This window comes from Dehalococcoidia bacterium (genome assembly GCA_041649635.1).
Classification (GTDB): Bacteria; Chloroflexota; Dehalococcoidia; order E44-bin15; family E44-bin15; genus JAYEHL01.
Genome location: JBAZMV010000009.1, coordinates 1 through 42,566, shown reverse-complemented (window position 1 = coordinate 42,566; position 42,566 = coordinate 1). Strand labels below are relative to the sequence as shown.

Genomic DNA, 42,566 nt, shown 5'->3' with positions numbered 1-42,566 from the left:
TGGTCTACGACAAGGGTTACTCCCTGATCCTCGAGCAGGGTATAAAAGGGCTGCTCAAGAAATACAATATGCAGGCCGGCGATTTCACCAAGTTCGTGTACGATACCACGCTGCAGAGCGGAAGGCACGGGGCGATGGCGAAATCGCTGAAGCTGGCCGACAACCAGATACAGGATCATCTGTTCAACGCAATCGGCAACATCGGCACGGCCCATGCCACCATGATGCTGGTCGCGGCGCTGGAAGAGGCCAAGCCGGGAGACAAGATCCTCTGGGCCAGCTATAACAACGGCGTGGACGCCTTCATCCTGCAGGTTACCGACCAGATAACCAAGCTGGGGCCCCGCCGCGGCTATAAGAAGCACCTGGAAGCCAAGAAGATGCTGGAGAACAACGACCGCTACCTGCGCTGGCGCAAGCTGGTGCCGCTGGAGAAGGCGCGCCGTTCCGAGCAGTCGCCGACATCCATATCCACATTGAGACGCGACAAGAAGATCGCCCTCGCGCTCTACGGCGTCAAGTGCAAAGCATGCAACACGCCGCAGTTCAGCCAGGGCGGCAGCTACGGCTACCTGACCCCGCTCAGGGTCTGCGTGGACTGCCAGGCCATCGACCAGATGGAGCCTTACAGGTTCTCCGGCCGCAAGGCCAAGATATTCACCTACACCGAGGATAACCTCGCGGACAGCAACGACCCGCCCACCACCGTAACGGTCATCGACTGGGACGGCGGCGGACGCGGCATATTCGATATGACCGACCGCGGCGGCGCGAAACTGGATGTCGGTACAGAGGTCGAGACGACATTCCGGAAACTCTATTACGACCGCGGCGTGCACAACTACTTCTGGAAGACGCGCCCCGTCAGGTGCTAAAGGAAGGATAGATATGGTAGAGAGTATTAAAGATAGAGTAGCGATCATCGGAATGGGTTGCACCCAGTTCGGTGAGCTTTGGGATAAAAGTCGCGTCGACCTGGTCGTTGAGGCGACCAAAGAAGCTTACGCGGACGCCGGGCTCGAGCAGAAGGATATACAGGCGGGATGGGTCTCCACCTACTACGACACGTCCGGCATCACCGGCCAGGCGCTGGCCGCCCCGCTCAGGCTGCCCTACCTGCCCATCACCCGCGTTGAGAACGCCTGCGCCTCGGCTTCCGATGCCTTAAGGAACGCCACATACGCAGTCGCCGCCGGCATCTACGACCGCGTGCTGGTCGTCGGCGTCGAGAAGATCAAGGACCAGGGCCTCAGCGGACTGGCCGTGCGCAACCTGGACATGGGCGGACTGATGTTCTCCATGACCATGCCCGGCATGTTCTCAATGCTGGCCACGAAATACTTTTCCCACTACAACATAACGCCCGAGGACGGCAAGAAGATGCTGGCCCACGTATCGTGGAAGAGCCACAAGAACGGCGTGAACAGCCCCAAGGCGCACTTCCGCAAGGAAGTAAGCATGGACCAGATAATAAAGGCCCCGATAATCGCGTGGCCGCTGGGCTTGTTCGACTGCTGCGGCGTCTCCGACGGCGCGGCGGCCGCCATCATCGTGCCGGCCAAGGACGCCAAGAAATACCGCAAAGACCCGCTCATGATCAAGGCGCTCCAGATGAGCGTGGCCCCGGGCGACGGGACGACATCGACCAAGTACGACTATCTCCATGTCGAGTCCACCGTGCGCGCCGGCGAAGCGGCCTACATCGAGGCCGGAATCAAGAACCCGCGCGAGGAGATCGGCATGGCCGACGTCCATGACTGCTTCTCCATCACCGAGGCTGTGACCATGGAAGACCTGAGATTCAGCAAGCGCGGCAACATGAAAGAGGATATCGAATCCGGCTTCTTCGATCTTGAGGGCGGACTGGCGGTTCAGCCCGACGGCGGACTGAAGTGCTTCGGCCATCCCATCGGCGCCACCGGATTGAGAATGATATACGAGATGTACAAGCAGTCGCAGGGCAAGGCGGAGAAGCGCCAGCTCAAGAACCCGAAGCTGGGACTGACGCACAACCTTGGCGGACAGCCCCCGCACTGCACGATATTCGTAGGCATCTTCGGAACCTAGAACTTAACGATACAGGGAAACATCCGCATGGCGAGACAGGACAACGTTCTCGCCATGCGCCATGTATAAAAGGAACTCCGGGGACTGAATCGACTTCTCCCCCGGAGGTTAAAAAAACAAATAAGGGAATAAAGGCTAAACCCAAGGAAGGGAGTAAAAATGGACTTCCAACTAACCCCGGAACAGGAAGCCTTAAAGAAGGAGTTCGACACCTTCTTTGAGGAAGAGATGAAGAAGGCCCCCGAGGGATGGATGTGGGGCCTGGACGGACTGTTTAACGACATCGGCTGGCCTTTCAACAAGTACATGGCGAAAAGGCTGGCGGAGAAGGGCTGGCTGGTGAGGCCGTGGCCCAAGGAATACGGCGGCTGCAACGCCCCCATGATGGAGCAGCTCATATTCAGCGATTCCATCGGCTATTACTGCGCCCCCGGCGTAGATCCGTTAGGCATCGGAATGATCGGGCCGACGCTGCTGGCGCTGGGCAACGAGGAACAGAAGAAGGAACACCTGCCCCCGATAGCGAAAGCCGAGAAGTTCTGGTGTCAGGGCTGGAGCGAGCCCAACGCCGGCTCCGACCTGGCATCGCTGACGACAAGGGCCGTCAAGGACGGCGACGACTGGATCATCAACGGCCAGAAGTGCTGGAACACCGGAGCGCACCGCGCCGACTGGAGCTTCATGCTGGCCAGAACCGACCCAAACGAGAAACGCAGCAAGGGCATTACCTTCTTCCTCGTCGATATGAAGACGCCGGGCATCGAGGTTCGGCCGATACCGGGTATGGACGGCTCCGAGCACTTTAACGAGATCTTCTTCGATAATGTGCGCGTCCCCTCGCGGAACATCGTGGGAGAGGTCAACCAGGGATGGGGCGTTACCAATGCCACCATGAACTTCGAACGCTCCAGCGTGGGCGTCATCTCAGGAATAAAACGCGCGCTCTACGAACTGGTGGAATACTGCAAAGAGAACAGCCTCAAGGGCAAGCCGCTGAAGGACAACCCGCACGTGCGCCATCGCCTGGCGCAGCTCTTCATCGACATCGAGACCGGCCACGCCATGAGCTACCGCTGCGGCTGGATGCAGGAGAAGGGCGACCTTCTCGGCGCCGCCTCGGCATCATGCGGGGCCAAGGTCTTCAGCACCGAGCTGTGGCAGCGCTGCGCCTTCACCGGCGTGGAGATAATGGGCCTCTACGGCACGGTGGCGCATACCTCCAAGAAGTTCGCACCGATACGCGGCCAGTTCGAGAACCTGGTACAGATCACACCCGGCTACAAGCTGGGCGGCGGAACTTCGGAAATCATGAAAAATATAATCGCCTGGATCGGCCTGGGGCTGCCCAGGAAATAAGTGGAGAGGAGCGAATCATGAATCTTGATTTCAGCGAAGAGCAGGATATGCTCCGAAACTCAGCCCGGCAGTTCGCGTCCACCGAGTGCACCAAAGCTATTGTCAGAGAGCTTGAAAAGAGCGCGGAAGGCTACTCGCCCGAGATGTGGGGCAAGATGGCGGAGCTCGGCTGGTTCGGGCTGATGATACCGGACGAATACGACGGCATGGGAATGAAACTGCTTGATATGGTTGTGGTATTCGAAGAGATAGGTAAGAACATTCTGCCCAGCCCCTTCCTCGTCAACACCGCTCTGGCCACGCCGCCTATCGTCGAGGCTGGCTCCGAGGCTTTGAAAAAGGAATTCCTGCCTAAGATAGCCGCGGGCGAGATCATACTGACCATGGCGCTCACCGAGAAGAGCGCGGGCTACACCCCCGACTGCATCCAGATGAAGGCGGAGGCCAAGGGCGACAGCTTCGTGCTCAACGGCACCAAGATGTTCGTCGAGTATGCCACCGCGGCCAACTACCTTGTAGTCGTTGCCAAGACTAAGGAAGGTAAGTCTGCGGACGGCATAACGCTGTTTCTCGTCGATGCCAAGGCGGGCGGAGTTACGATAACGCCTTTCGACACCACCGCCGCCGATAAGCAGTGCGAGGTCGTCTTCAAGGACGTCAGCGTCCCCAAGAAGAACGTCATCGGCGATGTTGACAAGGGCTGGCCGGCAGTGCAGAGCGCATTGCAGCAGGCCACCATAGCCAAGTGCGCCGAGATGTGCGGCGGCATGGAAGCGATGCAGGAGATGGCCGTGGCCTACGCCAAGGAAAGGGTGCAGTACGGCAAGCCTATCGGTTCCTATCAGGCAATGCAGCACAAGCTGGCCGAGCTGTATCTGCGCGCCAGCATGTCCAAGAATATCCTGTACGAAGCGGCATGGATGGCCCAGGAGAAGATGGACTGCGACTGGAAGGTATCCACATGCAAGGCGTGGTGCAACGAGGCCTACAAGCTGGTCACCGAGGACGGTGTGCATATCCACGGAGCTATCGGCACGACGATGGACCACGACGCCAGCCTTTACTATCGCAGGGCGCGGGCGGCCTACTCGATCTTCGGCGACACTGAAGATCACAGGGAAGTCGTAGCCAAATCGATGGGGCTGTAAGCCCGTCGACCGTCGAACCTTTAAAATACGAATCATAATGTAGGGGCGAACCCCCGTGTTCGCCCTTTCTCGAAACAAGACGGGGATATCCCGTAGGGGCGCTGCTTGCTGCGCCTTGGGCAGGGCGAGCCCTGCCCCTACAAAATATTCCCAAACAGGGGGTTGATAGCCCCGAACGAAGAGGAAATAAAAAACTCTCGAGGAGAGGTGGAAGATATGGATTTTAATTTCACACCGGAACAGGAAGCGTTCCGAAAAGAGGTCAAGGAGTTTCTCGCAAAGGAGATCCCGCCCGAGTTCGAAGCAGGAGTGGGCGGCCATGTGGAGTCGGAAGCGGACTGGAAGTTCGCGCGTTCCATCACCAAGAAGCTGTCTCAAATGGGCTGGCTCAACATCGCCTGGCCTGAAGAGTACGGCGGCAAGGACGCGCACATGTTCAGCGTTATCATCAACGAGGAGTTTAACTACCGCGGCGCGCCCGGCTTAGACTTCGGCGGCATCGGCATGCTGGCCCCGGCCCTCATGGCCCACGGCAACGAGGAGCAGAAGAAGGAACACCTAGGCCGTATCGCGCGCGGCGAGGTCATCTGGTGCCAGGGCTGGAGCGAACCCGGCGCCGGGTCCGACCTGCCGGGCATGACCACCAAGGCCGTCGAGGATGGTGACTCATACGTCATCAACGGGCAGAAGGTATGGACTAGCCTGGCGCACCACGCTGACTGGTGCTTCCTGCTGGCTAAGACAGACCCCAACATTGAGCCCAAACACAAAGGCATCACCTTCTTCCTGGTCGATTTCAAGACACCGGGCATCACCATCAACCCGCTGATAACCATGGCCAACGAGCACTGTTTCTCAGAGGTGTTCTACGATAACGTCAGGGTGCCCAAGAAGAACATAGTTGGCAAGATCAACGGCGGGTTCAAGGTCGCCATGACCGCAGCGGGCTTCGAGCGCTCCGGCATCTACCGCATCGCACGGGCGCTGGGCAATGTCGACAAGCTGATCGAGTTCGCCAAGCAGCCGCTGCCGGGCGGGCACATCATCGGGAAGGACCCGTACGTCAGACAAAGGCTGGCCAACCTTTACATCGAGGGCCGCATCGCGCGCATACTGGCCTACCGCGTAGCCTGGCTGCAGACCCTGGGCCAACAGCCCGAATGGGAGGCTTCCATAGCGCGCGTGCATGGCAGCGAGTTTCAGCAGCATGTCGGCGAAATCGGCGCCGAGATCATGGGACTATACGGCACGCTTTTCAAAGAGTCGAAGTGGGGCAACGAGAAGTATTCAATAGCACGCGAGTCGCTGCTCGGAATCGGAGCCACCATAGCGGCCGGCACATCGGAAGTGCAGAGGAACGCCATCGCCATGCGTGGCTTCGGTATGCCGAAATCATACTAGAAAGTAAATAATCTCCAAGGGGGAAAGGAGCGGAAATATGGATCTAGGATTTACACAAGAACAGGAAATGTTACGCACATCGGCTCGCGATTTTCTAACGGCGGAGTGCCCTCCGGAGACGGTCAAGGAACTTAACGCGGACGAGAAGGGCTACAACCCGGAGATGTGGAAGAAGATGTCCGAGCTGGGCTGGCAGGGGCTGGCCATCCCCGATGAGTACGGGGGAATGGGCATGACCTTCCTCGACCTGGCGGTGCTCTTTGAGGAGATGGGAAAGGCCGCGTTCCCGGGCCCGTTCCTGCCTTCGGTAGTACTGGGCGGGTTCACCCTGCTCGAGGGCGGCAGCGAGGAGCAGAAGAAGGCCTGGCTGCCCAAGATCGCATCGGGTGAGTCCATCTTCACGGTGGCCATCACCGAGCCCAGCGTGAGCTATGACCCGGCCGATATCACAGTCAAGGCGACGGCCGAGGGCGGCGATTTCGTCATCGACGGCACCAAGCTGTTCGTGAACGACGCCAACGTAGCCGACCACATCATCGTCGTGGCCAGGACCAAGGAAGGAAAATCCGCGGACGGCATCACCCTGTTCCTGGTCGATGCTAAAGCCGAGGGAGTACAGATAACGCGCCTGCAGACCATCGACGGCGGCAAGCAGTGCGAGGTCATTTTCAAGAAAGTCAAAGTGCCCAAGGCCAACATGATCGGCGCCCAGGACAAGGGTTGGACCATCATCGACAAGGTGCTTGAGAAGGCAACGGTGGCCAAGTGCGCCGAGATGCTCGGCGGCGCGCAGGCTGCTCTGGACATGAGCGTGGCCTACGCCAAGGAGCGCATTCAGTTCGGCAAGCCCATCGGCAGCTTCCAGGCCATCCAGCACCACTGCGCCAACATGCTCATCGATGTGGAGAGCTCCAGGTTCCTGACATATCAGGCGGCGTGGAAGATCTCCGAGGACATGGACGCCACCATGGAAGTCTCTATGGCCAAGGCCTGGGTCAGCGACGCCTACCGCCGCGTGACCCGCCTCGGGCACCAAATCCACGGCGGCATCGGCTTCTGCCTAGACCACAACATGCCTCTCTACTTCAAGCACTGCAAAGCATCCGAGTCGCTCTTCGGCGGTCCCGAGTTCCACCGCGAACAGGTCGCCCAGAGCCTCGGTTTATAGTTCGATATCGATTCGATGGTGCAGAGAAGGGCTATCAGCCGATAGCCCTTCTCTTTGTGGATATGTTAGAGACGTCGAGCGCGAAACGGGACGTCGACGAGGGGAAACCGGAACGCGATTCTTCGTTTCGCTCAGAATGACATACTCGGGCCGGAGGACGTCCGTAAAATTCCTCCTAGCCTCCTCTTTTATAAAGAGGAGGTAGCTAATCTCGTCGTAACAGGGAAGTGCAGAGGGATATCCCTCTGCCGGGATAATAGGGGGTTGCCTGGCACGAGATTGCCACGTCGCAGCACTCCTCGCAATGACCGCTCAAAGAGAGGTGCAGGAGATGAGTCTCCTGCCGGGGTAATAGGGGTGTCCCCTAACCTATTTTAAAATCCCCCAAGAATGGGGGATAGCAGGGGGTTGATAAAGCTATGAGCTGTATCTTCTGTAAAATCATAAACGGTGAAGTGAAAAGCGACGCGGTCTACCGCGACGATAAGGTCGTAGCCATCCGCGACATCAATCCCAAGGCTCCGGTGCACATCCTGATACTGCCCCTGGAGCATATCCCTTCACTTAAAGAAGCGACTGCCGACCACATGCCGCTGTTCGGACACATGGTGAACGTGGCCAATGACCTGGCTAAGAGCGAGGGGATAGCGGAGAGCGGTTACAGGCTGGTGATAAACTCAGGGCCGGACGCAGGTCAGGACATACACCACCTGCACCTGCATCTGCTCGGCGGACGCAAGTTGGGCTGGCGAACCTAATAAAAATACCATTAGTCGACCGATATCGACTTTATTTTTCTTCCTCCTCAACCAGCTTGCACCAGACGTCTACGATAACCGGATCGAACTGGCTTCCGGCGCACCGCTTCAGCTCCTCACACGCAGCCTCGGGTGACATAGCTTCTCTATAGGGGCGCTTTGTCACCATGGTATCATAGGCGTCGGCCACGCTGGTTATCCTGGCGCCAGGCGGTATCTCAAGGCCGCTTAAGCCGGACGGATAGCCCGAGCCGTCGTACCATTCATGATGATGCAGAACTATAGGCACCAGCGTTGAGAGTTCTTTCACATAGCCCAGTATCCTCGCGCCCTCGGCGCAGTGCTTCTTTATCACATCCCATTCCTCTAGAGTAGGCTTGCCCGCCTTGGTAAGGATCGAGTCGGGCACGCCGACCTTGCCGATGTCGTGCAGCAAGGCCGCGGCGTGCAGCTTATCCAGGTCTTCCGCGGACAGTCCGATAGCTTTACCTATGCGCGCCGCCGTATCCGCGACCCTCTGAGAGTGGCCGTACGTGTAAGGATCTCTGGCGTCAACTGTGGCCGCCAACGCATAAACTTGATCCTGCGTAGCCACATCTATTATGTTTGCCGATAGCGTCCTCAGTTCGGATACGAGCTTGTCCTCATAGCCCTTCCTTTTCGCTTGATACAGGGCAGCGTCCGCCAGGAATACAAGGCCGTCTGGCGACTCGGCGTTCGCGGGATACTCGGCGATCCCGCTGCTGAAGCCCACATGCACCCCTAAGGATCCGGTTTGTCCCAAAGGCACTTTCTGCCACCTGGCCCTCATCCTCTGCACTATCGTTTTGGACCTTTCCGCACCCGCCCCGGACAGGACCAAGGCAAACTCATCGCCCCCATAACGAAATGCCAGGTCGCTCTTTCTTATCGATGATTTGAGTGTCTGCGCAAATTTCTCCAGGACCATATCCCCATTGGAATGCCCGTACTTATCGTTATATTCCTTAAAACCATCCAGATCTATCATAACCACGGAGAACGGACGGTTCGTCCTCCCCGCCCTGTTCATCTCCACATCCAGCATCTCAAAGAAATAGCGGCGGTTATACAGGCCTGTCAAGTCGTCCGTAACCGATATCTCCCTTGTCTGCTCAATGAGCATAATGTTATTGATACCGAGGGATATCTCGCCGGCTATTGCTTTAAACAGCTCCAGCTCCTCGTCAACGAACGTTCTCTCTTCTGTACTGAAGACTACCAACAATCCCTGCATATCACCGCCCTTGAATAACGGGGTGGCAGCTATAGCCTTCCTTCCTATCTCCGCGGTCAATTTTTGAGATTTTTCGACATCGGCTACAATGTAGGTTTCATCTATTGAAGTAACAGCCCCTTCAAGCTGCATCATTCTATCAAGCCCCTCCTCGGTCAGTGCTAATGTTGAGAATTGCTGCATTAAGTCCTTGGGTACTCCTTTGCACGCTCTAAGTTTTAAGGCATTCTCTTCCAGGTCCAGCATGAAGATGATACCGGCCTCGGTTCCCATTACGTCACACACCTTCGAAAGGGCTTCCCTCAGCATTGTTTCCAAACTCGAAGACTGGTTTATGATCTGTGCGATACCGTATAAAGCCTCGATCCTTCTAGCGTTGTATCTAATCTCCTCCTCCGCGTTCTTTCGCTCGGTGATATCCACCAGATGATTAACGATGCCCCGCACATCGGGATGGTCGAAGAGATTGGTGATCATACACTCCGTCCATTGCCACTCGCCCCTCGCGTTCTTGAGGCGCGCCTCGAATGTGACCGTCTTGCCGGGATTGCGCAAGCATTCATCGAAGGCTTCCCCGGCATTTTTCAAATCTTCGGGGTGTATGAACTCAACCGCCGAACGCCCGACGGTACCTTCCCGTGTATGTCCGGAGATACGTTCCAATCCGCCGGTGACATCGACTATTACCCCCTCCTGATTAACCACCAGAGCCGCTCCCGAAGATAGATCCGTGATGGCCCTGAAGTACCTCTCCTTGGCCTCCAGCGCCTCCTCAGCCCTCTTGCGTTCGGAGATATCACGAACGATGGCCTGGGCGCCGGCATACTCTCCTTCTTTCTGTATAACGACGGCGGTATACTCGATGGGCCTTTCCTCGCCGTTTTTCCTGACAACCATCGTCTCCCCGATATATTCCCCGGACTCAAGAAGTCGCGTCTGCAGTTCATTAGCAGTCACATCGCGCCACTCCGGAGCGACTAATTCCAGAAAGTTCATCTTAAGCACTTCGTCAACGGTGTAGCCCCAGGAATTAACCGCCGAATTAACGGTTTTCACAAATCCCAGCGTGTCCACGGAAACAATAACGTCTTTCTCCCTCTCAACAAGATTCCTGTATTTCTCCTCGCTCTGCTTTAAAGCATCATCCCACTGCTTCCTCTCGGAAACATCCCTGATAACGTTAACAAAGCCGACCACGTTGCCTGCGATATCATGAATCATGGCCGTGCTTACCTCTACATCCATGCCCCTGCCGTCCGGGAGCTCTATGCCATACTCCACCCTTACCTGAGGATGCCGCTCCATTAGCATCCTTGAAAAGTTGGCTAACGCCGTTTCCTGATCCTTAAATCTGATGATTTCCGCCGCATTGCGCCCTATCAGTTCCTCCTTTGTTTTGATGCCGAGGATCTCAAGCGCCGCTTTATTCACATCGACTATATTCATGTTGGGATCGCTGACCACTACGCTGTCCATCATTGAATCGAAAGTCACGCGAAGCTTTTCCTCCGAGTTGCGCAGCGCCGCCTCCGCCCATCTGCTCTCCGTTACATCGTGAATATTCATGATAAAACCGTTAACTGCCGGATTATCAAAAAGGCTCTTTCCCAACCCGCCAAAAACGCGCACCGACCCGTCTTTATGCACTATGCGGAATTCATTAGGTATAGCAACCTCTTTTGTTAACACCGCCTCGCCAAAAGCGGACCCAGCTTGCTGAACATCATCCGGATGAATAAAATTGAAGGAGCTGCTGCCGACCATTTCCTCAGGCCTGTAGCCGGTATAGCGCTCGACGGAACGGCTGCAGTACTTGATAGTTCCGTCCTTGTCCGTAATGACGATAATATCCGATGAGTTCTCGGTTATCGCCTTAAAATACTCCTCGCTCTTCTTTAGCGCCGCCTCCGCCTTCTTGCGCTCTGTGAGGTCCCTTTCCACAACCACTATGCCTACCGGCCTGCCGCCGGCGTCCAGAATCATGTTCCCGGAGGCCTCGATAGGCACTCTGTGTCCGCTCTTGGTAACTATAGTGAACTGGGCTACGCTCGGTTGCCCGCTCGTCATCAATTCCTGCAGCGCAAAAGCAACCCTCTCCTTATCCTCAGGCACAATAGCCTCCAATGCGTGTACGCCAACATCATCTCGTTCAAAAAGCCTATGCGCCGCATCGTTCGCATCAACTACATTGCCCTGCATATCGAATATAAGAATAGCGTCCAATGCAGCCTTGAAGGCATTGGAAAGGACGATAATCTCCGCCTCTGCCTTCTTGCGCTCGGTGATGTCCGTATGTACGCCGATAAGTCCGATAAGCTTTCCGGCTTCGTCTTTAATAGCATCCGCACGCAGCAGGACGGTTAACACGCGCCCGCCCTTTGCCCTCATCTCCACCTCTCCGCTCCAGGAACCGCCGCTCATAATCCTGTTGAACACCTCATGGGCGACATCCTCGCTGGCATAAGCGGCGGGCCCCCCGCCTGCGTCCTCCAGCTCCTCCGGCGTGAATCCAAATAGTTCGGTGAATGCCCTGTTGTGGTAGAAGTGATGTCCTTGCGAATCCGATATAGCGATAGCGTCGCTTGAGCTCTCCACCGCCTTGTTGATGCGCAGCAGCGCCTCCTCCATTCGCTTGCGTTCGGAGATATCGCGCGCTATGCCTATGAAGCCGGTTGGATTCCCCCTATCATCCCTCATAACGGCCACATTGAATTCGCCGTCGAATTCCCTCCCTGTTGTATCGACAAGCTTATACTCATTCCTTCCAGATAGATTTGGTGCTTTTAACGATTTAACGGCATCACTAACCGCTCTTTCGCGATCTACAGCGGCCACCAGTTCCGAAGACTTCCTTCCGATGATTTCTTCCTTGCTGTTAAACCCGTTCAGGCGTATAGCCTCTCTATTGGCGTCAACAATATCTCCATTCATGTCGACGACAGTAATGGCTTCTCCGATCGAGTCAAATACCACGCGCAGCTTCTCGCTGGTCTCGCGCAGAGCTTTCTCCACCTTCCTGCGCTCCGTTATGTCGCGCGTAACACCCATGATTCCTATACGATTACCACTCGAATCATGCAGCCACGAGAGCTTCATCTCCGTCCAGACCGTTGAGCCGTTCTTGCATTTCAATTCTACTTCTATAGTACGCGACGTATACTGTTCGGTATGATCGATTTCAAACTCTTCCTTAAGGACCTGCATAACGGTTCTCATTGAATCAGCCGTCACTGTCTCCTCAAGAGGCATCTTGAGGGCTTCTTCAGCGGTATAGCCCCTCATGCTCTGGATAGAAGGACTTATATAAGTAAAGTTGAGATTTAAATCCATAGTCCAGATGACATCAGAAACGTTCTCGGCCAGCAATCGGTAGCGCTCCTCGCTTTCCCTGATGAGCTGCTCGGCTTTTCTGCGCTCCGTGATATCGCGCGTAGAGCCCTGCACCCCAATTACATTCCCCTCAGAATCACGCATAAAGCTGGCCTGTATCTCAGACCACACGGTAGATCCATCCTTATTCACAAGTTCAAGCTCCACAGCCCGCACCCTATTGGGATCAATCCCTTTCGCTCCCTCACGGGCCAGCTCTTCCTCAATCAACCTGACAGCCGATGAAAAAGATTCGGGAACAAGCATATCCTGTATCGACATTTGTGTCAGTTCTTCAATTGTGTAACCCTTGAGGATTCTGAGTATTGCCGGGCTGATGAAAGTGTACTTGAGATTCATGTCAATGGTCCATATAGCATCCGTTGCATTCTCCGCCAGCAGGCGGTAGCGCTCCTCGCTTTCCCTGAGCGTCTGCTCCATGCGCCTGCGCTCGGTCACGTCCCGCATCACGGTAACGGTTCCGGCAGGCTTACCGTCGGCATCGCGGAGCAAAGCGGTGCTGAGTTCGCATTCAAACTCCCGTCCATTCCGGTCGACAACCGTATATATGGAACCGGTGTTAAAACCCTCTTCGTACACTTTAAACATATCGGCTATGGCCCTGCCGCGTTCCCTCTCCGCCAGGAAATCAAAGCCTCCTTTGTCTATGAGTTCGCTCTTCTCCTTAAACCCGAACATCCGCAATTGCGCTTCATTGATATCTGTTATCTTGCCCTCGATATTGGTTACCACTATCCCGTCGGCCATAGAGGCGAACGTAAGACGCAATTTCTCTTCCGAATCCCTCAGGGCGTTCTCCATACGCCTGCGCTCCGAGACGTCTCGAAAGATCCCTATCAACCCCACAGGATTCCCTGAGCTGTCACGCAGGGTTGAGGATGTCGCTTCCACCTCTATATCTTTGCCGGCAGCGGTCTTCATCGGAACGATTATTTCCCTACGCGTGCCCCCGCGCGCGATCACTTTCTCCAGCATACCCATCGCATCGCCCTTGAAACCGGGGAATATATAATCAAGCCCGCTCTGCCCCAGGAGCTGCTCCCGGCTGTGACCTGTTATCTTCTCAACGCCTGCGTTAACTTCGAGCACCCTGCCGTCCGCCCCGACGATGAAGATGCCCTCTTTTATCGATTCAAACATCCATCGCAGCTTATGCTCGCTCTCCTGCAAAGCGCCTTCCGCTTTCTTGCGTTTCGCGATATTCCTTGAAACCCCGTGCAACATCACCGGTTTCCCTGTTTCATCACGTATAGCACTGACCACATTTTCCATCCATACCGTCGATCCGTCTTTTCGATAGTACTCGACTTCAATCATCACGCTTCTGTCCGGATCCACACCCTCTCTGCCGTCCCGCTCAAGCTCGACGGCCAGAGTCTTAACGACGCGTTTATATGATTCGGGGGTTAGCTGATCTTTCACCGGTTGGACCAGTCGCTCCTCCAGCGTGTAACCAAGAATCCTTGTGATTGACGGACTTACGTAAGTCGTGTTTAAATCCATATCCAGCATCCAGACGATATCCGTCATCTTCTCGGCGAGGTAGCGGTACTTGGTTTCGCTCTCCCTCAAAGCCTCTTCCGCCGCTTTACGCCCTGTAATATCCACGGAAAATCCCAGAAGTCCGATCGTGTTGCCCTCGTCGTCTTTTATAGGCAATTTGTCTGTTTTGAGCCACCTAACTCCATCCGGCAACTTGAGGGGTTCCTCTATGTTCGTCTTGGGCTGGCCGGACGTAATTACCTCCATGTCATCCCTGTTATATCTATCCGCCGCCTCGGGCACCAGATCAAATACGGTTTTATTCAGTAACTTTTCCCTGGGCACATAGGCCAGCGCCGTCGCAGCTTTATTTATATTGAGCATCTTCCCGTCTTTATCTTTATAAAACACATAAGCTGGAATGGAATCCAGAATCAATTGCAACTCATCATGCTTCCTTTTCAATTGATATTCGATGCGCTTTCTTTCCGTGATGTCCGTAAAAATCCCCACCAGTCCTATTATCTTCCCCGCATCATCCTTAATAGCATCGGCGCGCAGGAACATGTCGAATATGCGCCCGCTCTTAGCCTTCGCTTCCACCTCCCCACTCCACGACCTGCCGCTCATAATCGCCCCGAAAACATCACGAGCTATACTTTCGACCGCAAAAGCGGCCTGCCCGCCTCCGGCCGCTTCCAGTTCCTCGGCAGTATATTCAAACAGATTGGTAAAAGCTTCATTTTGATATATATGGCGCCCTTGGGAATCCGACAGTCCTATCGCATCGGTTGTATTTTCAATCGCCTTCCTGATTAGAAGCAGGGTCTCTTCGCCGCGTCTTGTCTCGGCAGCACCTCCGTGCTGATCCGCTTCTTTCTCAGCGACGCTCTCTTTCCTCCCTGCGTTCGCTTTGTGCGAAAGCATGCGCCGCGCGTCTTCCAGCTCTTGGATAAGCTGCTTTTTAGTCTTGTAAATGTCTTTCATAAGATCCCCCATAAGCACCGCTGTCTGTAAACCTCGGATCCCTGTGTGCATTACACTTTACTTATTTCTCACATCTAATGTCAATTATGATAAGTATAAATATTTGAATCCCAAAGGCAGTTCAATATTATATTATCAGCGTTTGTCGTTATTTTGTTTTTATTATATTATTTTACTTGACAAACTTCTATTCCTGTTATACAATCGCATTTGTAATAAGATTAAGTCCCTTAACAACAAATCAACAGTGAACGAACGGGCAAAACCGCCGAAAGGCGGCGACGCAAAGCTACGGGTCTAAAGCTGAAAAGCTACGACCGCCGGGTTGCCGAAATCCAGCAATGAATGCCTTTGGATGCTTTGCCCGAAGGCATTTTTGTTAAACGGAGACTCTTACATGAAAGCCAGGGGCCAGGGACGCGCAAACAATATATACGCATCAATATTTGTGCTGGCAGTATGCATAATAGCATCGGCTTTCGTAATATTGTACGTTAATCCTGCAGACCCGGGCCGCTCCCCCGCTAACATAGCTATGGCACAATCCGCTCTTGCTACTGCTTCAACACAGGAAGATGCGTCAAACATCCAATATGCGACAAACAACATCCCCGAAGCCGAAGTCGCATGGACCTTCATGGTATACATAGACGCCGACGACAGCGTCCTGGAAGCGCAAGCGATAAGTGACTTTATCGAGATGGCAAGTGTAGGCTCGAACGAAGACATCAATATCGTCGTGCAATTCGATCGCGCCCCCGGATATGATGCCTCTTACGATGACTGGACCGACTGTCGGCGTTTCTTTATTACCGAAGGACTCACTCCCGCCGGCGGCAACGAGTTGATGAATATCGGCGAGGTTAATATGGGCGACCCGTCCACCCTGGTCGATTTTGTGAGATGGTCCGCATCGAACTACCCGGCCGATAAATACGCGCTGATCACCTCCAGCCACGGCAAGGGGTGGGAGGGCTGCTGCTGGGATGAAACCTCGGGAAACGACAACGTGAATCTTCTCGAGATACGGAGCGCATTCGACGACATACGTAAGTTCGTGGGCCGCCCCTTGGACGTAATAGGATTCGATGCCTGCCTCATGGGAATGACGGAGGTGGCTTATGAACTCCGCGAATACGCATCGGTTATGGTGGCGTCCGAGCACGCGGAGCCTTCCTCGGGTTGGCCGTACGACGCGATCTTGGCACAACTGGCTGAAATGCCTGAGACGGGGTCCGCCCAACTCGCGACGATTATAGTCGATAGCTATCACGCCTCTCACGCGCCGACGGGCTACACAATGGCTGCCGTGGACCTATCCAAGATTGACCCCGTAGTCGACAGACTGAAGGATCTGTCTCAATCCCTGGTGGTATATGCTGGGACGGACTCAGAGGCGATTGAAGAATATGCCGGCGCGCTTATGAACACGATCGAAGAAGCCGTTATCTGCGAAAGCCACGGAGCGAGATGGCCCGGCTCCCACGGCCTCGCGATATATTTCCCCAAAACCCGAGACGAATTTAACCAGGCATACAGCGCCGCCGAAGTCACGCTGGCAAATGACACCGCATGGGATGAATTTCTTCACGGTTACTTCACGTACGCCGGCGATGATTGGATCACCGCGGCAAGGGCGGAAACCCAGCAATACTACGCCAAAGAGCACGTTGACTTGTATGACTTCTGCCAGAATCTCATCGGCGAATAGCCAAATAATAATCCGCAGATCGGCTTGCCCCGGCCGAAGCTATTTCCACTGAACGTCGGGTTCTTTGCGCAAGGGAATACGGCTATATTTGTATTCCGGCCGCCCTAGCATCATAGCCCCGTACGGCCTGTTTCCCTCGGGGATATTCAGGGCCTGACGCAACGACTGATAGTTGACGGCGGCCATCTCAAAATACCCTGCCCAGCAGGCCCCCGCGCCCAGGGAATAGGCCGCCAACTCCAGATAAGATAAGGCTATGAGGCAGCCCTCTTGTCCCACCGGCCCGTAGATCCTCGGCGCATGCGCAACAGCGATATGCGGCGCGCCGCGCATAATGATATCGACGCCGACAGCCCAGGAATCAGCCACCATGCTCAACTTCATCGTGCTGTCCAGCGCCGGATTTTCCTTAGCCGCCGACCTCATCCATTCGGCGACCATGTCCCCGAGCGACTTCAGTTTATCCCTGCCGCTGACCACAATCCAGTTTACCGGCTGAGCATTGTGCCCGGACGGCGCGTAACTGGCGATATCAAGCAGCTTTTCCAGTGTCTTTCTGTCCAGCGGCTCGTCCTTATACGTTCGAATGGAGCGGCGCGATTTGAGGAAGTGTTCAACCGACCGGGGAGACGGCAAGAGCGCCCTGTCGATTTCAGCACACTGCCCGGCGCTCATCAACCGGTGATTAAACGCCCCTTTGGGACAGACAGCGACACAATGGCCGCACTTGATACAACGATCCTCCCCTTCCTGCGCCAGCGATGGGAAGCCGCCACCCCCGCCCATCGACACAACGAAACCGGGACAGTCCGCAACGCATAAACCGCAGAGATCGCACCTATCCTTATCGATGCTAAATAATTCCATAAACCTTACCCGCCTTCAATATTCCAGTATTTAGCGCCTTACAGCGCTCTATGCCTAGAAGAGCCCAAAATTAAAAGCCCCGCAGGCACTCGCGCGGGGCTTAATCTTAAAGGCGCCTTTCTCCCTATATGTTGGCACTCTTGGATTTGAGTGCGGCAACATGCTTTTCCAGATCGTCGAAGTTCTCCTCAAGGAACTTCCTCAGCCTGTGAGTCTCAACTTTTATCAAACCGATGTACTCCGGAACATACTGCCGTGTAATCACATCTATCAGGATATTCCCGCAGAAGTTCTTGGATATATACTCCCTTTTGAACACTACATGGTCGGTCTCTCTTATATCGGGCTGGCCGGAGCTCAGATAGCAGGAATACAGCTTATCCCTCAGTATAATCACGGGGTGGAACACAGCCGAATCTAGGGTCTCCGGCGTGATTTTATGTTCAAGCCCAACCCTCTTCAGGTAGCTTATCGCATTGACGAGAGGCAGCAGAACCTCATTATACGCTTCGCCCTGGCTGGCCTCCCAAGTATTGTCGGTACCGCGGGGCTTCAGAACACAAAACTGATTGGATATATGAGGCGTAGTCAGGCGATGGTCGTTCTTCATGAAGAAATTATAGATGCGGCTCTGTATAGCCTCCGGGTGCTCTTCCAGCAGCTGTTTAGACGGCCAGTCAAAAGCCGCTCCCAGGGTCGGAATCGCCGACGGGGACAGGGAATCTGTATTAGGCGATGTTTTGCGCACAAAGAAGGCCATGGGTTGTACGGAGGCACGGCAGGCGGCCACAACCTGAGTGTAGTACCAGGTGGGGGAATGCGCCGGCCATCCGGCAGACATCGCGTCCGTGGCTACAATATCGATGTCGCGCGCTACTCCGCCGTCCACGCCGTCGCAATTAAGGTTGAATTGGACCTGGTAACCGGCGTGCTCAAGCTCCCTGCCTACTTCATTTTCAAGAAGATAGCCCGCCGCGTATATCGCCTTGAGCAACCCTTCTTTACTCTGCTTAACATCTTTCTGCGTAGCCATCGCCGTCCTCCAAAAAGAAATTACAGGTGAGATTATAACACAAGTCAATATTATTTCAACGCATCGCAACACATACGTATGAATAAGCGGTGCCAGCCTATTGTGGAAGCACTTCACTTGCACGTTCATTTGTGTTATAATATTTCAATGTCTGAAAGTGTTAGCAAACAGCTTCGATCCGGCTACTAAGAAACGGGCGAAGCTTTCTTTTTAATGAGGTCTTGTGGTCACCGAAGAAAACAAACAACTTAATATGAAGCTTAATTCGATCGCAAGCGGCGAATATACCGCTGATGATATAGAGGTTCTCAGCGGCATAGAAGCGGTGAGGCGCCGCCCCGGCATGTACATCGGAAGCACCGGCCCCGCTGGCCTGCACCACCTGATGTACGAAATAGTATACAACAGCATCGACGAGGCGCTGGCCGGCTTCTGTAATAAAATCGACGTAGTTATATCCAAGGATAATAGCGTCACAGTCAGCGACAACGGTCGCGGCATACCGGTTGAAGAGCATCATGCGACCGGGGCTTCCGCCCTCGAGGCCGTTATGACCACGCTGCATGCCGGAGGTAAATTCGGCGGACGCAGCTACAAGGTCTCGGGCGGCCTTCACGGCGTCGGCGCGTCGGTGGTAAACGCCCTCTCCTCGGAGTGCAGCGTGGAGGTCAGGCGCAACGGAAAACTCTATCGTCAGGAATATAAGCGCGGCCTGGCCCAGACGCCGGTCACGGTAGTAGGCGATTGCGAGGGCACCGGAACCACAACCACGTTCCTCGCCGACGAGAAGATATTCGGCGAGATCAATTGGGATCACAACCTGCTGGTTCTGCGCTTTCGCGAGATGTGTTACCTGACCAAAGGCGTGGAGATACATTTCGAAGACAAGCGCACCGACGACGAGGTGGCTTTTCTCTTCGAAGGCGGCATCGCCAGTTTCGCCAAGTACTTGAACAAGGACCGCAAGGTGCTGCACGAGCCAATATATATGTCCAAGCAGGTAGGCGGCACCGACGTTGAGGTATCGCTCCAATACAACGAGGGCTTCGCGGAGCACGTGCTGGCCTTCGCCAATTGCATAAACACGGAGGACGGCGGAAGCCACATCACCGGCTTTCGCGCAGCCCTGACCCGCGTCATCAACGATACCGCCCGCAGCCTCAAGCTCCTTAAAGAAGACGACGCCAACCTTATCGGCGACGACACCCGCGAGGGCCTCGTCGCCATCGTCAGTGTAAAAATATCAGAGCCCCAGTTCGAGGGACAGACCAAGGCCAAGCTGGGCAACCCGGAGGTGAAGGGACATGTCGAGACCGTGGTGTCCGACGAGCTGGCCCTATACCTTAACGAACACCCGGCAGACGCCAAGCGCATCGTAGACAAATGTATGACCTCGGCCCGCGCCCGGGACGCCGCGCGCAAAGCGCGCGACCTGGTGCTGCGCAAGAACGCCATGGACCTGGGCAACCTCCCCGGTAAGCTGGCCGACTGCTCGGACAAGAACCCCGACGAGTGCGAGATTTACCTTGTCGAGGGCGAATCGGCCGGAGGCTCCGCCAAACAGGGACGCGATCGCCGCTTCCAGGCGATACTGCCATTAAAAGGCAAAATCCTGAACGTAGAAAAGGCTTCTCCCGAGAAGATGCTCAATCATGAGGAAATTCGCACCATCATCACCGCCCTGGGTGCCGGCCTCGACGACCAGATCGACCTCGCAAAACTGCGGTATAATCGCGTCATAATCATGACCGACGCGGACGTGGACGGCGCCCATATCCGCACCCTGCTGCTGACCTTCTTCTTCCGCCACATGGCCGAGCTTATCCATCACGGCCATCTTTATATCGCCCAGCCGCCGCTCTACCGAATCTCCATGGGCAAAGAGAAGCTCTGGGCCTATAACGACAAGCATATGGAAGAAATAATCAAGAAGGGAAAAGGAAAGGGTTCGGTCCAGCGATTCAAAGGGCTGGGGGAAATGAGTTCCGAGCAGCTCTGGGAGACCACGATGAACCCCGAGACGCGCACCCTCCTACAGGTAAGCGTCCAGGACGCGGTGGAGGCGGATAAGATCTTCGAGACGCTCATGGGCGAGGAAGTCCAGCCGCGCAAGGCCTTCATCCAGGCCCACGCAGCCAATGTCAAGAACCTGGATGTTTAAAATCCGACAGGAACGCCCCGTCCGCTAATCTTAATTACATGCTTTCTTGCGCCGCTAATTTGAACCGCGCTGATTTTACCGTTAATTCAATGGTTTACAGGTTGCGATTCGCCAAGGAAAATGAGGTCTGCAAAGAAATCGAAGGTCTCAGCCCCCGAGATCATAAGCGTCCATTTCCTGTAGAGAGCGCGTGGCCATATCCGCAAGCTCCAATCCCTCGGAGAGAGATATGACCTTTTGAAAATCCGCCCGGGCCCTCGTCTTCTTACCGGAGCGCATTAGAAGCAATCCCCGATTGTAATATGCCATGGCGTAGCGGCTGTCGAATTCCAGGGCTTTATTATACTCCGCCATCGCCTCTTGTCTTGCGCCCATGCTCTCGTGCTCAAGCGCCCGATCGAAATGCTCACGCGCCAACCGCAGCGCCCGTTCAGAGCTGTGGCCTATGGTCAGCGACTGCCCCTTCTCTCTCTCCACTAGCCTCCTGACCTCAAAATCGTTAGCGTTTTCAGCCTTGCCGGCCGGTTTGATGATAGTGTTATTCCTGCCGAAGAGCGCCACGACTATAGGGACAATGCCGCCGATAATGCCTATAAGGAACGCCCACATTATACTTCTATCCTGGGCTTTCTCCTCCAGTACCCAGTTACACCTATTTATCAGTGTGGCGAGATAACCGACGCTGGAGAGTATGATCAGCCACCACCCCATAATACTCAGGGTTCCCCCGACGGTCTCCAGCTTTAAAACGGCAACTATAATACCGGCAAGGAGCGCGCCGCCCCCGAGCCATACAAGCCACAACGTCCCCTCCAGATGGGTTCTGAACCAGTTCATAATTTCCCCAAACCCTTCTTATCTACCTCGCACACCTGCGTTTGACAGGCCTAACCAATAAATCATAGATTCGCCGGGGGATATAAAGCAAAATCCCCAGAACAACCTTCCACGCGGTCTGATACCACTTCTCCTCCTCTGCCATCTCCACAGCACCGCTCAACATGCTGTCGAAAATCTCATTCTCCGAAGGGCACATATTCTGACTCCGCTAAGTATAATTTTCTTGTTCGATATCAGATATTATAGCGGCTTTCGCGTTTTTAGAAACCCCTCCCCACCCCATCGACGTTCCCCCGCTTGAAAAGTACCTCTCAGGTCAATGCAACGATTCTACCCAAGGCTTATGCCCCCATCGGCATCCGCGTGCAGGACCGCTGTGAAGTCGTAACCGCGCCGCCGCACCTCGTCGCTGCCGCCTGCGTGCCTATCCAGTAGAGCTATAACCTTGGTTACTCTGCACCCGGCGGCCTCGGCAATCTCGACGGCCTTCAGCGTCGCGCCCCCCTTTGTTATCACGTCCTCCACGATCGCAACCGGCAAGCCTTTGCCCGGCACGTACCCCTCGATCGTCTTCATAGTTCCGTGGTCCTTGACCGCCCCTCTCTCGATAAATGCCGGCATCGGCCTGCCCTCGATATAGCTGACGACCGACACCGCCGTCACGATCGGATCAGCGCCAAGCGTCAGGCCGCCTACGGCCGCCACATCTACGCCCTTCAGCATATCGAATATGACCTTGCCGGCCAGGTACGCCCCCTCGGGCGAAAGGGTCACCATCTTCATATCGAAAAAGAACTTTGCCTTTGCCCCCGACGCTAACGTAAAGTCGCCGCGCAGAACCGCGTGTTCCCTCGTATAATCCAGTAATCTTTCCTTATAATCCGGAGCCATCAACCCTCCTCAACATACAAGCCGTTCTCCTGAATATATCGCGCCACCGCATCCGGCGTCAGGCCGACTATCGAACGCCCGGCGGCTACGAGCCGCCTGATCTCGGTTGAATTTATATTATACAACTCATTGTCGATAACGATGACCTTTTTCGATATGCCGGGCAGGCTCGCCTCCAGCGCCTTTAGATCGATCATGGCCACGCCCGGCCGCCTAGCCACAACCAGATGGCACATTTCAACGATGCGGCCGGGCTGCCGCCAGCCCTCCAACCCCTTCAGCGCATCCATGCCCAGGATGAAGTAAAAATCGGCATCCGCTCCAAGTTCACTCCTCAGGTCCGACAGGGTATCGACGGTATAGGACGGCCCCTCCCGCTCCAGGTCGACGCGCGAGACCTCATATCGGGGATCGAACGCGGCGGCCAGCTTTATCATCTCGACGCGATGCCGCGGCGGGGTGATAGCGCGATCCCCCTTCAGCCATGGAGAGCGCGCCGGGACAAACATCACCCGCTCAAGACCAAGCTGCCGGCACGCCGCCTCGGCGATACCCAGGTGGCCGTTATGAATCGGATCGAACGTCCCGCCCAACACTCCGATCTTCACTATCGAGGCGCCCCTTTTTACACACATCTCAATCGACGGCATACATACGAAAGGTAATCAATCCCACGCCAGCTCGATTTTACCAAATCGAACGACGGCCCCGGGTTCTGCCCCGGCCTTTTTCAAGGCGGCGACGACACCCATGCTTGATAACTGAGACCATATATAAGCCCGCGCCTCCCAACTGCTAACGTCCATCCTCTCAATGAGCTTCTCAGCCTTTTGATACGATACAACGTACACATCGCCGTCGCGAGACACTTTCACCCTTTCCCTCTGTGCCTGTGGGCGGAGAACCCTTAATTCCTCTTTCGGCGCGACCGGGGCAGCAACATCAAGCATATTACAGGCAGCAGCCATCAACTTATCGACGCCCTCTCCCGTCGCCGCGGATATAAAATGAACGGGCAATCCGGTGTGTTTCAGCTTTCTCTTTAATGACGGTACGCGTTCCCTAACCTCCGGGATGTCGATCTTGTTAACGGCTATGATTTGAGGTTTCGCCGACAGGCCGGCGCTGAAAAGGGCCAGCTCCTCATTCACTTTATCCATATCAATCTTCGGGTCGGCGGTGTTCCCGTCGATTAGATGTATCAGCACCCTGGTGCGTTCGGCGTGTCGTAGAAAATCCAGTCCAAGTCCTGCGCCGCGGTGCGCTCCCTCAATAAGGCCCGGGATTTCAACAAGGACGAACGTCCTGTCGTCGACCGACGCAACACCCAGGACGGGTTCCGTCGTCGTGAATGGGTACGCCGCAATCTTGGGCCGCGCCGCTGAAGCGGTGGCCAGCAGGGTAGACTTGCCGACGCTCGGATGGCCGATGATCCCTACGTCACCCAAGAGCCTTAGTTCCAGCACAAGCGAGACCTCTTCGCCTTTGTCGCCCCTCTGTGCTATACGCGGCGCCTGATTAGTCGATGAGGCGAAATGTACATTTCCTTTTCCTCCGCGACCGCCTTTCGCAGCCAAGAAGCACTGACCGTCCGTTGTCAGGTCCGCAACAGGTTCCTTCGCTCCACGCTTATATATAATCGTTCCTAGAGGAACCGGCAGGATCAGGTCCTCTCCATCCCTACCGTGCTTCTTTTTTGAGGCTCCGTTTAAACCTTCTCCCGCGGCGAATTTCTTCCTGCCGCGGCGGTAGCTTAGCAGAGTATTCGAATTTCTGTCTGCTTTGATTATCACACTCCCGCCGTTTCCTCCGTCACCGCCATCCGGCCCGCCATAAGGAATATACTTTTCCCTTCTAAAACTGATCATCCCGTCACCGCCGTCGCCGGCTTTTGTCACTATTTCAACTCTGTCGATCAAAACGCCCTCAACTTTATTATTAGGAGATTATTTTTCAGATTCTATAAATCACTGATATATATAAACAATAACATATAACATGGTGGTTAAGTGTGCAAGTGCCTGTTTCAAACTATGATTCTTGACATATGAAGGTGCATGTTTTGTGCAGGCGATGTGTTGATTTAATGACATTGACCCGAAAAAGTTTTTCCAGTAAAGCACTGTTTCTGGAAGCAGGACATTAACATAAAAACCGAACACTTCTGCACACTATAGAGGAGTTACGCACCGAATTAGAAGGGTTATGCACAATTTTGGCTGAAATATAATATTTTAGACGTCGCTGGCGCGGCCTCTTTGATATATACGGTCGCGGATGTCTAAAACCTCGCGGCGCAGAGCGGCGTTGCCTTCGATCTCACCCTCGATTCTGTTGTAGCCCCTGATTATGGATGAGTGGTCGCGGTCGCCCAGGGCCTTACCGATCTGGCTGTAAGAGCACGCCGCATCCTCCCTTAGAAGGTATACGGATATGTGCCGCGCCTTTGCCGTGATCTTATCGCGTTTCTGCCCGGTCAGCGCGTCGGGGGGGATATCGAAATACCGGGCAACGGTAGCGAGAACGGTAGGTATGGACGGCTTGCGGCGGGGCGCGGCATCCATAGATTCGTCCAGTGCCTCCGATGCCAGATCCATGGTTATCTTCTTATCCTTCGCTCTTGCCAGGGCGGCAACACGGTTTAACGATCCTTCCAACTCGCGTATGCTTTTGGATATCCTGCGGGCCATGAAGTGTAGTACGTCCTGAGGTATATCAACCTTATCTTCTTCCGCCTTGGCCTGCAGGATGGCCACGCGCGTCTCAAGGTCCGGGGGCTGTATGTCGGTGGTTAATCCCCATTCGAAACGGGAACGCAGCCTGTCCTCAAGGAGGTTGATGGCCTTTGGCGGGCGGTCGCTGGTGAGGACGATCTGGCGGCTGCCGTTGTGAAGGTCGTTGAACGTATGGAAAAAGCCTTCCTGTGTCTGCTCTTTGCCGCCTATAAAGTGAATATCATCGATTAACAGGACGTCGACGCTGCGGTACTTCTGCCGGAAGTCCTCGGTCTTTCCTTCCCGAATCGCTTTGATGAACTCATTGGTGAACTGTTCGGTGCTGACTAGCAGAGCGTTGAGTTTGTTTTTGGTTACGGCATGGCCGATAGCATGAAGGAGGTGGGTTTTGCCTAAGCCCACGCCTCCATAGATAAATAGCGGGTTGTAAGTGTATCCCGGTTTCTCCGCCACAGCTCGAGCCGCCGCCTCGGCCAGGCGGTTGCAGCTGCCCACGATGAATGAATCAAAAGTATATTTGGGATTGAAACCGTTATAGCTGGGTTTGCGATAGTTCCCGTTGCCGGATGCTTTGCTTGCCTTGCCGCTCTTGGATTTGACAGAAGCCTCTTGCTGCTGTATCTGAAACGCTAATTCAAGCTCCTTGCCTGTTATACGGGTCAGCGTCTTCTGAATAATAGACGCCAGTCGCTGCTCCAAGTACTCCGCAGTAAAGGGAGAAGAGACGCCTATAGTGAAGGTGTCGTCTTCGTAACTTATTCCGGAGGTGTCCCGAAGCCACGTATTATAGTTAGTTTGATTGGTTTGTAGCTGTAGGTCCCCTAACGCTGCCTCCCAGATTTCCTTAGCGGATTCGTTAACAGGCATGTATAAAAACTCCTTACCTTCGGGTTCCTGTTTGAACCATTAACTTATAAATCAGAGTATAAAGACCGGGATAAAATGAACCCCGCGAGGGACGAAAAATCCCCGATAAATATAAAAGATTTAAAGTTGCTTATTTTATAGTGTTACAGGGGGCAGGTGTTAAGATAACAGAATCCGCGTCTTCGGTCAAGAGGGTTGCGCTGGAATTTTTACTAATTTATTCAGCAATTTTTCTGCCGATTTTGCCTTGTACCCATATTGGTGTTACAATCTCTTAAATCATGCGCGTAGTATTTATGGGCGTCCCTGATTTTGCCGTGCCTGCGCTGGCGCGGCTTGCCGGCAGCGAGCACGATGTGATCGCCGTATATACAAGGATGGATAAGCCGTCGGGCCGCGGGCGGGCTACAACCGTGTCGCCGGTCAAACGCGCGGCGGAGAGAATGGGCCTGAACGTGCGCCAGGTCGAGAACTTCAAAGATGCGGAGGACACGGCGGCGCTGGCGAAACTTAAGCCGGACGTCATAATTGTCGCTTCATTTGGCGTGATACTTCCTCAGTCGGTCCTGGATATTCCACCATACAACTGTATTAACCTTCATCCTTCGCTGCTGCCGCGCTACCGCGGTCCCACCCCGATACCTGCGGCGATACTTGCCGGCGACGACGTTACCGGCACCACCATCATGCTCATCGAGAGGAAGGTCGACAGCGGTCCCATACTGGCGCAGCGCGAGTTTCCGATTTACCCGTCCGATACGACGGGGTCGCTTACGAATAAGCTGGCGCAGGTGTCCGCCGACCTGCTGATGGAGATGTTGCCCGACTGGTTTGGCCGGGCCGTAACGCCGCGGCCGCAGAGGGACGAAGAAGCGACGTATACTAAGGCCATAAGTAAAAGCGACGGAGAGGTCGACTGGAATCTTTCCGCAGTCGATCTGTGGCGCAGGGTGCGCGCTTACTATCCGTGGCCTGTAGCTTTCACCTCATGGAGCGGCAGGGGCATCAGGATACTTGAAGCATCGCCGCAGGACGGTCGAGTCGATATGCCCGGGCGGGTTCTCGACCTGGGCGATGGTGGGTTCGGCGTGCAGGCGGGCGACGGGATTCTGAAGCTGGCGAGGGTTCAGGTCGAGGGGAAGAGGGAGATGAGCGTGGAGGAGTTCGTCCGCGGCCATCGCGGCTTTGTCGGCTCCGTACTGCCGAGTTAAGAGCACAGGTCGACGGCATGTCGATAATTATCGCCCCGTTGAGCCGTGACCCCCGACGCCCCGCTCCGTTGGCGAGAGCCCCGTCGCTTCAATGATATCGACATCGGCCAGTTTGTGGATAACCATCTGCGCTATTCGGTCACCGTGTCTGATCTCGAATCCGGCGCCGGGTGTCATCATATACATTGTTACCATGACCTCGCCCCTGTAATCACTGTCGATTGTGCCGAGCGTTACGCCCACGCCTTTTGAAGACAGGCCGGAGCGGGGGCGAATCTGGATATCGTACCCGGGCGGGAACTCGACGGCGATGCCTGTCCCGATCATCTTGGGAGTCGAATCGAGCCTTACGGCATCGTCGACACCGGTGCATGCGAACAGGTCCAGCCCGGTCGATAAAGGGGTGGCCCGTCGTGGAAGCTGAGCATCCGGACGCAACTTTTTGACTTTCAATTCCATATGTCGATTCGGCCTTGTATAGGTTCGACTTATTATCTCAGGTTGCTTCCCGGCAGGCAAGGCTTGGGTATCGTGCCGACGACTCATCGTCGACCAGGTCGATAAAAATAAAGAAAGAGGGCTTCAGAGATTGAAGCCCTCTTTTGTTAACAATCAGGCAGAAGCTATTTTTTCTTCTCAGCCTCGGGTTTTGCCTTTCCTTTGGCCTCGGCCTTGGCCGGCTCGGCAGCACCCTCTTTCTTGGCCTCCCCCTCAGCCGCCTCTGCGCCCTCAGCCGCTTCACCCTCCTCGGGAACAGCCGCCGCCACAGGCTCAACCTCGATCTTGGCTTCCATGACCTTGGCGATGACCTGCTCGGGCTCGTTAAGCACTAAAAGCTTGCTGTCCAGTTTCAGATCGCGCACGTGAATCGCCTGGCCCATCTCTACCAGCACCGAGATGTCGACCTCAATATGCTGCGGGATATCGGCGGGAAGGGCTTCGATGTGTAAGGAGGACATGTTTTCTATAAACATGCCGCGCTTGCTCTTGGCCGCCGCCGATTCGCCGACGAACTGAATAGGAACGTCGACACGGAGCTTGTGGCTCATATCGACCTGGAAAAGGTCTACATGCAGCAACTTGCCGTTCAATGCGTCGCGCTGCACATCGCGCAGAATTACCTGCTTGGCTTTCTTGTCTCCCTCGATCTTGAGAGAGATCAATGCGTTGCGGCCGGATTTGTTGATCAAACGCCTCAACACGTCGGTCTCGGCCTGAAGCGATATCGATTCCATCTTAGGACCGTACAGGTTTATCGGTATAACCCCCTCGCGCCGAAGGGCTTTCACCTTTTTCCCTGTGACGACCCTGGTATTTGCCTTGAGTTCATCCTGTTTCACTTTTTACCCCCTCCAAATGACGCAAAGGCAATTATACTATACTCCGATTTTGTAGTCCAGTTGGTTTGAACCCATCGATTGAGCGAAAACGGCGGCGACCATATCTGCGCTCGTTGACACTCGAATCTGGGTAAAGTATAATCACTTTATGCCTAAACGTACTTGGCAACCGAAAAAAACATCCAGAAAACGGGTTCATGGTTTTCTTGAGCGTATGAGCACCAAGGGCGGGCGACTGGTGCTGCGGAGGCGGCGGCTTAAGGGACGCTGGAGACTGACTCCATCGTAACTATAAAGTTGCGATGGTCGCGTGATGAAAAAAGCAGCGCGGCTTAAAGGTAAGAAGGAGTTTGACACAGTATTTACCGAAGGCAGGTCTTGGGCCAATAACTTCGTAGTGCTAAGGGCTGTGCCCAATAGCGCTGGTGTGAACCGGTATGGTATTGTGGCGGGGCGCAGGCTGGGGAGCGCGGTAGTGCGCAACAAAGCTAAACGGCGGTTGAGGGCGATGGTATCAAGTATCGCGGTGAGAGAGGGTTGGGATATAGTGCTGGTCGCGCGGAAAGCCGCCGTGGAAACAGATTATCATACACTGGAGAAGGCCGCACGAGATTTGTTTGCCCGGGCGAGGCTGCTGGGTGAGGATGAGAGAGCGGAGTGAAAAAGTATTTATTAGGATTAATATCCTTTTATCAACAGACTATATCTCAGGTAAGACCTCATAGCTGTCGTTTTGTTCCGACCTGTTCTCAATACACTTTTGAATCGATCGAGCGCTACGGCATCGTTCGCGGCGTCTGGGCCGGGGCGAAACGTCTTGCCAGATGTCATCCGTTTAATGAGGGCGGTTATGATCCGGTACGCTAATTTAAAGAATATCCGCGCTCGCAGATTGAAAGTAATGAAGTTTAAATCTCTATCGATAGTTCTTATCTTAGTGTGCGGCTGCTTACTGCTTACCGGCTGCTTCGGCGCCTCGGCCTCGCCAAAGGGCTGGTCCGGCCCGGTTGCTCATAATGGATCCCTCTATGTCGGGACTATGCAGGGGAAGGTTGTGGCGTTCGATGACATAGGCGCCGACGGCAATCATTACATACGGTGGAGCTATCCGGATGAGACAACGATTCCTTATCTATATAGCGATCCCATTATCGATAGCGGCTCAATCTATATAGGATGTTACACGGGCAAGGTCTATGTGATCAATGCCAGCCGCGGGTATAGGGAATGGATATATCCGTCGGAAGGCTACCTGGGGGCTATTGTCGGTAGTGCGGCAGTCGCCGATGGGACGCTTTATTTCGGGAGTTCGGACAAAAAGCTGTACGCGGTGAATATAGCTACGAGGACGCAACTCTCCTGGTCGCCGTTCGAGACCGGTGGCAAGATATGGTCAACGCCGGTCGTTTATAATGGAACAGTATTCTTCGGCTCTTTCGATCGTAATGTTTATGCGATAGACGCAGCCAGCGGGGCCAAGCGCTGGGAGTTCTCCACCGAAGGCGCGATAGTGGGCACCCCGATAATCTACAACGACATTTTGTATTTCGGCTCTCTCGACCAGAAGCTTTATGCTGTCGATGTTGCTACGGGAAAATTGAAAAGCGGATTCACGCCATTCAAAGCGGATAACTGGTTCTGGGCTCAGGCTGTGGCACATAACGGGAGCATAATCGCGGCAAGCCTCGGCGGCACGATTTACGCACTGGATGCCGAGAGTGGCGCTAAGCTCTGGGAAGAAGAGACGGAGGGCACTATACGGGGCACACCGGCCCTCGTGAATAATCGTATTGTCGTAGGCACCGACGAAGGGTCAAGCCGAGGCCGTGTCTATTGCTTCGATGCCGATACGGGCGAAAAGCTTTGGCAGTATCCTTCAGCGGACGTAGACCCGATGTATTCTATCCATGCGTCCATTGGTTCTGAAGGCAATGTGGTCTATGTGCATACAACTAATCAGAAAATCTATGCTTTTGATGTGGAGCAGATGGGAACAGAAGCGCGATATCTATGGACTATGTCCACCGGCGGTGGTGAATGACCACTGAAAGACCGAAGATGCAGATGCCCAAGGGGGCCTTTCCCAAACTGGGCAAGAAGAATATTATTCTACTCATCATTGTCGCGGCCCTCGTCGTCATCTCCTTGACCGTCGGCATAATGGACTTATGGAACATCGTATTGCTCCAGCCCATGCTCAACTTCCTCATCATCCTGTCGAACATCTTCTTCGATAATTTCGGCATCGCTATCATCGTATTGGTGATCATAGTCCGGCTGCTGATGCTCCCTATAACATTGAAGCAGCTGCATTCGACCAAGGCCATGTCGTCGCTCCAGCCCAAGCTGCAGGAGATACAAAAGAAGTACGGGGGCGATAAGGTTAAGCTCCAGCAGGAGATGTCCAGGATATACAAGGAATCCGGCGTTAACCCTATAGGATGCCTTTGGCCCATGCTTATCCAGTTCCCTATTTGGATAGCGCTCTATCAATCGATATTGAAGGCGTTGGCGGCGACGCCTGAAGAACTGATGAGCCTCTCCGACAGGCTGTATTCTTCCTCCTTTATTATCAGTGCGGTGCCGTTAAACGAGACGTTTCTCTGGCTTAATCTGGGACAGCCGGATAAATTCTACGTCATGGCAGTGCTGGTGGCCGCCAGCATGTGGGTGCTGCAGAAGATGTCCACAATGCCCACATCCGATCCCAAGCAGCAATCCATGAATAACATGCTGACATGGATGATGCCGCTGATGTTCGGTTTCTTCACTATAAGCTTCCCCAGCGGATTGGCCCTGTTCTGGTTCGTATCGAATCTTATCGGCATAATAACTCAGTATTTTATTACCGGATGGGGGTCGCTCTCCTTCAAGAAGAGGGCCGTGGTGCCGGCGCCGGCCGCGTCGGGTATATCAGGAATAGAACTCTCCAAAGGAGCGGATATCAAGGGCAAAGAGGTCTCCGGAGGAGTTAATCAGGAGGGGTTGGCGGATGGACAGTCTCGAGAAAAGCGCCAAGACCGTAGACGAAGCCGTAGAGCTGGCACTCGCAGACCTCGGCGCAAGTCGTGATGAAGTCGATATAGTTGTTCTTAAAGAAGGCAGAAGCGGGTTTCTGGGGATTGGCGGGGGTGGAGCCACTGTCAGGGTATCGCGCCGTCATGCCGAGGAGACGGTTAGGGAGGCGGTCTCCGTAGCCAAAGAAATCCTTGAAAAGTTGCTTTCTCTTATGGGGATCGAGGCGGGGGTCGAGGAGACGCAATCCGGCGACAGCGGCCGCGCGCAGTTCAACCTCGAGCTAAAAGGGGATGACCTGGGTGTGCTGATAGGGAGGCGGGGTCAGACCCTGGCGTCGCTGCAATATCTACTCTACCTCATGGCAGGACATCGTTTAAAGGTTCATGTCCCTCTGACCATTGATGTAGAGGGATACTTGGAAAGGCGCAGCGAATCCCTGCAGACCCTGGCCCAGCGCATGGCGGAGCGCGTTGTCACCACGGGGCAGATAGCGGTGATGGAACCCATGACGCCGCGGGAGCGCAGGATAATTCATCTGGCGCTGAAGGACTACAAAGGCGTGGTTACCCAGAGCATCGGCGAGGGCGACTATCGCAAAGTTACTATCGTTCCTCATAAGTAAACGGCAGTTGTTTTTTATTTCGTGACGTTTATAATCTATACCTGTACAAGCGAAGACGGAGAAGAGTAAAAGGGAATCGACGCCCAGCGAATCTGGTACGGTGCGAGCAGATGCGGCGGTCCCTTTGAAAATCGCTCCCGAGCTGCCAACCGAATGCGAGCATATCGCCAGTAGAGTTGGACGGCCCCGTCAGCCGTTATAGATGGCGAAGGCATAGGGTGTGTGCCTTATATGAGAGCCCCGATGAAAGTCGGGGAAGCAGGGTGGTACCGCGGGCTTTAGGCTCGTCCCTTGGGGACGGGCTTTTGTGTTTTATAGGGGTGGATGTTCTGGTCGTAGGGGCAGGCCCCCGTGCCTGCCCGTTCTTGGGCAACCACAGGGGGTTGCCCCTACGTACGAGACCAATAGATTGCAGCGAACATCGAACGATTTGATTGTAGGGGCGAGGTCGTCTCGCCCGGCATTGTGCCTGATAAATTAGGACAATGACAATAGATGATGGCGAAGGTGAAGAACACCATCGCCAGCGTAATACGTCGATATAGAGTCGAGAAGAGAGTTACATATGTTTGAACCGGTATCGAGCAGGGTGAATTTCCCGGAGATGGAAAAGCGCATCATCGCTTTCTGGAAAGAAAAGCGCATATTTGAGCGCAGCGTTGAGGAGCGCGACGCATCGAATCTGTATGTGCTGTACGAAGGCCCCCCCACCGCCAACGCCAGCCCCGGGGTGCACCACGTTCTGTCGCGCGTGTTCAAGGATGTCATGCCGCGCTACAAGACGATGAAGGGCTTCCGCGCGCCGCGCAAGGCGGGCTGGGACACGCACGGCCTTCCCGTGGAGCTGTCGATCGAGAAGAAGCTGGGGTTCACCTCCAAGGAAGATATCGAGAAGTACGGCGTGGAGGCCTTCAACAAGCTGTGCCGCGAGAGCGTGTTCAGCTACGTGAAAGAGTGGAACGAGATGACCGAGCGCATCGGCTACTGGGTGGATATGGAGCGCCCGTATGTCACGCTCGATAATGGCTATATCGAGACGGGATGGTGGGTGATAAAACAGCTCTGGGATAAGGGGCTGGTGTATCAGGGCTACCGCGTCACCCCCCACTGCCCGCGCTGCGGCACCTCCCTCAGTTCGCACGAGGTGGCGCTGGGCTACGACGAGGTCGACGACCCGTCGGTGTATATCAAATTTAAGATTGTCGCCGATTCGTCGAATGTCTTAAAAGGCACCGATTTGGCTAAAAAACCCGCCTATTTGCTGGCGTGGACTACGACACCATGGACACTGCCGGGAAACACCGCTTTAGCAGTCGCGCCGAACGAGGATTACGCGGTGATGGAAGGTGAGGACGACTACCTTATCATGGCTGCCAAGCTGGTCGGCATCGTCGGGCTGGAGGGCTACAGCGAGGTCGGCAGGGTCTCAGGCGCTTCGCTCGAGGGCGTAGCCTACGAGCCGCTGTTCAATCCGGACAAGTTCGGTATAGAGCGCAGGCGTTTCGATAAAGACGGGTCGCTGGTGTTGCAGGAGCCGCAGGCCGATCTGTCATATCGCGCCATCGCCGCCGATTTCGTTTCGATGGAGGATGGTACCGGCATCGTGCATATCGCGCCGTCGTTCGGCGAGGACGACTTCTCCGTGGGCATGGAGAAGGGTCTCAATTTCGTTCGCGACTATGTCGGTCTGGACGGTGTGATAAAAGGTAGCTACGACTTCGCCGGGAAGTTCGTTAAGGACGCCGACCCGCTCATCATCAAGGATTTGAAAATACGAGGACATTTGTATCGCAAGGGAAAGATAAAACATACCTACCCGTTCTGCTGGCGCTGCGCCACGCCGCTGCTGTATTATGCGAAACCTTCGTGGTATATCAGGACGACGGCCAGGAAGGAGCGGCTGATTTCCGGCAACGATGAGATCAACTGGTACCCGGAGCACATCAAGGAGGGCCGCTTCGGCGACTGGCTGGAGCATAATGTAGACTGGGCCTGCTCGCGCGAGCGCTACTGGGGCACGCCGCTGCCGGTTTGGCGCTGCGAGGGCTGCGGGCATGACGAGTGCGTCGGCAGTATCGACGATCTCAAGGGGCGACCGGGGCTCGCTGGTATGATGGAGCCTCTCGATTTGCACCGGCCGTTCGTCGATGAGATAACGTTCGATTGCCAAAAATGTCGATCGAAGATGCGCCGCGTGAGCGATGTTCTCGATGCGTGGTTCGACTCAGGCGCAATGCCGGTGGCGCAATGGCACTACCCGTTCGAGAACAAGGACACGTTCGAAAAATTCTTCCCCGCCGACTACATCTGCGAGGCGGTGGACCAGACGCGCGGCTGGTTCTACACGCTGCACGCGCTCTCGACGCTGCTCTTCGATAAGCCGTGCTACCGCAACGTCATCTGTCTCGGTCATATCCTCGACGCCAAGGGCGAGAAGATGAGCAAGTCGAAAGGGAACGTCGTCGAGCCGGCCAAGGTGCTGGACAAGCAGGGCGCGGACGCGCTGCGCTGGTACCTGCTGACCTCTTCGCCAGCGGGCAGCCCGCGCCGCTTCTCCGCGGAGCTGGTGGCCGAGACGCAGCGCAAGTTCCTCAGCACGCTGTGGAACACGTATTCGTTCTTCGTGCTCTACGCCAATATCGACAAGTTCGATCCGCGCGCGGCGGGCGACGTGAAGATAGAGGCCGAGCTCGACCGCTGGATACTCTCCGACCTGAACCAGCTTATCGATTATGTTGACAAGTCGCTGGCAGGGTACGACCCTACCGCGGCCGGGCGCCGCATCCAGGAGTTCGTGGACGACCTGTCCAACTGGTACGTCAGGCGCAGCCGCCGCCGCTTCTGGAAGAGCGAGAGCGACACTGATAAGATGTCGGCCTACGTAACGCTTTATCAATGTCTGGTCACGCTGTCGAAACTTATTGCTCCGTTCACCCCGTTCGTGGCGGAGGAGATATACCGCAATCTGGTTCTCCCGGTCGACGCTGGAGCGCCGGAGAGCGTGCACCTGGCTGCGTTCCCTGTGGCCGATTTATCGAAAGTCGACGAGGCGTTGTCGCAGGACATTCATCTGGCGATGAAGATATGCAGCATGGGCCGCGCCGCACGGAGCAGGGCCGGCATCAAGGTGCGCCAGCCGCTGGCGATGGCGTTGGTCAAGGTTCGTTCCAAGAGCGAGAAAGACGGTGTCGAGCGCGTAAAGCCTCAGGTGCTGGAGGAGCTCAACGTGAAGGATATATGCTGCGTCGACGACGAGAAGGCGTTTGCGGATGCGGCACGCTTCGAGGCCAACGAGGATGGCGGCTACTGGGTGGCCATCGATAAGGCGATAACGCCTGAGCTGGCCGACGAGGGGCTGGTGCGCGAGGTCGTGCACCGCATACAGACGATGCGCAAGGATGCAGGCTTCGAGATTGCCGATTATATTACGACTTACTACGAGCCTAATGCGCTGATCGACCGTGTGTTGAAGAACGCCGACCTCGTCGCGTACATCAAGCAGGAGACGCTCTCGCACGATTTCGTCGAGAGCATCCCGTCGGAGGCATATAAGGAAACGCACAAGATAGAGGGGCGGGAGATAACGCTGGGGGTGAAGCGGTAGTTCTATCTGTCATTGCGAGACCTTCCCATACTAGAAGGTCGAAGCAATCTCTATAGCTCTTCGTATAGGTCGTGCCAGTCCGGATTGAAGTGACTTACTAGTGTAAGCTTGCTTTTCCTTGAGCCACCTTTTAGCTGCTTCTCTCTGTTTATAGCGCTTTTTACGTCGTCACAAAACTCGTAATATACGAGCTTCGTTAAGTTATACTTTTTGGTGAATCCTTCGGCGAGCTTTTCCTTGTGTTCGTAAGACCTTCTCTTTAAATTGTTAGTGACGCCGGTATATAGTGTGGAATTTCCCTGGTTGGTCATTATGTAGATGTAGTATTGCTTTTTCACTTTGTTCCTCAATAGAGATTGCTTCGTCGTCTTTCCATGGTAGAACTATATGGAAGGACTCCTCGCAATGACAATTATAGTTATTTATTCAGGCAGGTGCATCAAAGATGTCATTGCGAGCGTAGCGAAGCAATCTCTGCCATAGCTAGGCTAAATCGATCGTAGCTCTTAATGCGGCCTTTCGGCCAGAGTGACCCAGGCGGACTGCAGGCTGTTGCCGCGATAGTATTTGACCTCGACAGTGTCGCCCACACTATGGTTTCGGATCGCCTGGATGGCATCGTCCGCGGTCTCTATCTCGACGTTGTCAAACGCGACGATAACGTCGCCCGGCCTGAGTCCGGCGTTGGATGCCGGCGTCCCCTGATTCATGTAGTAGATCATCGCGCCCGTATCGACTCTCAAATCGTACGTGTTCACGATAGCAGGCGTGACCGTGACCAGAGATACACCGAGGTAAGGCCGCGAGACATAGCCTTTGCTGATGAGCTCTTCTATTATCGGGACCGCGCTGTTGGAACTTATGGCGAATCCGACGCCGGAGACCTCGACCGACGATATCTTGGCGGTATTGATGCCGATGACCTCACCGTTCAGGTTTATCAGCGGGCCGCCGCTGTTGCCGGGGTTGATGGCGGCGTCGGTCTGGATCAGGTCGTAAAGGGTCGTGTCGCTGTCAACTTCTATTGTGCGGCCCAGGGCGCTGACCACGCCCACCGTCACGGTGGGGCCGCCCTCGAGTGCCAGGGCGTTGCCGATAGCTATGACCCAGTCGCCGACCCTGAGCGCGTCGGAGTCGCCGAGCGAAGCTGTGGGCAGATTGCCCCCGTCGATTTTTACGATGGCGAGATCGGTGTAAGGGTCGGTGCCGACGAGGGTTGCGTCGAAGCTTCTCCCGTCGGTGAGGCTGACCGTGATGCTGGTGCTGTCCTCGACCACGTGGTTGTTGGTCACGATGTATCCGTCCCCGTCGATGATTACACCCGAGCCGGCGGATTCGGAGGGCACGGGCTGCATGAACCAGTTGTAGGAGACCGTGCCTACTACAATAGAGACGACGGCGGGGTTTGCCTCGTCTACAACGTTGGTGATAGTAGGCAGGTTGTAGTCCTCGGGCGATGCGGTAGCCGAAGAGTTTGGGGTTGGAATAGAGATATTTATGCCGCCTGATGTGCAACCTACGATGGCTATCGATAGGACGATAAGTGTTACGGCGAACGCAGTTTTTATCTTGGACATTTTGAAACAGCTCCGTACTATTCTAGAAAATATTATAACAAACCCTCTGTAAATGAAAAGTAAAGCCGCCCCCTCGCGGGAGCGGCTGAACGTTAGTTTCTAGTTGAAAGTCTATTCGCCGACGTTAGGCAGGTCCGCGAGCGCTTTCTTGATTTCCGCGTCGGACAGCTCGGTATCCTCCAGATTGCCCGCGAAGTACTTCTCGTATGAGCTCAAGTCAAAGTGCCCGTGTCCGCTGTTGTTAAACACTATGGTCTTGGCCTCGCCGGATTCCTTACACTTGAGAGCCTCGTCCATGGCGCAACGGATGGCGTGCGACGCTTCCGGAGCGGGGATATGTCCCTCGGCCCTGGCGAAGCTGACTCCGGCCTCGAAGCAGGGATTTTGTTTCAACGCTACGGCCTCGACGAGCTTCAGATCGTAAAGATGGCACACCAGAGGGGCCATGCCGTGGTAGCGCAGGCCGCCGGCGTGGATCGGAGCCGGTATGAATCCGTGTCCCAGCGTGAACATCTTGATCAGAGGCGTGGTGCAGGCCGTGTCGCCGAAGTCGTATTTGTACAGGCCGCGGGTCATGGTCGGACAGGCGGTGGGCTCGACGGCGATGATGCGGGTCTTCTTGCCCTTGGTGATCTTATCGCGCGCAAACGGCATGATGAACCCGCCGAAGTTGGAGCCGCCGCCGACGCAGCCGATGGCGATATCGGGATACTCGCCGATCTTCTCGAACTGCTTGAGGGTCTCAAGGCCTATGACGGTCTGGTGCAGCAGCACATGGTTCAGAACGCTTCCCAGCGAGTATTTAGTGTCCTCACGCTGGACCGCGTCTTCCACGGCCTCGCTGATGGCTATACCCAGCGAGCCGGGGGAGTTAGGATCCTTGGCCAGGATATCACGTCCGGCTTTAGTATCGTTGCTTGGGCTGGCCACGCACTTGCCGCCCCATACCTGCATCATCATTTTGCGGTAGGGCTTCTGGTCGTAGCTGATGCGCACCATGTAAATCTTACACTCGATACCGAACAGATTGGTGGCGAACGATAGCGCGCTGCCCCACTGGCCGGCGCCGGTCTCCGTGGTTATGCGCTTGACGCCTTCCTGCTTGCAGTAATATGCCTGCGCCACGGCGGTGTTGGGCTTGTGGCTCCCGGCGGGGCTCACGCCCTCCCACTTGTAATATATCTTGGCCGGGGTGCCCAGGGCCTTCTCCCAGCGCTTGGCGCGCACGAGGGGGGTGGGGCGCCATATCTTGTAGATATCCTGAAGTTCCTCGGGGATGTCAATCCAGCGTTCCTGGCTGACCTCTTGCTTTATACATTCCATGGGAAAGAGAGGAGCCAGGTCCTGGGGACCTATGGGCTTGCCTGTACCAGGGTGCAGCACCGGCGGCATGGGCTTGGGCAAATCCGCCTGTATGTTGTACCACTGCTGCGGCATCTCTTTCTCTGTCAGTTGGATCTTGGTATCCATTCTTCCTCCCTTTCTGCGTTGCATGTATGTGATTTGAAAATACAGAGAAAGCTTATAATAAACGGCTTCTTTAGTCAATAATCGTCATGTGTAAGGCGGCGAAGAATAAAGAAAAGCCCCCCGATTAAGGGGGGCTTTAGTTGAATGGTTTACCGTTGTGTACTCAGAAGTTACGGGTTCAGATTAATGGTTGTGGATACAAGCACCTTGGTATCAGTACTCTGGAAGGCGACATTGTCCACAGTTTTTATCGGCATGTATGGGAAGACACCCGAGGCATCCCAGTACTCAATGATCGTCTTGGACCCCACGGTTATAGTGTTCTTGTAGCAGGTGAAGGTTCCTGCTGGAACGGTGACCGACTCTGTAGCGCCGGCAACGACATGCGAGCGGGTATTCTCTGAGTCGCCCGCATCATTATCTGAATCGATCTCCTCGGTCTCTGAGAAGGTCTCGCTTAGCGTCCAAGGAGCGCCGGGCTGTGTGCCGGTGAGATTCCGGTAGTAGACCCAGTTTTTGGCAAGGCCGCCTATGTTGGCCGTTGCCTCGCTATAGCGCTGGACAAGCAGGAGGTCGTCAGGATTACGCCATTCCTTCATGGGAGCATGAAGGGTTAAGGTTATAGTTATATACTTAACGATCTTTCGTATCGGCTCGGTTGTAGTCGTGCAGGCCGCATCGGAATAGAAATTGGTCTCATAGTAATCGCACCATCCGCCCCTAGATTCCCCTGAGTTGGGCGTCACATACACGCGGTTCAGCCATACCCATTTCCAATAAGTATCGGCTGAACCGGAATAGGTTGACAGATATACGAACTCCGGCACCACGAAGTTGGCGGTGACGGTAACATCTTGAGCGGGCATGGTGAAGGTAGTTGTTGCCGAATTGGCGTTAGCGAACGAGCCGGCTGGAGCCGTCCAGTTATAGAAAGCGGAGCCGTTGTTGGCGGTGGCCTGTATGTTGACTACGGTGCCTGCCGTGTAAGGAGAGCCGCCGGTCAGGTCGTTAGCAGAGCCGCCGTTTCCTCCAGCCGTCGCCATCGTCAGTGTGTAGGTTGGACCGCTCGTAGGAGTAGGCGTGGGAGTAGGCGTGGGAGTAGGTGTCGGAGTCGGAGTAGGCGTAGGAGTAGGCGTAGGTGTAGGCGTGGGAGTGGGAGTAGGAGTAGGCGTGGGAGTAGGAGTAGGTGTCGGAGTCGGAGTCGGAGTAGGCGTAGGAGTAGGCGTAGGTGTAGGCGTGGGAGTGGGAGTAGGAGTAGGCGTCGGAGTAGGCGTAGGAGTAGGCGTAGGTGTAGGCGTGGGAGTGGGAGTAGGAGTAGGCGTCGGAGTAGGCGTAGGTGTAGGCGTGGGCGTAGGTGTAGGCGTGGGAGTAGGCGTAGGCGTGGGAGTAGGTGTCGGCGTAGGCGTGGGAGTAGGTGTAGGCGTAGGTGTCGGCGTAGTAGTAGGTGTCGGCGTGGGAGTGGGAGTAGGTGTCGATCCACCACCGCCACCACCGCCGCCGCCGCTAGGCAACGCGTTATTGCCGAATATTATATCAAGTAAGGCAGATCCATCGAGTGTATTTAGTATGCCGTTGCCGTCGATGTCATTGTTGTCGCCCGGCTGGTGCTGTTTTAAGAGAACCAGTTTAAGCAGTATAAAATCGAGTATATTCACCTCGCCATCCCCGTTGAGGTCTCCCGTTGCCGCGGCACTCGCCGGAGCCGGCGCTATGAGTACGGGGGAAAAAGCAAGGATAAAAGCAGACAGCAAGCCTATGAGCGATAAGAAAATATGTTTGCCTCTATTTCGGTGATACATATTGCACCTCCATAGCAGATTATCTAAAACGATTAAGTATATATCTTGACCGCCTATTATACAGCTTTTTAAAGGTCTGGTCAACATAATAAAGCACAAAATTGCTTAAACAAGTAAACATTCGACTGTTAGTCATGAATGAGTAAAGTGTGATGATGTTAACACAGAGAGCTTTCGTTTGCAATATGTTGACCGAGGTAACTATATTTCTTGCATATTATCTATCTTTAACGTTGAGATTTTTTCAAGGGGCTAAAAGAAAAGCCCCCCGATTAAGGGGGGCTTTAGTTGAATGGTTTACCGTTGTGTACTCAGAAGTTACGGGTTCAGATTAATGGTTGTGGATACAAGCACCTTGGTATCAGTACTCTGGAAGGCGACATTGTCCACAGTTTTTATCGGCATGTATGGGAAGACACCCGAGGCATCCCAGTACTCAATGATCGTCTTGGACCCCACGGTTATAGTGTTCTTGTAGCAGGTGAAGGTTCCTGCTGGAACGGTGACCGACTCTGTAGCGCCGGCAACGACATGCGAGCGGGTATTCTCTGAGTCGCCCGCATCATTATCTGAATCGATCTCCTCGGTCTCTGAGAAGGTCTCGCTTAGCGTCCAAGGAGCGCCGGGCTGTGTGCCGGTGAGATTCCGGTAGTAGACCCAGTTTTTGGCAAGGCCGCCTATGTTGGCCGTTGCCTCGCTATAGCGCTGGACAAGCAGGAGGTCGTCAGGATTACGCCATTCCTTCATGGGAGCATGAAGGGTTAAGGTTATAGTTATATACTTAACGATCTTTCGTATCGGCTCGGTTGTAGTCGTGCAGGCCGCATCGGAATAGAAATTGGTCTCATAGTAATCGCACCATCCGCCCCTAGATTCCCCTGAGTTGGGCGTCACATACACGCGGTTCAGCCATACCCATTTCCAATAAGTATCGGCTGAACCGGAATAGGTTGACAGATATACGAACTCCGGCACCACGAAGTTGGCGGTGACGGTAACATCTTGAGCGGGCATGGTGAAGGTAGTTGTTGCCGAATTGGCGTTAGCGAACGAGCCGGCCGGAGCCGTCCAGTTATAGAAAGCGGAGCCGTTGTTGGCGGTGGCCTGTATGTTGACTACGGTGCCTGCCGCGTAAGGAGAGCCGCCGGTCAGGTCGTTAGCAGAGCCGCCGTTTCCTCCGGCTGTCGCCATCGTCAGTGTGTAGGTAACCGCATCCTCCTCAAAGTTGGCGGTTATGGAGTAATCGCCGTTCATGGTGATGGTAGTGGAAGCGGCGTTGGTGTCGCCGATAGTGCCCGTGTCGCCGGTCCAATTGACAAAGGCGTATCCGTCTGCCGGAGTAGCCACAATATCGACCACTTGGCCGCAGTTGTATGTATAAGGGCCGGCCTCGCCCGGGGTGGTAACGGAGCCGCCCGCGGTAGAGGAGGTGGTAAGGTCGAACTCATCGATAGCGAAGTTAGCAGTGACGGTGATATCGGCCTGTACGTTGGTATCGGTTCTGGAGGCGGTCAGTACGCCGTCCGACCAGTCAACGAAGGAGTAGCACGCGTTGGGGGTGGCTGTGACGGTGTCGCCGTCGGAGCCGCAGTCAACAGTTTGCGGGGTAGTGCCCGTGATAGAGCCTCCCGCACCGGCGTTATAGGTCAGTGTGTAGGGCTCGATAGCGAAGTTGGCGGTCACGGTGATATCGGCCTGTACGTTGGTATCGGTTCTGGAGGCGGTCAGTACGCCGTCCGACCAGTCAACGAAGGAGTAGCACGCGTTGGGGGTGGCTGTGACGGTGTCGCCGTCGGAGCCGCAGTCAA

32 protein-coding genes, 1 riboswitch and 1 other annotated feature are annotated in these 42,566 nt (G+C 54.9%); of the genes, 17 read left to right on the top strand and 15 right to left on the bottom strand.

From position 1 onward, the window contains the following. From WC562_09930 to WC562_09900, 7 genes are all read left to right on the top strand, one after another. Positions 1–875, top strand: an 875-nt coding sequence (locus tag WC562_09930) for a 3-hydroxy-3-methylglutaryl CoA synthase (protein ID MFA5056467.1), incomplete at its 5' end; no start/stop codon positions are given. Positions 876–888: 13 nt separating this feature from the next. Continuing rightward, entirely contained in the window at positions 889–2,067 is a 1,179-nt protein-coding gene (locus tag WC562_09925; protein ID MFA5056466.1) for an acetyl-CoA acetyltransferase, read from the top strand. Positions 2,068–2,226: 159 nt separating this feature from the next. Further along, positions 2,227–3,423 (top strand): acyl-CoA dehydrogenase family protein, encoded by a 1,197-nt coding sequence (locus WC562_09920; GenBank protein MFA5056465.1) that lies wholly within the window; start codon positions 2,227–2,229, stop codon positions 3,421–3,423. A 17-nt stretch (positions 3,424–3,440) separates the two neighbouring features. Further along, the gene (locus tag WC562_09915) at positions 3,441–4,571 is read left to right on the top strand and encodes an acyl-CoA dehydrogenase family protein (protein ID MFA5056464.1); all 1,131 of its coding nucleotides are present in this window, start codon (positions 3,441–3,443) and stop codon (positions 4,569–4,571) included. A 216-nt stretch (positions 4,572–4,787) separates the two neighbouring features. After that, complete coding sequence (locus WC562_09910) at positions 4,788–5,972, top strand: acyl-CoA dehydrogenase family protein (GenBank protein ID MFA5056463.1); 1,185 nt, start codon at positions 4,788–4,790, stop codon at positions 5,970–5,972. Positions 5,973–6,009: 37 nt separating this feature from the next. Continuing rightward, the gene (locus WC562_09905) at positions 6,010–7,140 is read left to right on the top strand and encodes an acyl-CoA dehydrogenase family protein (protein MFA5056462.1); all 1,131 of its coding nucleotides are present in this window, start codon (positions 6,010–6,012) and stop codon (positions 7,138–7,140) included. A gap of 419 nt (positions 7,141–7,559) precedes the next feature. Next, positions 7,560–7,898 (top strand): histidine triad nucleotide-binding protein, encoded by a 339-nt coding sequence (locus WC562_09900; protein ID MFA5056461.1) that lies wholly within the window; start codon positions 7,560–7,562, stop codon positions 7,896–7,898. Positions 7,899–7,929: 31 nt separating this feature from the next. Here the strand turns inward: WC562_09900 and WC562_09895 are convergent, their stop codons facing one another. Beyond that, positions 7,930–15,012 (bottom strand): PAS domain S-box protein, encoded by a 7,083-nt coding sequence (locus tag WC562_09895; protein ID MFA5056460.1) that lies wholly within the window; start codon positions 15,010–15,012, stop codon positions 7,930–7,932. Positions 15,013–15,260: 248 nt separating this feature from the next. Beyond that, positions 15,261–15,345, top strand: a riboswitch (cyclic di-GMP riboswitch). A gap of 64 nt (positions 15,346–15,409) precedes the next feature. Between WC562_09895 and WC562_09890 the strand changes: the two genes are divergently transcribed. Next, positions 15,410–16,723: a clostripain-related cysteine peptidase gene (locus WC562_09890; protein MFA5056459.1), complete on the top strand. Its 1,314-nt coding sequence runs from the start codon at positions 15,410–15,412 to the stop codon at positions 16,721–16,723. Between the two features lie 39 nt (positions 16,724–16,762). On the opposite strand, the gene WC562_09885 is transcribed toward WC562_09890, so the two are convergent. Both WC562_09885 and WC562_09880 read right to left on the bottom strand, forming a co-directional pair. Further along, on the bottom strand, positions 16,763–17,590 hold the full coding sequence (locus WC562_09885) for a nitroreductase family protein (GenBank protein MFA5056458.1): 828 nt from the start codon (positions 17,588–17,590) through the stop codon (positions 16,763–16,765). 124 nt (positions 17,591–17,714) lie between these two features. Then, on the bottom strand, positions 17,715–18,623 hold the full coding sequence (locus WC562_09880; GenBank protein MFA5056457.1) for a hypothetical protein: 909 nt from the start codon (positions 18,621–18,623) through the stop codon (positions 17,715–17,717). Positions 18,624–18,876: 253 nt separating this feature from the next. On the opposite strand from WC562_09880, the gene gyrB reads away from it, so the two are divergent. Beyond that, positions 18,877–20,784, top strand: coding sequence for a DNA topoisomerase (ATP-hydrolyzing) subunit B (gyrB, locus tag WC562_09875; protein MFA5056456.1), 1,908 nt, complete (start codon positions 18,877–18,879; stop codon positions 20,782–20,784). A gap of 147 nt (positions 20,785–20,931) precedes the next feature. On the opposite strand, the gene WC562_09870 is transcribed toward gyrB, so the two are convergent. The 5 genes from WC562_09870 to dnaA form a co-directional block, all read right to left on the bottom strand. Beyond that, complete coding sequence (locus WC562_09870) at positions 20,932–21,621, bottom strand: tetratricopeptide repeat protein (protein MFA5056455.1); 690 nt, start codon at positions 21,619–21,621, stop codon at positions 20,932–20,934. 333 nt (positions 21,622–21,954) lie between these two features. Next, positions 21,955–22,515 (bottom strand): orotate phosphoribosyltransferase, encoded by a 561-nt coding sequence (gene pyrE / locus WC562_09865; protein ID MFA5056454.1) that lies wholly within the window; start codon positions 22,513–22,515, stop codon positions 21,955–21,957. Further along, the gene (gene nadD, locus WC562_09860) at positions 22,515–23,123 is read right to left on the bottom strand and encodes a nicotinate-nucleotide adenylyltransferase (GenBank protein MFA5056453.1); all 609 of its coding nucleotides are present in this window, start codon (positions 23,121–23,123) and stop codon (positions 22,515–22,517) included. The genes pyrE and nadD overlap by 1 nt, the downstream gene beginning before the upstream one ends. Before the next feature lie 57 nt (positions 23,124–23,180). After that, the gene (gene obgE / locus WC562_09855) at positions 23,181–24,434 is read right to left on the bottom strand and encodes a GTPase ObgE (protein ID MFA5056452.1); all 1,254 of its coding nucleotides are present in this window, start codon (positions 24,432–24,434) and stop codon (positions 23,181–23,183) included. A 315-nt stretch (positions 24,435–24,749) separates the two neighbouring features. After that, entirely contained in the window at positions 24,750–26,117 is a 1,368-nt protein-coding gene (gene dnaA / locus WC562_09850; protein ID MFA5056451.1) for a chromosomal replication initiator protein DnaA, read from the bottom strand. A gap of 281 nt (positions 26,118–26,398) precedes the next feature. On the opposite strand from dnaA, the gene fmt reads away from it, so the two are divergent. Beyond that, positions 26,399–27,328 carry a methionyl-tRNA formyltransferase gene (gene fmt, locus WC562_09845; GenBank protein ID MFA5056450.1) on the top strand — a complete coding sequence of 310 codons (930 nt, stop codon included), beginning with the start codon at positions 26,399–26,401 and terminating at the stop codon, positions 27,326–27,328. A gap of 27 nt (positions 27,329–27,355) precedes the next feature. Here the strand turns inward: fmt and dut are convergent, their stop codons facing one another. Together dut and WC562_09835 are read right to left on the bottom strand one after the other, a co-directional pair. After that, positions 27,356–27,787, bottom strand: coding sequence for a dUTP diphosphatase (gene dut, locus WC562_09840; protein MFA5056449.1), 432 nt, complete (start codon positions 27,785–27,787; stop codon positions 27,356–27,358). Between the two features lie 164 nt (positions 27,788–27,951). Then, complete coding sequence (locus tag WC562_09835) at positions 27,952–28,668, bottom strand: 50S ribosomal protein L25 (GenBank protein MFA5056448.1); 717 nt, start codon at positions 28,666–28,668, stop codon at positions 27,952–27,954. A 148-nt stretch (positions 28,669–28,816) separates the two neighbouring features. Here WC562_09835 and rpmH point away from each other — a divergent pair, with 148 nt between their 5' ends. The 7 genes from rpmH to ileS all read left to right on the top strand — a co-directional run bounded on the left by rpmH (position 28,817) and on the right by ileS (position 35,912). Beyond that, a complete protein-coding gene (gene rpmH / locus WC562_09830; GenBank protein MFA5056447.1) occupies positions 28,817–28,957 on the top strand; it encodes a 50S ribosomal protein L34 in 141 nt (46 codons plus the stop codon). Between the two features lie 24 nt (positions 28,958–28,981). Next, positions 28,982–29,329, top strand: coding sequence for a ribonuclease P protein component (gene rnpA, locus WC562_09825; GenBank protein MFA5056446.1), 348 nt, complete (start codon positions 28,982–28,984; stop codon positions 29,327–29,329). Beyond that, a complete protein-coding gene (gene yidD, locus WC562_09820; GenBank protein ID MFA5056445.1) occupies positions 29,326–29,535 on the top strand; it encodes a membrane protein insertion efficiency factor YidD in 210 nt (69 codons plus the stop codon). Before rnpA ends, yidD begins: the two co-directional genes overlap by 4 nt. Before the next feature lie 34 nt (positions 29,536–29,569). Next, entirely contained in the window at positions 29,570–30,709 is a 1,140-nt protein-coding gene (locus WC562_09815; GenBank protein MFA5056444.1) for a PQQ-binding-like beta-propeller repeat protein, read from the top strand. Then, positions 30,706–31,740 carry a YidC/Oxa1 family membrane protein insertase gene (locus WC562_09810; GenBank protein ID MFA5056443.1) on the top strand — a complete coding sequence of 345 codons (1,035 nt, stop codon included), beginning with the start codon at positions 30,706–30,708 and terminating at the stop codon, positions 31,738–31,740. The genes WC562_09815 and WC562_09810 overlap by 4 nt, the downstream gene beginning before the upstream one ends. Further along, positions 31,661–32,308: an RNA-binding cell elongation regulator Jag/EloR gene (jag, locus tag WC562_09805; GenBank protein MFA5056442.1), complete on the top strand. Its 648-nt coding sequence runs from the start codon at positions 31,661–31,663 to the stop codon at positions 32,306–32,308. The genes WC562_09810 and jag overlap by 80 nt, the downstream gene beginning before the upstream one ends. 43 nt (positions 32,309–32,351) lie before the next feature. Then, positions 32,352–32,603, top strand: a binding site (T-box leader). A 270-nt stretch (positions 32,604–32,873) separates the two neighbouring features. Continuing rightward, the gene (gene ileS / locus WC562_09800; protein MFA5056441.1) at positions 32,874–35,912 is read left to right on the top strand and encodes an isoleucine--tRNA ligase; all 3,039 of its coding nucleotides are present in this window, start codon (positions 32,874–32,876) and stop codon (positions 35,910–35,912) included. Positions 35,913–35,962: 50 nt separating this feature from the next. Here the strand turns inward: ileS and WC562_09795 are convergent, their stop codons facing one another. The 5 genes from WC562_09795 to WC562_09775 form a co-directional block, all read right to left on the bottom strand. Next, complete coding sequence (locus WC562_09795; GenBank protein ID MFA5056440.1) at positions 35,963–36,250, bottom strand: GIY-YIG nuclease family protein; 288 nt, start codon at positions 36,248–36,250, stop codon at positions 35,963–35,965. A gap of 168 nt (positions 36,251–36,418) precedes the next feature. Continuing rightward, the gene (locus WC562_09790; protein MFA5056439.1) at positions 36,419–37,489 is read right to left on the bottom strand and encodes a trypsin-like peptidase domain-containing protein; all 1,071 of its coding nucleotides are present in this window, start codon (positions 37,487–37,489) and stop codon (positions 36,419–36,421) included. 111 nt (positions 37,490–37,600) lie between these two features. Beyond that, positions 37,601–38,959 (bottom strand): TrpB-like pyridoxal phosphate-dependent enzyme, encoded by a 1,359-nt coding sequence (locus tag WC562_09785; protein ID MFA5056438.1) that lies wholly within the window; start codon positions 38,957–38,959, stop codon positions 37,601–37,603. Positions 38,960–39,129: 170 nt separating this feature from the next. After that, positions 39,130–40,758, bottom strand: a complete 1,629-nt coding sequence (locus WC562_09780; GenBank protein MFA5056437.1) for a dockerin type I domain-containing protein — start codon at positions 40,756–40,758, stop codon at positions 39,130–39,132. A 318-nt stretch (positions 40,759–41,076) separates the two neighbouring features. Next, a partial coding sequence (locus WC562_09775) for a hypothetical protein (protein ID MFA5056436.1) occupies positions 41,077–42,566 on the bottom strand: 1,490 nt, incomplete at its 5' end.

What these genes read in the sequence shown, in the direction of transcription:
- WC562_09925 (MFA5056466.1), top strand. Translation starts at nt 889, where the DNA reads ATGGTAGAGAGTATTAAAGATAGAGTAGCGATCATCGGAATGGGTTGC.
- WC562_09920 (MFA5056465.1), top strand. Translation starts at nt 2,227, where the DNA reads ATGGACTTCCAACTAACCCCGGAACAGGAAGCCTTAAAGAAGGAGTTC.
- WC562_09915 (MFA5056464.1), top strand. Translation starts at nt 3,441, where the DNA reads ATGAATCTTGATTTCAGCGAAGAGCAGGATATGCTCCGAAACTCAGCC.
- WC562_09910 (MFA5056463.1), top strand. Translation starts at nt 4,788, where the DNA reads ATGGATTTTAATTTCACACCGGAACAGGAAGCGTTCCGAAAAGAGGTC.
- WC562_09905 (MFA5056462.1), top strand. Translation starts at nt 6,010, where the DNA reads ATGGATCTAGGATTTACACAAGAACAGGAAATGTTACGCACATCGGCT.
- WC562_09900 (MFA5056461.1), top strand. Translation starts at nt 7,560, where the DNA reads ATGAGCTGTATCTTCTGTAAAATCATAAACGGTGAAGTGAAAAGCGAC.
- WC562_09895 (MFA5056460.1), bottom strand. Translation starts at nt 15,012, where the DNA reads ATGAAAGACATTTACAAGACTAAAAAGCAGCTTATCCAAGAGCTGGAA.
- WC562_09890 (MFA5056459.1), top strand. Translation starts at nt 15,410, where the DNA reads ATGAAAGCCAGGGGCCAGGGACGCGCAAACAATATATACGCATCAATA.
- WC562_09885 (MFA5056458.1), bottom strand. Translation starts at nt 17,590, where the DNA reads ATGGAATTATTTAGCATCGATAAGGATAGGTGCGATCTCTGCGGTTTA.
- WC562_09880 (MFA5056457.1), bottom strand. Translation starts at nt 18,623, where the DNA reads ATGGCTACGCAGAAAGATGTTAAGCAGAGTAAAGAAGGGTTGCTCAAG.
- gyrB (MFA5056456.1), top strand. Translation starts at nt 18,877, where the DNA reads ATGAAGCTTAATTCGATCGCAAGCGGCGAATATACCGCTGATGATATA.
- WC562_09870 (MFA5056455.1), bottom strand. Translation starts at nt 21,621, where the DNA reads ATGAACTGGTTCAGAACCCATCTGGAGGGGACGTTGTGGCTTGTATGG.
- pyrE (MFA5056454.1), bottom strand. Translation starts at nt 22,515, where the DNA reads ATGGCTCCGGATTATAAGGAAAGATTACTGGATTATACGAGGGAACAC.
- dnaA (MFA5056451.1), bottom strand. Translation starts at nt 26,117, where the DNA reads ATGCCTGTTAACGAATCCGCTAAGGAAATCTGGGAGGCAGCGTTAGGG.
- fmt (MFA5056450.1), top strand. Translation starts at nt 26,399, where the DNA reads ATGCGCGTAGTATTTATGGGCGTCCCTGATTTTGCCGTGCCTGCGCTG.
- dut (MFA5056449.1), bottom strand. Translation starts at nt 27,787, where the DNA reads ATGGAATTGAAAGTCAAAAAGTTGCGTCCGGATGCTCAGCTTCCACGA.
- rpmH (MFA5056447.1), top strand. Translation starts at nt 28,817, where the DNA reads ATGCCTAAACGTACTTGGCAACCGAAAAAAACATCCAGAAAACGGGTT.
- rnpA (MFA5056446.1), top strand. Translation starts at nt 28,982, where the DNA reads ATGAAAAAAGCAGCGCGGCTTAAAGGTAAGAAGGAGTTTGACACAGTA.
- WC562_09815 (MFA5056444.1), top strand. Translation starts at nt 29,570, where the DNA reads ATGAAGTTTAAATCTCTATCGATAGTTCTTATCTTAGTGTGCGGCTGC.
- WC562_09810 (MFA5056443.1), top strand. Translation starts at nt 30,706, where the DNA reads ATGACCACTGAAAGACCGAAGATGCAGATGCCCAAGGGGGCCTTTCCC.
- jag (MFA5056442.1), top strand. Translation starts at nt 31,661, where the DNA reads ATGGACAGTCTCGAGAAAAGCGCCAAGACCGTAGACGAAGCCGTAGAG.
- ileS (MFA5056441.1), top strand. Translation starts at nt 32,874, where the DNA reads ATGTTTGAACCGGTATCGAGCAGGGTGAATTTCCCGGAGATGGAAAAG.
- WC562_09790 (MFA5056439.1), bottom strand. Translation starts at nt 37,489, where the DNA reads ATGTCCAAGATAAAAACTGCGTTCGCCGTAACACTTATCGTCCTATCG.
- WC562_09785 (MFA5056438.1), bottom strand. Translation starts at nt 38,959, where the DNA reads ATGGATACCAAGATCCAACTGACAGAGAAAGAGATGCCGCAGCAGTGG.
- WC562_09780 (MFA5056437.1), bottom strand. Translation starts at nt 40,758, where the DNA reads ATGTATCACCGAAATAGAGGCAAACATATTTTCTTATCGCTCATAGGC.